We start from the raw sequence: 56,444 nt of genomic DNA on the forward strand, positions 1-56,444 counted from the left end.
CCAATTCCGGGATTTTGATTGTCATGTACCGGACAGTATAATAGAACAAGGAGGCGATACCCAAAACATTTAAATAAGTAGTAAAATGAAAGACTCAGATGAATCAGAGATTAAAGTTGAATACCAATCCACCGATTTCTTTAAAAACCATTCTTTGGGCATCCTGATCAATCCAATTGAACAATACGAAAGAGAAAGAAAAATTCTTCTGGATTTAAGCAATGACATTACGAGGGTAAGAGAAAAAAATGACCTGATAACCATATTTTCTTCACGGATCAAAGGCCTGTTTTATTTTACACACGCCATAGTCACACTTATAGATGAACGGCAGGAAACCTATACGCCATTTCTTTTGGACCACATTGCGTCGCCGATTAAGGATCACCGTGAGTATGCCTCACTGATTCACTCGCATTTTCCTTTGAACGAGCCATTCATTGATCAGGTAATGAGTTCTGACGGGCCGGAATTTTTTCTTCTTGACCAAATTATGGGCCAGCCAGGAAGCCCTGCGTTTTTGAGGGTAAACTATGAAGCCGGCATCAGGGAAATACTGATGACACCTCTGAGAAGCAAAATGCAGACCATTGGGTTTCTGCATATGTATTCTGACCGAAAAGGTAGTTTCGGCCGTGAATTCAAAGATATTATTAACGGAATAGCACCACTGATATCGAGTGCAGTTTCCAATATTATCAAAAACGAAGAGATCACTTACAAAGAAAGGGTTAATGAAGTCCTGTTATCTTTAAGTAACGACATGGTGACGGTACGCGACCGGAAAGGCCTTTTGCAAGTGATCAATTTTGGCCTTAAAAAACTGATTCCCTTCACCCATAGCGTTATGACGGTACTGGATCAAAGCGGTGAAACCTACAACGCTTTTTTGACGGATACCGAATCCAAACCCAGGGAATTTTCAAAATACACTGAGGCAATTTCAAACCCTTATCCGGTCAGTGACGGCATTTATGATGTAGCATCGCATTCTGATAAGCCGGTTGTTTTGAATATGAAATCCTTTGATATCAATAAGGTACCGCTTTGGTTCAGGCTTAATTATGTGGCCGGTGCCAGAGAATTGGTGATTAAAGCACTTCCGGATGAAGGGACAGCGAAGCACAGCCTGATCTTGTTTGCAAACAGGGAAAATACTTTTGATGCTAAATCGATCAGTATTATTGAGCGGATTTCCAGCCAGCTTTCTACCGCCGCAAGTAACATTTCTGCCAATGAAAAAATCCTGAGCAAGGAACAGGAAAAATCCTTTTTGCTTGATTTTAGTCAGGATATTGCCGGGGTACGAACAAAAGATGATCTGGAAGAAGCCATATCCAGCGTATTGCAGAGCGTGCTGAATATCAGGTTATCCATGATCCGTATCATAGAAGATGATGGTGTAACCCTGAGCCCTTACATGTATGACAAAAATATGTTCTACGGTGAGGAACCCATTTTCAAAGAACTGGCGTCAAAAAATATAAGTATTGATGAATACCTGACGGCCAAAGTGCTCAATAGCAAACATCCGGTTATTTTCAATATTGCAGAAGAGGAGAGAAAGGGAAACAGTGCCAAATATATTTATTTCTGGAAAAAAGCAGGGCTGAAAAATGCCTACGGAGCAGCCCTTCGTGTTGGCAATCAAAATCTGGGAACGCTATGGCTCCTGACCGATGAAGTAAACCTGACACTTCTTAAAGGGATCTGTGCCCAGATATCAATTGCTATTTCCAATATCAGGGCAAACGAAAAGGTACTGACCTATAAACAAATGCTGGAAGTGGAAAATGATCATTTGAAGGAGCAGATCCAGACAATCTACAATTTTTCTGAAATTGTTGGCAGCGGTGCCGAAATGCAGAAAGTGTATCATTTGATATCACTGGTTGCTGAATCCAAATCGTCGGTGTTGCTGCTTGGGGAAACCGGTACCGGTAAGGAACTGATTGCCCGTGCAGTCCATAATGCATCTCCGCGAAAAAATAAGCTGATGATCAAGGTCAATTGTGCGGCTTTACCTGCCAATTTGATTGAAAGTGAATTGTTTGGCCATGAAAAAGGCGCTTTTACAGGAGCCACAGACCGGCGGATCGGAAAGTTCGAACTGGCCAATAACAGCACCTTATTTCTGGATGAAATTGGTGAAATGCCATTGGAAGCCCAGGTAAAACTGCTGCGGGTGATCCAGGAAAAAGAGCTGGAAAGGGTAGGAGGGAAAAGCACCATCAGTGTTGATGTGAGGATTATTGCAGCCACAAACCGCGATTTGGAAGAAGAGGTAAAAGCGGGCAGGTTCAGGTCTGACCTCTTTTACCGTTTAAATGTTTTCCCCATAAATCTTCCTCCGTTAAGGGACCGTCCTGAGGACATTGCCCCTCTTGCCCACTTTTTTGTGGGACGTTACAGCAAGAATGCAGGTAGAAAAGTAAACGCAATTTCACCAAAGGTCATACAGGAATTAAAAAGTTATTTGTGGCCGGGAAATGTCAGGGAACTGGAACACCTTATTGAGCGAAGCGTTTTGCTAACCAATGAAACGGTACTTCGCGAAGTCCATCTGCCCAAGGATCGTAAAGAGACTAAAAATGAAGAGGTGGCCCTTGCAAGCAGAACGCTCGAAGAGGTAGAGCGGACCTATATTATTGATATCATCAAACGGTGCAGCGGAAAGTTATCAGGAAAGGGCGGAGCTGCCGAATATCTGGATATCCCGGCGACAACACTGCACTCAAAAATTAAAAAGCTGGAAATAAACAAAGCGGAGTATTTTTCAATATAACCAGGTTCGGTCCGGTTTGGGAACAAGAGCTGTTTCAATAATAAAATTCAATAAAAATATTTCATAAATTGAACCTGAACCTTGTGTACGAATTGATACAGACAACAGATGATTTTATCCAGCTCTTTCTAAGATTGGTTGCTGGTATAATTATCTTTCCTTATGGAATGCAAAAATTACTGGGCTGGTTTAATGATTTTGGCGGCGGCGTTGGTATTCGTGAATCGTTGTTACGGATCAGACAAAAAAATGTCCCGGTTTTCATTGGCTGGCTGATCATAATTGGCCAGTCATTTGGGAGTATAGCTTTGATATTGGGTTGTTTTGGAAGATTAGCCGCTTTGGGGAATTTTATCATATTTACAGGAGCGCTCATTACGCACTCAGCGGATGGCTGGACAATGAATTGGTCAGGTAAAAAAAAGGGGAAGGTATCGAATATTTTATACTGCTGCTTTCCTTGCTTCTGGTTATAATAATCAAAGGAAGCGGAGCTTTTTCAGTTGATCTGTGGCTTTATATGCGTAATTAATTACATAAAATAAAAACCGTATATCTGGCTAAAACCAATTGTTGCCTTGATTGGATTTTAGCCTGATATACGGTTTTCTGTATGGTTTGAAGCCGGGCTCGTTTAAATTTTTTGCGAGATAAACTGCGCCACTTCGGCTAACCTGCTCGTGAATCCCCACTCGTTATCATACCAGGTAGCGATTGAAAGCAGCTCCCCCTGTTTAACCGTCAGAGGTAAATCGATGATCGAAGAATGCGGGTCACCTACTATGCGTGCCGACGTCCATTCTTCTTCCAATACATCAAGAACGCCTTTTAGCGGTTCCTCCTTTGCAGCTTTGCGGAAAGCTTCGTTGACCTGTTCGACGGTACATTCCTTCTCTGTTACCAGATTAAGTTCTGCGATGCTTCCAGTGCGGGTTGGTACCCGGTATGCTTTGCCGGTAATCTGCAGGTCTTTCCATATGAACTGTAGCGCACGGGCAGCACCGGATGCCGACGGAATAATGTTTTCAGCCGCCGCCCAGGAATCACGATGGTCTTTCATTGGCTGGTCCGTCAGTGACTGCGTATTGGTGTAGGAGTGCACGGTTGAAAACAAGCCATATTTGATTCCGAAATTGTCAAGAATAACCTTAACCGCAGCGGCAAGTGCATTGGTTGTACAGCTTCCCATACTGATGATTTTATGTGAAGACGGATCGAATGTTTCCAGGTTTATGCCTTTGAGAAGTACCGCATCACAATCCTGTAATGATTTACTGGCCGCACTTATAAGCACATATTTTGCTCCCCTGTCGATGTGCGCCTGTGCTCCTGCACGTGTTGTTGCGCGTCCGGTACAATCGACCACAATGTCCACACCAAGTGCATTCCAGTCCGGAACCTCTGTTTTCGAGTTTACGTATTTAATCCTTTTATCACCAATCAAAATGTCATCTCCTTCTGTCGAAACCTTCTCGCCGAAGCGGCCGTAATTGGTGTCCACGCTGAACAGCGAAGCAAGAATTTTGACATCATGGATATCGGAAACGGATACAGGAACGAAAAGTTTGTTTTCAAGTGCAATACGTAAGAACTGACGGCCAATGCGGCCAAAACCATAGAGAGCAATGTTTGCCATAACGCTGAAGTTTTTTAGGATTTAAAATCAATCAGGTAAAAGTTAACAAAAAAATCAGTTGTTAACAATTTTGTGGGAAATTTTGATGGTAAAGAAGCTTTATTCCAAAAGACGTTTGGACTAATGCAACCAGTTGACTGCAAGTCGATATTGCTGCATCTGTTATTTAAGATCAGTCGGTGTATAACCGAAATGTTTTTTGAACGCAAAAGAAAAGTGCGAAAGATCTTCGAAACCCGTTTCAAGATATACGTCAATTGGTTTTCGTTTCTTTTCAGATAACTGATAATGTGCAAGTTCCAGTCTTTTTTGAATTATCCACTTTTGAGGTGTAGTCCTGAATTCCTTTTTAAAATCACGTTTAAAAGTGGTCAGACTTCTTCCTGTCAGGTAACCGAATTTTTCCATTGGCATATTAAACATAAAGTTCTTCTCCATAAAATCCGCAAGCTGAATTTTGTAAGGCTGGGTAAAATCCGCCAGGAGATTGTCTATGTCTTTATCGATGATCCGAAGAATCGTCAGGGCTTCCTCTATCTTCACGGATACGATTTTTTCCGGCAGCTCACTTTCCAAGTCAAAATAGGGAATCAGAGAAGCAAAGAAACTTTCCAACAGCGGATGTTTTTCAAAGGTTTTGATTTTATGGGTATGCGGTTCAGTTAGCTGAATTTGATTTTTGGTATAAAACTCCTTTAATCTTTGGGGCGTAAAAAATATAACCACCGCTTTATACGGCTGTCCGTCTTTTGGGTTTTTGATGAGTGTGGATAATTGATTGCAAGGAAATAGCAGCGTTTCTCCCGGCCCGAAAGTATAGGTTTTATCAGCCTGAATCACCTTCATTTCACCCGAAATTATTCGTGCAAATGAATGGTGCTCCAAAGCAATTTCGTCTTTAAAGTATTTCTCTTCTATACACGATAAAAGAATCTCGGCATAGTCGCTTTGTTGTATTCCAGCCATAAAGTTGAAAAACACAAAGCTACGAAAAATAGCTGTTGGGTGTTGGCGGTCAGCTTTTGGCTAATTCAAATTTTACACCTGTTAATTCTTCACTTAATATCCAAAGCTTCCCGGCGGATTCTTCATCCAATGCGTAAGGCATAACATCTTTCATCATGGTCGAACCATCCAGGTTTTCTACTGCATCACCGGCTTGTGAATTGTCCAATTTTGCTATGTCTGCATTTTCACAATAAACGCCGCCTATATCGTTGAGTTGCGGACTTGTAGCACACCACACCGTTGTTGAAGCGCCTTGTGATAGTGATTTTAATCCTTTTGAAGGATCATTAATAAAGTCACCGTTTTCATCAAAAACACCATAAGATACCAGGTCTTCATGTGGTACATTTCTGCCGAGTTCGGTTTCTGAAATGATTCCAGGATGTAATGAATATGAACGAACACCATCGTGTTTTCCCCTGTTGTCCAGCTCCACAGAAAAAAGAATACTGGCAGTCTTGGATTGACCATAAGCTGAAAAGGATTCAAATTCTCTGTTGACAAAATGAGGGTCCTCGAATACAAAAGGTGAAAAGTGATGTCCCCACGATGAAACATTGACAACCCTGGCTCCATCAGCTTTTACCAATGCGCTCCAAAGCCTTGCGGTCAATTGAAAATGTCCCAGATAATTGGTAGAAAGCTGCGATTCATATCCGCGATCATCACGTTGTAACGGCACCCACATAATACCCGCATTGTTGATGAGCAAATGCAGAGGCCGGTCCGAAGCCAGGAATTTTTCTGCAAATGCATCAATTGAATTCGGGTCCATCAAATCCATTGATTCCAGTTCTACGTTGTCAACTCCCTCCAGACTCTTTTTTGCTTTCTCTACATTCCTTGCAGGAACAATAACTTTTGCCCCGGCCGACACCAGGGCTTTAACTGTTTCTAATCCTATCCCTGCATAACCACCCGTTACGATGGCCGTCTTTCCGGTAAGGTTTATTCCTCTAATTACATCATTTGTGGTAGATGCAGCTGTAAATCCTGAACCAATCGGTTGCTGTAATGCTCCCTGGTAATTAATTTTTTCGATTTGAATCATCGGATTTTTTGATTTAGCTTTTGTGTACAAGCTCGATTTCATAACCGTCTGGATCAAGTATCCATGCGGCATAGTAGCCAGGATAATATTCCGGGAAAATTCTTGGTGAATACCTGGTTTTAGCTCCGGCGGCAACGGCGGCTTCATAAAACGCATCAACTTCGGAGTGGTCTTTTGCAACAAATCCAACATGCACAGCTTCGGAATTGGCCTTTCCTTCTTTCAGCCATAAAAAGATGCTGTTACCATCACCAAAACCCTTCAAATCGGGATGGCCGTCTTCCCCTTTAAAATCCATTGCCATTGTAATGCCAAGTGGTTTTAATGCCTGGGTATAAAAAGCGACTGAGCGCTCGAAATTGCTTACTGTAAGTATGACGTGGTCGATCATTTTTTTTGATTTTTTGCTTGCACAAAGGTACGTTGTGTTAAACCAGCGGGTTTTGTTATAAGGGCCGATTTTGCTTTGTTGAGAGGGCCGCCATATTGAGGTATGGCATTTGGAAGGTTCACGGCTGATGTTTGGGAATTACATATGGCTGCATGAATTTCCTGCATTTTTTGATATGCTTTTATCAATAATTCTCTTTAAAAATTCAACTGTATTTAGCCACCGAAGAAGTTATTTGACTGAATACAGTTAAAATAAAAGCTGTCTATTTTCGGTAACTATCTGTTTATGAGTTAGATATACCTTTGGCATGTGGATTGCAATATAATAGCTACATCCGGCCTGGTTTTCACTGGTGATACAGATTGATTGATCCGGCAGATGTTACCTGAATTCATCTTTTTTAGTTTTTACAACCATGCCGGTACAGACCGGCTCTAAACAGAATCCTTATGAAAATCGTAGTAATTGGCGGAAGCGGCCTGATCGGCTCCAAACTGGTAAAAAAATTGAATGTACTTGGACACGAAGTGATTGCCGCATCGCCAGCATCTGGTGTCAATACCATAACAGGCGAAGGGTTGGAAGCAGTATTGGAAGGTACAGATGTTGTTGTCGATGTAGCAAATTCACCGTCTTTTGAAGACAAAGCAGTTCTGGAATTTTTTGAAACTTCAGGACGTAATCTATTAGCGGCAGAAGCAGCTGCTGGCGTAAAACACCATGTTGCACTTTCCGTTGTCGGCACGGACCGGTTGGCAGAAAGCGGCTATTTCCGTGGTAAGATTGCACAGGAAAAACTGATTAAGGCATCCCCAATACCTTACACCATCGTCCACTCGACACAATTCTTTGAGTTTCTGGGTGGAATTGCGCAGTCTGGTACACAGGGAGAAACCGTGCATTTATCACCAGCGTTTGTACAGCCCATTGCTTCCGATGATGTAGCTGCAGCCGTGGCAGATGTTACCGTTGGCGCAGCATTGAACGGAACAGTTGAAATAGCTGGCCCTGAACGCATCCGCCTTTCTGACCTGGTGCAGCGTTACCTGACTGAAACAGGCGATCCGAGAAAAGTAGTTTCTGATGTTCATGCCCGTTATTTCGGAGCAGAACTGACAGATGAAATGCTGGTTCCCGGAGAAAACCCGCGTATCGGTGCCATTGACTTTGAAAGCTGGTTTGCAAGTCAGGCCAAAGCAGTAGTTTAACGTTAAGGGTTTACAAAATTCAATATCCAGGTTTGCTTTCCTGCTCCTCTAAACGAAGATGACGGGTGTCAGCTTGCCGGGGCTGCTGTATGAGGCGTGCACTTTCCACCCGTTCGTGTACATTTACCAGCCAACGCCGGCGCAGTTTCTGCTGCGAAATTCCGGTCAGCAACGCGGCAGGATGATGGGCAATAAGCATTCAATAAATATCTTTTAATCAGGCCAGAACTTTAACCGCTGCATCTGTGAGCCATGGAAAACAAAAATAGTATTTCAAAAACAAGTGAATTTTTCGTCAGTAATTTATACGGAGGTTTCGCCACCCAGCAGGAGCTTGATGCTGAATACGACGTGGAGAAAGCTGTACCCGATTTTTTAGAGTACATCCATTATTTCACCAAAAGCAGTGAAACAGCCCGCGGTTTACTTGAAAGCAGAACCGTAGTGTCTTATGGTGAAACACTGATGGAAAGGCTAACGGTTTATCCGGCCAAAAATCCGGATGCTCCGGTCATGCTTTTTGTTCACGGCGGATACTGGCGGCTGGGTATTGGTGATGAATATGATTTCGTTGCTTTGGGGCCATCACAGGCAGGATTTACCGTAGTCAACATTACCTATGCATTAACTCCAGTTGTAAATATTCCTGAAATGGTTCGCCAGGTGCGTTCTGCCATCGCCTGGACCGCAAAAAATATTTCAAACTTCAACGGCAATCCAGACAGTATTTTTGTAGCCGGGCATTCGGCTGGCGCCCACCTTTCAGCAATGGCCATCACCACGGACTGGTCAGCGTATGGTTTGCCGGCAGATACTATTAAAGGCGTATTGGCTGTAAGCGGGCTCTATGATCTGGAACCGGTTTCACAAACTTTCGTTCAGCCGAGCGTATGCATTACCGCAGAACAAATTTTATCTTCAAGCCCGATCCTCCTGATCGGACAATCCAATGTTCCGCTAACTGTTGTGTGGGGAGCTTTGGAAACGGCAGCATTTCAAGAACAATCCTACAATTATTTAAAAGCATGGCAACATGCAGGTAATCAGGCGGATTCATTAGTTGTTTCAAATGCCAATCATTTTAATATTTTGAAAGGATTTGAAACTGCCGACGGATTTTTAACCAGGGAAGTACTATCGCTTTTGGAAAACAGTAAATCCATATCCACTTTTTAAACCCTGAACCATGAAAAATCAATGGCCTTTACTTTCTTATGAAAACGGAAAATCTACCTATGAAACGCTGCAATTGTGGACGCAGATTGTCGGAAAAATAAAACTGGCAACGCTGCCATGGGTGAACCATTCCTGGAACATTACCCTGCACATTACACCAACCGGGCTAAGCACCCAAACGATTCCTTATCAGGACCAGCATTTTCAGATTGATTTTGACCTTATCGCCCACCAGCTAAAAATTACATCGACAAAAGCAGACTTGAAACAGTTTGATCTGAATAATTTATCTGTTGCGGGTTTTTACAAAAAGATCTTTGCGCTTTTAGAGGAGCTTGAAATTGACCTGACAATCAATACACTACCTTCCGAGATTTTTGGAGAACTCATACCTTTTGAACTGGATACCGAACATGCAGGATACAATTCAGATCAAGCTTCGGCCTTTCATCTGGCACTGCTTAATATCCAGGATGTATTCATGCTTTTTCGCACGCGTTTTACTGGTAAAGCAAGTCCGATACATTTCTTTTGGGGTGGTTTTGACCTTGCGCTTGCATTTTTCTCAGGCCGGAAAGCACCCAGGCACCCGGGAAAAATACCAGGGTTGCCTGATTGGGTTTTGCAGGATGCATACAGTAATGAGGTGAGTGATTGTGGATTCTGGACCGGCAGTGAGGCGCTTCCTGAGGCAGCATTCTACTGTTACCTATATCCGGAACCGGAAGGTTACAAAAATGCAAATGTTTCTCCGGCCGAAGCCTATTACAACCAGACTATGGGAGAATTTATTTTACCCTATGCATCCGTTCAAAATGCTGCGGATCCGCAGGCGAAGTTATTGCAATTCCTGGAAAGTACTTATGCAATCGGAGCTGGCCTTGCTGAGTGGAACCAGGATTTGTGGGAACATGAAGCAAAGCTTTAAAAGTAAGGCATCATTTTTGGCACAGCCGAAAGCCCTAAATAATGTAAATATTGCTAATACGCAGGTAAGACCAATCTTGTAGCCATAGATTTTAATCTACGGAAAACGGAAATATGAAAACTCAAATTTTCCATTGTAATGAAACAACCACCATGAGCGAGTTTGTATTAGTATTTCACAAAGATCATCGGGTCAAAGAAGTACCACCGTCTGAGGAAAAAAAACAGATGCATCTTAAAGATTGGCACGATTGGTTTCGCAGCCTTGCAGCTCAGGACAAACTGGCAATCCCGGTCCAGTTCTGGGATCCGGAGGGAAGAGTCTTAAAGCCAGACCATTTGGTAACGGAAGGCCCATACACAGAAATAGAAAAGTCAATAGACGGGTTAATCGTTGTAAAGGCAAATGATTACATTGAAGCCAAAGAAATCGCAAATGAATGCCCGGTTTTGGAACTGGGAGGAACTGTCGAAATCCGGATGGTGAATTGAATAAATATCACGTCAATTACAATGAAGGTAGAAAAGATGAATGAGTTCCTGTTGGTATTCCGCAGCGATTACGATACAAAAAGGCTTCAGCTTTCAGCCGGGGAAATGCACACCTATTTAAAATGCTGGGACGACTGGCTGGATTATCTTGCAGCTCAGAATATACTGGCAAGGCCTTTTCAAAGCCTGGATGATCAGGGAATGATTCTAAATCCAAACCATACTATGGAACGTGGCCCTTATTTTGAACTGAAAGAATCCATTACCGGACTGATTGTGATTAAAGCAATGAATTACGAAGAAGCATTAAAAATTGCTCAGGACTGTCCGATTTTGGAAGTGGGTGGAAATGTGGAGATCCGTCTTGGTAATTAAGGAAAAACCATACGTGCAAATGCGGGTAACAGAAGCAGGATTATTTCACCCGGTACTTATGCAGAGTTTTAATTGACGTAATACAGTGTATGTTGCCGTCAACTGACTGAATACAGTTAAAAACGAACCATAGAAAATTTTTTAAGTTTCTGATAAACAACAGGTTGTATATTTGGCACGATTATTAAATATATAAGTAAGACTCGCCTGATTCACAACTTAATAATTTGTAGCCCGACTGTTTCCTGTATGACTTGCAATCCACTTTTACAAATGATCTTCCAGTCAGAAAACTGGAATAACCGTGTGAGCGAATCAGTGATTAATGAAAAGCAAAACACCAGATTTCAAATACGTATATAGGATTGCGGTAATTTCAAAGAAGGATGCTTTAAATTTCATTGCCCGATACAATCTTAATATCATTATCTAACCTTAATCAATTTATATGAAGACTTATCAGCTTAGTATTCTGAACGGGCAGGACTCCGACAAAGTAATGAACGTGCTTAGCGGACTGGTGATAGCCGGGATGATTGAAATAAAAGAAAATGTCGAAAGTGCAGCAGCGCCAAGTTACGACCAGATGGAGGAAATGATTGATGAATCTGAACTTGCACCGTATTATTCGGAGCAGGAGGTTAGGAACATTCTTCATTTATAACCAATACGTTTTTCCACTTTACAAAAAATTAAATACATCAGTTTCATACGTTTAACTACTTAAAAAATGAGCGATTTCATACTATTTTCTGATTGGGATTCGGCCTGTGAAGATGCTGGTCATGGGCCCGAACACAAGCCAGGTATTATCCAGCCTTTTCACGAAATGAATACCATGGAAGGCAGTGAATTCCTGGACGATGCACTCCGGATGACAGAACAGCCACTTGTAGCTGACGGTTTGTGAGTTTTAATTTATTAAACATTGCAGCGATTTCTTTTTTATTGCTATCGGCAATCGTGCAAAATCTCATCCCATGCATCGATTTGATAGCCGACCGCCTATTAACCATCAGAGTTTTATAATAATTTTTTTACAATTCATTTCTAACAATTAAATCATAATCAAAATGAGTGAGTTCTTATTAGCAATCCACCGTGACATCACCAGTACAGATGCAACTCCTTCACCGGAACAAATGAAATCAGCAATTAAACCATACCAGGATTGGATTGCCGGCATTGGTGCTCAGGACAAACTGATCGGTAATCCAAAACGTTGGGATCTGGATGGCCGGTTTGTTAAAAAAGGCAATACTGTAACGAATGGTCCTTATGCCGAAGTGAAAGAATCAATTGGCGGTTTATTTCTGATAAAAGCGAACGACTATGATGAAGCCGTAGAAATCGCAAAAGGCTGTCCGATAATTGAATATGGTGCCGTTGTTGAGGTTCGTATGGCCATCCCGCCGGTTCAATAATCTGCTATTTCAGGTAATAATGTCCTTGCCTTTAGCGGGACTTTATTACCTGACTTTTACACGATCACACACTGCGGAATTTTAGTACAGTTTATTAAGGTTTTTATCTGGTTGTGAGGTTATTAACTTAATCCATCGCCAAGATAAGCGTTGATATAAAAATCGTAAATTTAAGAAGTATTGACACTATTAAACCTTAACAGAAATGGCAAATTATAAAGTAAAAGTGCTTGATGTGAGGCCTGTGACACATAATGTGCATGCATTTACGATCGAAAAACCCGAAGGCTTTAATTATGTTCCGGGCCAGGCAACGGATCTGTCGATAGTTAAAGAAAACTGGGAAAATGAGAAACGGCCGTTTACATTCACTTCATTACAGGAAAGTGATTTTCTGCAATTTACCATTAAATCATATCCTGACCGGAATGGCGTTACTAACCAGCTTTTATATGTTGAGCCTGGTGATTATTTCGAGATCAGTGATGCCTGGGGAGCGATTGAATACCAGGGTGAAGGCGTTTTTCTGGCGGGCGGTGCAGGAATAACTCCGTTCATTGCGATCTTTCGCGATTTATATTCACGTAATAAGATTGGGAATAATAAACTTTTCTTCTCGAATAAAACGACTGCGGACATAATTTTAAAGGAAGAGTTTGAAACCATGCTCGGTAATAATTTTCATAAAATCATATCAGCCGAAAATGTTGATGGTTGTTATTATGGAAGAATTAACAAAGGATTTCTACAGGAAAATATTACAGATTTTACCCGGCATTTTTATGTCTGCGGCCCTGATCCTTTTATTGCTTCCATTTTAGATGCTTTGCAGGAACTGGGAGCGCATGCAGAGACGCTTGTATTTGAAAAGTAAATCATCATCGTAAATATTTTAACATTAACCTACTTCCTATGAAAATTGAAATCTGGTCCGATATTGCCTGTCCATATTGTTATGTTGGCAAAAGTCATTTAGATACGGCACTTCAGCAATTTGAATTCAGGGATCAGGTTGAGGTCTTACTGCATAGCTTTGAACTGGAACCAGATATTGCTGAAAATAGCGGCGAAAGCCAGCATGCTGCTGTGATGCGGAAATACCGTCAATCGGATAAACTTGCCCGGGAAACGCTGGATAGGGCGACATCTGCTGGCAAAGCGGTCGGAGTGGTGATTGACTTTGACAAGGTAATCACCACCAACACATTTAAAGCACATCGTTTGATCCGGTTTGCTGCTATGGAAGGCAAGGAGAATGAGATGAAAGACCGGTTATTCAAGGCTTATTTTTCGGAAGGGAAAAATATAAGTGATATATCGGTTTTGAAAGAACTTGCTTCGGAAACCGGAATAGATGCGCGGCTGGTTCTTGAAAATGATTTGTTTTCGGCACAGGTTCGGAAGGATGAAAAAGATGCCCGGTTGTCAGGCATTCGCAGTGTACCGTTTTTTCTGTTCGATTCGAAGTATTCAGTTTCCGGTGCCCAGCCAATAAGTACTTTTTTGGAAGTATTGGAAAAAGTCTGGAGTGAGAACGTGCCACTTCGTACTGGTACTCAAATAGAGAACGGTTGCTCTGATGGGGTTTGTAATGTCAATTCGTTATAATTTGTTTTTTAAAGCAGGCTGCTGCCTGATATGTGGCGCAAAGTCAGGATAGAGATTTACTTCCAAATCATAGTTATGGAAAAAAGAATCCTTGGCGACTTTCTATTTTCTGGTAATAAATCAGGCATTCATCACTTCTCATTATTCTTTTAATAATCAGCCGTTTATCTCCAAATATTTTTGAACGGTAAACAAAAATTCAATCATGAAAAAAATAATTGTAATAACTGGTACCAGCAGTGGTTTTGGTACGCTGATGGTCAGGACATTTTCAAATGCCGGCCATATTGTAATAGCTACTATGCGAAATGCGAATACCAAAAATAAAGAAATTGCAGATGAACTCGGAAGTTTGCCAGGCGTTGAAGTGGTGGATTTAAATGTAGCCGATGATACTTCTGTAAAAGAGGGCGTGCAACATATTTTGGGTAAATATGGCAGGATTGATGTGTTAATCAACAACGCTGCGATCCAGGGAAACGGCCTTTTGGAAGCACATAGCATTGCCCAGATAAAAAAGATCATGGATGTGAACGTTTATGGCATTTTACGTTTGTACAAAGAGGTCCTGCCTGCTATGCGTACACTTCAGAATGGTTTGATCATCAACATATCAAGCAGCTCCGGCCGCGTTTCAATTCCGTTTCAGGTGCCATACAACACCTCAAAATTTGCCATTGAAAGTATTACAGAAGGAGCTTATGAAGAGCTGATCGGACAAGGTATTGAAACAATACTGATTGAACCCGGCGCTTTTTTAACAGAATTATATGCAAAAGAAGGCACCCATGCAGACCGGGCGGATATCCTGGAATCTTATGGAGACGGTACAATAAAAATGATTACCGGTTTCAGTGAAAAGTTTGGCGCAACCTTAATGAATCACCAGCCCGATATTCAGATTGTAGCAGATGCAGCACTAACTCTTGTAAATATGGAGAAAGGAACGCGGCCTTTACGAACGCCGATTGATCCTATCGCCGGTGGTTTAGAAGTGGAATACAACGACGCGACTTCTGAAATTAAAGGGAGATGGATGAAAAAGTATGTTTCGTAAGGCCTCTCGCCTGCTTTTCGGAAAAGTAAAAACCGGCGAAACAAAGATCCGCCGCCAGGTTACTTTGGAATGAATTCTGTACGCTAAAATTCTGTAAAATGAACGATCAGGTTGTGTTAATAACCGGAGCATCTTCCGGTATGGGAAAAGCGACTGCGGAGTTGCTGAGTGCAAGTGGTTACAAAGTATATGGCGCTGCGAGACGAACAGAAATGATGCAGAGCCTGAAAGAGGCCGGCATCAGGATCCTGCAAATGGATATCACCGATGACAGCAACATACAACTCGGAATCGATGAAATCATGAAAAGAGAAGGCCGCCTGGATATCCTGATCAATAATGCGGGTTTCGGTTTATTCGGAGCAATTGAAGATGTACCGATGGAAGAGGCCCGATACCAGATGGAAGTCAATGTGTTCGGGCTTGCCAGGCTGACGCAGCTCGCACTGCCCCAGATGAGAAAGCAGAAATCAGGCATAATTGTGAACATTACATCAACCGGCGGAAAGTTGTCGAGCCCGCTGGGCGGCTGGTATCATGCCAGTAAATATGCTGTTGAAGCGTTGAGCGATAGTTTGAGAATGGAGGTCAGACAATTTGGAATTAAGGTCATTGTGATCGAACCCGGTGCGATAAAGTCGGAGTGGGGCGATATTGCTATGGAAACTCTGAAGAAAATTTCAGCGGGAAAAGCATATAGTCCGCTTGCCGGAAAAATTGCCGGAATGTCACAAAAGCTAAAACCCAAAAATGAAGACCCGGAGGTAATTGCCAGGCTGATACTGAAAGCAATCGGCGCTAAAAATCCGAAGACAAGGTATCATGCGGGTTATTTATCAGGAACAATATTATTTCTTAAAAAGATATTGACCGACAAACAATTTGACAAACTGATGCTCAGCCAGATGAAATAAAATCTGACTATACCGGCAAATTTTAATTAAATATTACGGCAAACAGTAAAGGCCATGCATGCAGGTAAATCCTATAAACTTTCAGAATTTTTATTCTGGACCCGAAGAAGCATTTATGTACTGATTATTTTGGGAATAGTACCCGTTTTCTTATATCATTTTGCTGGCTTGAAATGGTTAAATATTCCCTGGCCGGTTGTTGCGCTTTTGGGGACAGCAACTGCATTTATTGTTGGTTTTAAAAATACCCAAACTTATAACCGGACTGAGGAGGCCCAGCAAATTTGGACTACTATTCTTAATCTGAGCAGGGCATGGGGCCTTGTTAGCAGGGATTATTTTGATAATCCGGCGAAGACAAAAGATCTGATTTATGGGCATCTTGCGTGGCTTACCGCGCTGCGTTACCAGATGAGGGAACACAGGATCTGGGAAAGTACGGCCAAAAAACATAATGCGGAATACAGCCGGTTTTATTCTATTCCGGAAAAAGAAATGCCGTTAAAGAAGGAACTTGCAAAATACCTTTCAACCGAAGATTTAACATACATTCTCAAAACAGGAAACAAGGCCACGCATATCATGGGACTGCAAAGCCGGACTTTAAAAGAACTTTACCGGAACGAACAAATTGTGCTGCTTCAGTTTGTGGAAATGGAAAGAGGAATTAAGGAGTTTTTTGTACAGCAGGGTAAAGCTGAACAGATAAAAGATTCGCCCTATCCGAGACAATACGCGATTATTAATACGCTTTTCGTACGTCTGTTTTGCTTGCTGCTTCCCTTCGGAATGCTCAAAGAATTTGAAAAACTGGATGAGCTGGTCGATGGTGTGATGAAAGGCCAGATGGTTTGGCTCGTTGTTCCTTTCAGTATTATGATTTCCTGGATGTATACTTCGTTGGAGCAGGTTGGAGAAAGTACTGAAAATCCTTTCGAAGGAGGTGCAAACGATGTTCCGATATCCCAAATGTGCAGGAATATGGAAATTGAACTGAGAGAATTTCTTGGAGAGACTGAACTGCCGTTACCACTTCAGGCTCAGAATAATATTATTCTTTAACAGCACCTGGCCGTCGGTTTTTGGTTGTCGGCAACCGGCTTTCGCATTCCTGGAAGTTCAGATAATAAAATTGCCTGATTTTTTCATTCCGGAATTTATCTGAAACCCGGCAATATCCTCCGACCGCCAACCACAGGCCGCCGACCACCGACTGCCGAACGCCGACTGCCGACCGCCAATTAATTACCATTAACTATCTATACTATGAACAATTTACAAATTTCCGCAGTGCTTCAAACTAATAATACGGGAAACAGCGAGTTTTCGGCAAGAAAAGTCCGTGGTGCTTATTTCAAAGGACTTATGGATCCATTGATAGGATTTGACCATTTTCAACTGACTAATGATGTTTTCGGTGCGCATCCACACGCAGGAATGTCGGCAATCAGTTATTTATTTGATGATTCTGTGCCTTATCATAATCTGGATTCGATTGGGACCGACCGCATGATCACACCTGGAAGTATGATGTGGACCTGGGCTGGCAGCGGCGTTGTACACACCGAATTTCCCGTACCGAACGGCGGAAGAGTACACGGTCTTCAGTTGTTTGTGAACATACCTGCTCACAACAAGCAGCATCCGCCACAAAGCCTATTTGTTGATCGTTCAGATATTCCTGAAATTTCCGAAGCCGGTTTGAAAGTAAGAGTCGTTAGCGGTAGTACAGGCAGTACTGTCAATGCTGCCCAAACGCCTGATAAACTGACTTTCCTGCATATTTTTATCTCGGCTGGTAAAAGTTTCACACACAAACTACCCAAAGGCTGGACCGGAACCATCTATACAATCATTGGAAGTATTAATTTCGAAAATACAACCGGTTCATTGAAATTAGGCTCAGGAACGGTCATTTCCGTTGGATTATCAGACAATGACGAAGATTTAACTTTCAGCGCAGATGACGACAGTCAGGTTATTTTATTAAGCGGCGAGCCCTTAAATGAAGAAATTTTCTCATCCGGTGCAATGGCAATGAGTTCACCTGGCGAGCTGGGTAAAGCAATTTCAGATTTTGAGGAAGGGAAAATGGGTTTTATCAAGGTGCAGGGAGAAAACAGGAAAGTAGTGCTGCCGGTTTAATATATCGTTTTGTATTCGGCAGTCGGTAATCATCCAAAATTTCGTTTCCTGCATCAATTTGACATCCGAATACCGATAGCATTTTAAAAGAGTTCGTGATATGTCTCTTTAATTCAAATATTTGTAACAAGATTATGAATAGTAGCCAATGAATATAGGATCCTGCCGCTTAGTGGCTACCTGTTTGTAGCAACATGATTAATCCAAAAACATAACGTGCCGTAGGTACGCAACGCGTAAGATTTTTTCAATCACATAATTTTTAAACCAGCACTAAAATGAGCACAAGACTTTTGATTCACAAGGCGTATCCTGATGGTTATAACGCTTTAAACGCAATGGATAAAGTAATTAAAGAATCCGGTATTGATAAGTGGTATCAGGAATTAATTAAGATCCGAGCTTCGCATATCAACGGATGTGCTTTTTGTTTAGACAAACATACCAGGGATGCGCTGCTGCTGAATATTAATCCCAGAAAAATAACGCTAATACCCGTTTGGCGGGAAGCAACTGACCATTTTACGGAAGAGGAGCAAGTGATTCTCAGACTTACCGAAGAGATTACTTCAATTTATAAGGATGGCCTCAGTGATGACGTTTATAACGAAAGTATTCGCTTGTTCGGCGAGGGACTGACGGCACAACTAATAATGGCTGCAACCGTAATCAATGCCTGGAACCGAATTGGTGTTGGGCTCAAAATGCAGCCTAAGTTTTAAGTCAATAGAATATCCGTAGCACGGCCGATAAACCAAGCGTGATTTAGTCCTCTGGTTTCAGCCGTGCCACGGATATTCTTCAACTTAAGAATAACTAAGAAATACTACCCTTTCATGTTAAGCTATAATTGCAGCGTTTGCGGGCCGAATTCTTCAAAGTGAATAGCTTCTTTGCTGATACCTTTTTCAATGAGTTCCTTATAATGTTTGGTGATAAAAGGGCCCGGGCCGCAGATATAATATTCTGCATCCGCAGGAAGAATCCCGCTGTCAAACTGACTGAGATCAACCCAACCTTCGTAAGTATTGGCCGAAACGTCGTTATCCTCAATCCGGTCATAAAAAATGTGTTTTTGCAGGTCTTGTTTTTCATCCGACCAGTAATCAAGCACTTCCCGGAAAGCATGCACTTTTTCATCACGACAGCCGTGAATCCAGGTTTTTTGTTTTTTGCTTCCGCTCTGTATCAGCTTTTCAAGCATACTGATCAATGGTGTCTGACCAACGCCGCCGCTGATAAAAACAACCGGATGGTCACCATCTGTATTGAGTATAAAATTACCGGCTGGTGCAGAAACTTCAATAATATCTCCTGAATTTAAAAAATCATGCAGCCTGTTGCTGATCATTCCATCCGGATTAACATTGGCTGAGCTTTCCTTTTTTACCGAGATACGGTAATATTCCCCATTCGGAGAACTGGAAATACTGTACTGCCGCGGTTGCAAAAGATTGAGTTCAGGTATGAAAAGCCGGATGCTGATGTATTGGCCGGGAATAAAATCGGCCACCGGACCCTGATCGGCCGGGTACAAATGAAACGAAGTAATTTCAGCGGATTCAACGATCTTTTCTTTAATTATGAATGGTTTCCAGCCACTCCAGCCGCCTTTCTTTTGCACCTGTTTGCCATACAAATGGCTTTCGTGGCCCGACATGATGCTTGCCAGCTGATTGTAGGCGACTTCCCAGGCATCCAGGATATCGGGTGTTGCAGCTTCTCCCAATACTTCGGAAATAGAAGCCAGCAAATGTTTTCCAACAATAATATAATGTTCAGGCCTGATATCAAGACTAACATGCTTCTGGCTGATTCCATCAACCGCAGGCATTAAAACCGCGGGATTTTCAATATTTTCTGCATAAGCCAGAATCGCCATTGCAAGGGCAGTTTGTTGTCTGCTGTTTTGCTGATTGGCCATATTAAACACATTTTTTAGCTCAGGATTTCCCTTAAACATGCGTTTGTAAAAATAATCAGTCAGTAAAACACCGTTTTCTTTCAAAATCGGTACTGTTGCTTTTATCAGGTTTTTTTGATCTGTGGTCATTGTTTTTTTGGATAGGATTTTCGTGTAAATGGCTTTTGACGAACAAATATAAAACTAAATAAATAATAAAAGATCTTTTTATCTTTTACTATTTTACCTGGTGTTAACTTTGCTTTTCTTCCTGAATTAATAAAAGAGTTTTATGTCTTAATTTGTTTAAAAAGTTTATATTTACTACAAACAGATAGTTATGATTTTTTCCAAAACATGTGAATACGCGATAAGGGCTGTAATCTTTATTGCGCAGAAATCAGAAAAAGGGGCGAAGGCAGGAATCAGGGAAATCGCTGAAGGAATAGATTCGCCTGTACCATTTATTGCAAAAATTCTTCAGGATCTGAGTAAAAGAGGATTGGTACAGTCGAGCAAAGGGCCAAACGGGGGTTTTTATGTTGATGACGATGGGCTGAAAATAACTCTGGCAGACATTGTAAAAGCAGTTGACGGGGATAATATTTTTACCGGATGTGGTTTGGGACTGAAAAACTGCTCGGAAACAAAACCTTGCCCGCTTCACAACGAGTTCAAGGTGATCAGAACCAAAATACAGGTAACACTCAGTTCAGCTACGATCGGAGAATTTAATGAGAGCCTTAATCTGGGACTGAGTTTTATTAAAGAAAGGTGATTCTGGCAGGATTTTCATTTCGCAAAAAATTGAATAATTGAAAGGTAATAGGAGTGCTTTTTCCATATATGCCCTTTATTAAAACCAGATTAGTTATTTGAATTATTTAACTTTGTGTCATGGAAGATCAACTGGTTTCTACAATATCCGGGTTTAATACGAATGACCTTAAACTGAAAGGTTTCAAAGTGTATGAAATAGAAACGGCTGTGAGCCCGGTTCCTAAATACAGCCGGAGAGACTTTTACAAGGTTTGTATGATTACCGGAAAGACGCTTATTCATTACGCCGACAAGGGAATTGAACTGGACGATACATTTTTGTTTTTTGCCAATCCGCATATTCCATATTCGTCGGAAGTATTATGCCCGGAGCAAACCGGTTACGCCTGCCTGTTCACTGAAGAATTTCTTAAAACCAACGACCGCTCTGAAAGTTTACAGCAATCGCCTTTATTCAAACTGGGTGGTACGCCATTATTTACGCTGGATCAGGAGCAAAAGGAGTTTTTGACCACGATATATAAAAAGATGCTTAAAGAACAGGATGCTGATTATGTGTATAAGGATGAGCTGGTTCGGAATTATATTAACCTGATTATCCATGAAGCTTTAAAGCTGGAACCATCCGATAATTTTTTTGTACATAAAAATGCTTCGTCACGTATTACTTCACTTTTTCTTGAATTACTGGAGAGACAGTTTCCGATTGAAAGTCCGGTTAGCCCGCTGATTTTGAAAACCGCGCAAGATTACGCGGCAAGGCTTTCTGTGCATGTCAACCATTTGAACCGTTCAGTCCGGGAAGTAACAGGTAAGTCCACAACAACCCTGATCACCGACAGGATTATCATTGAGGCAAAAGCACTTTTACAGCATACCGACTGGAGTATCGGGGATATCGGTTACGGCCTTGGGTTTGATTATCCCACACATTTTAACAATTATTTCAAAAAAGCCACTGGTGTTGTACCAAAGTCAGTTCGCGCATAAATTGTTTGAAATCCTTACTTTTCTGTTTGTAATCCGTTAACCGGCTTGTTTTTGGTGTAGTATATTTGTGCTGATTTCATTGACACTCTGCTTCCAGCTACAAAATTTTATGAACAGTTCTTCCAAACCATTGTCCCGCCGGGATTTTCTGCAATACGCCGGTTTGTCTGGTACAGCCTTGTTACTTGGCCTCTCACGCTCCTCGGCAGGTACCGACAAATTGGAAATTGCCTCTGGTACCTCAGCTGATTCCATTCAATTTACGCCTTACATCCGAATTGATCCAAAAGGAACTATAATTATTTATAATACAAGGCCGGAAATGGGGCAGGGTACATTCCAGTCTGTTCCGGCATTGATCTGTGAGGAACTTGAAGTGTCGCTGGATCAGGTTACGATAAAACAATCGAATGGTGAGAAAGAATTAGGAAATATGCAGCGTGCTGGCGGCAGCGCATCCATTCGTACCGGTTACATGGAGCTTCGGAAAATAGGTGCCGCGGCAAGGGAAATGCTGGTACTCGCGGCAAGTACAAAATGGAAAGTGGATGTGGCCAGTTGCAAAGCAGAAGCTGGCAAAGTGATCCATATTCCCACACAGAAAGTTTTAACCTATGGAGAATTGGCACAGGAAGCATCGTTGCTGGAAATTCCAAAAGAACCGAAATTAAAGGACAAAAAGGACTTTAAAATTTTAACAAAGGACATAAGAAGGCCGGATGTTCCTATGAAAACAAATGGTACCGCCGAATTTGGTATTGATGTGGACGTGCCAGGTATGGTTTACGCTACCATTGCCCGATGTCCGGTTCTGGGCGGCACATTAAAGAGCTTTGATGCCAGCGAAACCCTGAAAATACCTGGCGTTGAAAAGGTCGTGGAAGTAGAAAGAACAGTGGGGAAATATCATTATGTGGGTGTTGCTGTAATAGCCAATAGTTACTGGACTGCAATAAAAGGGCGAAAATTGCTTAAAATTAACTGGGATACCAAGGGTTATGAAACTTTCAGTTCAGCCAAATATGAAGAACATCTGAGGTTACTGGCTGGCCAGGAAGGTTTATTGGACAAAAATGCTGGCGACGTTGAAAAAGTAAATTTACCAGCTGGCCGAATTGTAAGTGCTTTTTATGAAACGCCGATGGTGGCGCATCATACTATGGAGCCGGTCAACTGCATAGCGCATGTACAAGGCGATAAACTTGAAATCTGGACATCCACGCAAGTGCCTTCCACACTAACAGGGAGCGGGCCGGATGATTTGCACAAACACACAGGTTTTGCTCCGGAAAATATAAAACTGCACGCTAAATTTATAGGCGGGGGCCTGGGACGGAGACTATATATAGACTACATCATTGAGACTGTCAATCTGGCAAAGCAAGTCGGTAAACCTGTGAAAGTGATCTGGTCGCGTGAGGATACAACCGTAATGGGGCCATTCCGACCTATGACTTTTTCACAACTGCAAGGCGGCATTTCAGAAGAAGGTAACCTGGTGATGTTCCAGCATAAAGTGATCAGCCCTTCCTACTTTGATTCACTCCAAAGCAATTGGGATAAAACCAAGGTTGATAAAATAATGGTGGAAGGCATTGCGGAGCAGGCATACGAAATTCCCAACCTGAAAACGTCGTACGTAAGGGCTGATTATCATGTTCCGGTTGCAGCCTGGCGGTCGGTCACCAGTTCAACTTTATCTTTTCCACACGAATGCTTTATTGATGAGCTTGCGGCAAAAGCCGGCCGGGATCCGTTGGCTTTCCGGTTGGCGATGATGACCAAAGATTCCGATGCAAAACGCGTGTTACTTAAACTGAAAGAACTGAGTAACTGGGATAAACCACTTCCAAAAGGCAAAGCCAGGGGTATTGCGCAATGGGAATTTTTTGCAGGGCTATGTGCACAGGTTGTTGAGATCAGCATGCAGAATGACGGCTCGATTAAAGTAAACAAGGTCATTGCCGTTATTGATTTGGGTGAAGTTGTGAGTCCTGATAATGTACGAAACCAGGTCGAGGGAGCTATTGTGATGGCTCTTGGCGCGGCGACAAAACCGGGAATTACCCTGGCAAATGGCAAAGTGCAGCAAAGTAATTTTCATGATAATCCGGTTTTGCGTATCAACGAAATGCCAGCGATCGAAGTACACATATTGGCCGAAGGAGGAAAAGTAAAAGGTGTTGGTGAGCCTGGATTGCCTCCGTTTGCTCCCGCGCTGGGCAACGCTATTTTCGCATTAACAGGCAAACGTGTTAGAAAAATGCCTATTGATCTGGCGAATGTGTAATATTCCAATCCACCAGGTGTGATGGCAAAGTAACGCCTGAGTAAACGGTAGATTATACAGATAAAAACAATTTCCGTTAAGAAAGAAATATAGGTATAAACCAAAAATCATGAATCAAACAGATAAAGAACAAACTGCTATACCCGAAGGTGCAACTCAGGCGCCTTCCGATTACTTTACTGGTACTGCGTGGATCAAAACAATGGTACCCGCCAATGACGAAACGGATTGCACAGTAAGCGATGTCACTTTTGAGCCGGGAGCGAGAAATAATTGGCATACCCATCCAAACGGACAAATTTTGGTTGCCACTTTGGGCACTGGTTATTATCAGGAAAAGGGCAAACCGATTCAAATTCTGCAAAAAGGCGATGCCGTTAATATAGCGCCTGATGTCTTGCATTGGCACGGTGCTTCTCCTGACAGCCGTTTTACACATTGCCATTAATCCAAATGTGAGTAAAGGCGGGGCCGTAATATGGTTACAGCCGGTTACTGATGAGGAATACCTGGGAAAAGTTTAAAACCTGTAGAAAATGAGACCAGCAATTTCAGCTTTTATATTAGGGAACATTTACATTAATATCCTTCGATTAAGATCAAAAAAAATGGCTTCCGGAAATGGAAGCCATTGCAATCTAAATCTGTAATAAAGCTTATTTAATTGCTAAAACTCTTTCCGACGTTTTTTCTGTCAATACGAAAGATTTAATCTGTTTTTCACCTTTGCTGATGATTTCAATTTCATACTTGCCGGTAGATAGTTCGTCCACATTCAAAACACGGCTGAATTTCTGGATTTTTTTACCAACCAGTTCTTCGTAAACAATTTGCCCGTTTTCATTTTTAAGTAAAAGTATAGTATGAGCATCAGCGCTTACTTTATCAACGTGCAAATTGATCTTACCACTTTTTGTTGGGTAAATACTGGTACCGAATCCCATTGATTTTTTGGTTTCTTTGTCATCAGCATTTGCGGAGAAAGAAGCAGCAATAAGGGCAATAGCAACAGCGAAGGTTTTGATTGAATTTTTCATGGCTTTGTATATGTTTAAAATTTGATCCGCTAAGCGGTTTGTTTATCTAAAAGAACATGACAAATGTAATGGCTATAACAGGTACTATGTATAACAATGTACACGAGTGGTTGTGAATTGGTGACGAGTGGTAGGAGTGGGAGAGTGATTATTTAATACAGCTGGAAAGTATTTCGGCTTCATGTAAATTATCTTGGCAATTACTAATCTTTTAAAGTTAGAATGACCACCTTATGAATAAAAATGAGCCGTTTCTTGCTGTTTTTATTCATAAGGTGGTCTGTATGATTTCAACTCCGGACTTAATCACCAAACGCCAGTGAGCCTGATAGTTCGCGATAGGCTTCTATCTCCTGCTGAAGCATTGCGATCGTTTGCTCGGCTGTACTAATTGCATCAGCACCGGCAATAAAGCGAAGTGGAGGTACTGGTTCATTGGAAAGTATGATCAATGCGTCGGCTAATTTAGCCGGATCGCCGGATTGCTGTCCGTTAGCGCTGGCCCAGAACTGCATTTGCTGCGCTCTGCCCTCATCATAATCTTCGATCTTGGATTCCGCATAGGCCGTAGACTCATCGGTAAGAAGTTCGGTGCGAAAAAAACCAGGATTAACAATGGTGGTGTGGATACCAAATGGCGCTATTTCCAGCTGCATGGATTTCATCCAGCCATCTGTACCAAACTTAGATGAAGCATAGGCTGTGCAAAATGGAATACCTACCAGGCTTGCAGTAGATGAAATTGTAATGATATGGCCTGATCTTTGGCTTCGCATTGTTGGCAGTACAGCGCGTGTTACTTTCATTGGGCCAAAAAGGCTGGTCGCTATTTGTTTCTCGATCTGTTCTATCGATAGTTCTTCAAAGTAACCTGCGTAGAAACTGGCAGCATTGTTGACCAGCACATCTATCCGCCCAAACCGTTCAACTGCCGATTTAACAGCTTCTACCGCTTCTGCCACATTGGTAATATCCAGCTTCACCACCAATAAATTTTCGGAGTCACCAAGCGCATTTTTTACCTTTTCGATATTTCGCCCTGTTGCAACTACTTTATTTCCGGCAGCAAGTGCGGCCTTTGCAATGTCAACACCCATTCCGCGTCCAGCGCCGGTAATAAACCAAACTTTTTCTGTTTTCATCATCATTTTAATTTTGCATCATTTCTATTAATAAGAGTTTTCCGACCATTTGAAGACCGAATAAACTGCAATGCAAAATTATAGTGGGAGGGGAAAGGGTGGTTAAAGGTATTCAAACAAATGATTAATACATTCAAACAACTGTATCTGAATCTAAGCCAATTCTCCTCTCAGAGAAGTCGGTGTAATACCTGTTTGTTTTTTGAAAAAGTTATTGAAGTAAGTAGGGTATTCGTATCCAAGGCTATACGAGATCTCAGCTACGTTCCAGTCGGTATGTGTGATCAACGCTTTTGCTTCGGCGATGATGCGCTCGTTCAAATGCGCTGTTGTGGTTTTGCCGGTTGTTTCTCTTACTGCCCGGTTCAGGTGGTTGACATGAATAGAAAGCTGTTCAGCAAATTGGTTGGGTGTACGAATGGTTAGTGTCCTTTGGAGATCCACAGGAAATTGTCTGTCAAGCAATTCCAGAAACAGGGATGCAATCCGGGTTGAGGCATTCTGAGGCTCGATACAGCTGGTAAGTGGCTGCATTTTCACTGCCTCGTGCATGAGTATATGCAGATGGTTGCGCAGCAGATCGAATTTGTGCATATACTCCGAATGAAACCCCTTGTGCATGTACTGGAATATCTGCAATATATATGTCACCTGTTCAGGGCCCACGTAATAGACAGGATTGGCCCCCAGCTTGAACAAAGGTGAATTTTCGAGAGCCAGGTCGGCATTGGTTTCTTTCAGGAAATCTTCTGTAAACAGGACGAAGTAGCCTTTTTGTTCTTCCGAAATCGGTTCCCACGAATAGGGGACAAGCGGGCTGGAAAATAAAAGCGCGGGTTTATCAATCATGATGCTTTTATCCGCGTATTCCAAACGACTGGTACCGAATTGCAGCGTAATCTTGTAAAAATCCCTGCGGTTGTATGGCACAGGCCGCCCTGAAATCATCGCATTGATAAATATTGAACTTGCTGCCGGCATTTGGCAATTTATTTCCAAAAAAGTCCTGAACAGATTCTGGTTTTCTCATGATGCTGCATTAATGTATTCAAATAATTTCTGTTACAAAAGTAAAGGGTTTAGTTTGAATTTTGAACCGATTCGAAGAACTTGCTCGCATCTTGTTGCTGCGATTGAACGGGTGATCAACAAAAAATGGCTTCCGTTTCCAGAAGCCATCCTGACTTTCGACTTGGAAAGTCCCGGTCTAAAACCTTACTTAATCGCTAAAACTCTTTCAGTTTTTTGTTCCGATAATTCGAAAGATTTAACTTGTTTTTCACCGTTGCTGGTTACTTCAATTTCGTATTTACCTGCTCCCAGTTCATCTACATTCAGAGTACGGCCGAATTTTTGTTGTTTTTTACTGACTGTTTCGCGGTAGATTACATCGCCAGATTCGTTTTTAAGTAAAAATGTAGTAGGAGTTTCTGCGCTTGCCTTATCTACAAGTAAATTGATCTTGCCACTTTTTGTGGTGTAAATTCCAGTTCCGAATCCGGCAGATTTTTTGGTTTCTTTATCTTCTGCATTGGCAGTGAAAGAAGCAGCAATAAGAGCAAAGGCAACAGCGAAAGTTTTGATTGAATTTTTCATGGCTTGTTTTATTTGAATGTTCGGTCCGGTACTCCGGTTATTTTTTGTAATTGTTTATATCTAAAAGAACATGACAAATGTAAGTGCTATGGAAGGTACTATGTATTACAAAGTACACAAGTGGTTATTGTTCGGTGACGAATGGTTGGAATAGGAGGGTGATATCTCAAAGTCTTACCTTGAAAAATATATGAGTTGCGTTTATTTATATTAACCACATGACGTTCCACTGAACAATGACCAGCGAAATACAAAAAGAGCTTTTAAGACTTGAAATTCAACATGATATTAAAATTTTATACGCCGTTGAAAGCGGTAGCCGTGCATGAGGTTTTGCATCGACTGACAGTGACTGGGATATAAGATATATATATGTTCACAAACTGGATTTGTATTTAAAAATAGATACCGGGAGAGATAACCACGAAGAAATTTTGCCGAATGAAATTGACCTTGCTGGTTGGGAGTTGAAAAAGGCTTTGCGGCTTTTTAGAAAATCAAATCCTGCAATGTTAGAATGGTTAAGAAGTCCTATCGTTTATTTACAACAATTTTCCACTGCAGACAGACTTCGGAATTTGACAAAGGAATACTTCAGTCCCAAATCTTGTATTCATCATTATCTTCATATGGCAGAAGGCAATTTTAAAGAGTATTTATTAAGGGATACAGTAAGAGTAAAAAAGTACTTTTATGCTTTACGGCCAATACTTGCTTGCGACTGGATTAGGGAAACAAACACGATGGCGCCCATGGAGTTTCATAAACTTCTGGATACCCAGGTGAAAGACCAAAATGTCAGGAAAGAAATCCAAAACTTGCTGACCAGAAAGATTGCAGGTGAAGAGCTAAATGAAGAACCTAAAATTCAAATTCTTAATAACTTCCTTGAACAGAAAATTAAGTTTTATAGTGATTACGTTAAATCATTAGAGTAAAACATTCAACCCAAAACGGAAAGTCTTGATGAGTTGTTTAAACAGACCATTTTTGAGGTTTGGGAGAAAAGTGACAATTTCTAATGAATTCGTTGTTAACAGCTATCCTAATTATCCGCGGCCATCCGAATCACCACACGCCTGTTAAACCTACGGTTTCTTTCACTATCATTCGGTGCAGCGGGACGGGTGCTGCCATAAGCCTTGTTCCTGATTCTGGCGGGGGAAATATTATTGGCCATCAAATACTGCCTCACAACACTTGCCCGATCAACTGATAATTCCATATTTCTCTCCGCGTCACCTAAATTATCCGTGTGACCGGCTAATTCGATTCTAAGGATTTCGTTTCGGCTGGTAAAGTCAAGAACACGTTCCAGTTCCTGTTTGGATCGGGGAGACAGATTGGTACTACTTTGCTTGAAGTACAGAACCGAGGTAATGTCATCACGCAATATCGGATGAGACATTTCTGAAACGTTATTAATATTTAGTTTTCCATCCAGCTCAGTTGTGTCATTTGTTTTAGGCGTGAGATAAAACGCTTCGATCCCATTAATTTCACTGGCTAATATTGATTCGGTCAACGTCTCATACCCTTTGGCATAAATGGAAAAAGTTGTCGTGTCAGTGACAGGTATTTTAAATTTATAGATTTTGTCTTCAAATATGGGAACGACCGTATTTTCTTGTTTTTGGCTGACAATGAATATCTTAGCATTGACAGGTTTGAAGGTTTCCTTGTCGAGCACGCGCATCGTTACCTGGGATATAGAAAAATTTTGCTGATTTCTGCCCGGTTCAACCTGGCATTGTGCAATCGTTGAATATAATATAGTGAAAACAATGATGTACATGAAAGTCTTCATAGCATTTCATTTTAGTTGTTTTAAAACCGTCATAATCCCGTTCTGAGACTCAAGGCAAAAAAGCCTTCCCAATCATCAGTTTATCACCGGAAAGATCTGCTTCAAACAAATGAGGAACACGAACGGTACGTCCTTTTACGCTTTTATGGCTATGAACGGACATCAGTAATTTACCATCAAAAGTTTTGAATAACATACCATGCCCGAAGTTTGGAGGTGTGATTGGATCCTTTTCCTGAATCCAGGGCCCATCCAGGGTGCCGCTTTTTGAATATACAACGCCCTGGGTATAAACGTCATAAATCCAGCTTGTCCAGATCATTCCCAATCTACCTGTTTTGGTATTGAAAAGGAAAGGGCCGTCGGTCACTTTATTTGGTTTGTCGTTTCCGTTTTTATCTTTTTCCCGGCTCCATGGCGAATCGCTGGCACGAAACAGGAGCTTACCTTCACCAATTGAGCCGCTCAGATCAGGTTTTAGTTCAATTTTTTCCATCGTACCATTCCTGTTTTGCAGCCATTCATAACAATAAACCATATAAGGCTTTTTATCCTTGTCAATCCAGAAAGTTCCGTCCAATGTTGGCTTGTCGGCAGGTAAATATGTCGGATCATTCATCGGAACATACGGGCCGTCCGGCTTGTCACTTACAAGCACGTGAGAGGCACGGCGTTCGATGACATTTCCATCAACAGTATCAATCTTGACTGCCCGGTTGGTGAAGGTCGCAAAATAATAATACTTGTTTTTGTATTGGTGAATTTCAGCTGCCCAAATCATCGGTTTTGGGCCCATCCACGATTCAGGATCGGTTTGAGTAATCTGGTATGGCCCGTCCCAGGCTTTAAGATCTTTGCTTTTCCATAATTTTCCACCTGTCCCGGTCATGTAGTACAGCCGTGTTTTGCGATCTGCAAGAATATAAGGGTCGCTCAAAGTAATGGAATCCAGCGGAATGCCTTTTCTGATCCCGACTGGTTTCGGCTCCTGCGCTTTCGATTGGTATGGGAAAATCAAACAGAAGAATACAAGAAGTCGGATATTTTTCATAACGGCGTTTTCGTAGAGGTTTCAGGCTTAAATCTACTAAAATTATCTTGTCTCAGTATTCATTTAAATCTCTTCACCAGACATTTAAATTGCAGTCTTTTTAACTCCGATCAAACGCATTCGAGGGGTTTTTCTGCTATTCCTCCATTTTCTGCTTCATATTGATTCAGCGCATAAATATTTCCGGCACCAATCTCTCCGTTCTCCAATTTAAACGGCAGCAGAATCCGCAGGTAACCAGTTCCCTCGAACTCATCCGGATAACTCCGGTATTCTGTCATTTCATTGGAAAAGAGAATATATAACGGAATTGTCATCCGTTCCTGGCCATTAGCACAAATCCATTATATCCTAAATCGGTGCCCCATCCCTTACTTTCTAATTTGGCACTGATTGTTCCTTCGTTCCACCTACTATGGATCATTTCTACTTTGGCGTGATTGGGGCGGCCCGGAGTTGCAGCTTGGTAGCAGTCATTTCACTATTTTGGTTGATTGTTGATGATGGATCGCTAGCTTTTGCTTTCGAATTTTATTCAACCAACGATAAACGAATACTAGCTTTCTGCTGAAAAGCTGCCTTTATCAATGGAACGTTGAATGATCCTGCTTTTTATCCTGTTTACCCTTGTCCGGTCTTCACTATTTTCCTCAAATGAATGGTTTTGAGCCGGATTATGTACGGAATCGTCCAAAAACTGATGCTGGGTAGTTGATTCGTCATTTTCAGGAAAATAACTTCCCGATGTTTCATTCACATCAATTGCTCCATTTTCGTCCAGTATTCCGGCTACCTGTTCTGCCTCTTCACTGGTATCCGTGTGGACGGTCACAATTGTCCTGTGTCTTCCAGCCTCTGCATAATGAGTAATATCCTGATGGTCTGCGCCAAACAAATCCCGGAAGAAAGTGGTGATACTGTCTATCAGATCTTGTTCTTTTTCCTCAGCATTCGAGGCCTCGGATTTATATGAGGCTGTTTTGATATTAACCTGTGAAAATCCATGTGTCAGCAAATGGCCCTGTGCCGTTTGTGCTTGTTCTGCTTCTTCGAAAATTGCAATTACTGTGTTCGCCATGATGATCTTTTTGATTTTATGTAATGTGCATTAAGCAAAAATCACGCCGGGAGGGTTATTTTACTTAGACAAAGAAGGAATCAGATAGCATGATGCAGTGACAATACGGCACAGTACAAAGCGTGAAAGTCGCAACTACTTTTTCAATTCCCTGATTATCTCTTCCTGCAACTTCTTTATTTTTACTTTAACCACGGAGTAATATTGCAGCATAAAACGACGATTCTTTTCAATTTTCCAAAGATCGACCATCAGGATTTTTTTCTCGTTTTCAGGAATTTTAATAGGGGAGTTAATGCCATTAATATCTCCTTTTTTATCAAATGTAAAGTTAGGAGCCAGAGACCTGTTAAACTCATTGAAGTAACTTTCCTGAAACTGTATTTCAGAGTAGTTCTCTTCTAATTTTCGTAAGGCATTGTAGTCATACTCATAAAGGGAAATGATATTTGATCGTAGCGAGTCATTTTCTATGATTTCCAGCCCCTTTGATTTTAAGGTTTCATATCCGGATGTATTTTGAACGGAAACAAAATCCCTGAACAAATTGAAATAAAGAAAGGCCGGAGAGCTGGTTTTGATTTGGGGTGTAGTAATTAAATTTCTAAAAAATTTAGTTGCTTCAAGTCCTTGTTTGTGCCCCATTTCGTTGATATTGATGTCATCGAGATCCTTTACCAGCCCATTGCTGATTTCTGTTAATATCTTGATTTCCGTTTGCTGGTCTTTTCTGTTTTCTTTCCAGTTGTCAAGCGCAAATGCTGCAAAAATTCCAATAAATATTGTTAAAAATTCAAATGCGTATTTTTTTAAATTCTCTGATCTTTCGCTCTCCATAGATTATTTAAAGGGGGGGGTAATTAACTGTTGTATTTTCAAAAATACCGGCTCAACTAATTTGCATGGTCGATTTTGTATTTCCGGACAATTTAAGTTTTGATCAAATAAGCAAATTTTTCCGAAAGACTCAAAATTCATTGTAGGTCTCGGGCAAACGCATTTAATATCCTGCCTCGTTTAAAACTGTTTACGGAAGCATTATTGGTGATATTATATTTCAATATGTTTGAAATCCTTACTTTTCCGTTTGAATGTCGTTAACCTGTCGCTTGTGGCGAAGGCTACCTTTGTATTGGTTACAATGGCCGTTAATTATTGGGCATCGTATTGATTCCTTATTTGAATTCCTTAATTCCATACCATGGCAGCTGACATTCTTTCCAAAGCATCAGACTTCAATACAAATGACCTTAAACTGAAAGGTTTTAAAGTATACAAAGTTGAAAGCGGTGTAAATGCAGTTCCAACCTACAACCGTCGCGACTTTTACAAGATCTGTCTGAATACGGGAAAAAATGTGATCCAATATGCGGACCGGGGTATTGAAACGGAAGGCAGCATCCTGTTTTTCGGAAACCCGCATATTCCTTATTCCTGGGAAATCGTATCATCATCGTACAGTGGTTATGCCTGCGTTTTCACAGAAGATTTTTTAAAAACACACGCACCAACCGAAAGCCTTCAGCAGTCTCCGTTATTTAAGATTGGGGGCACACCGATATTTTATCTGGATGAAACGCAAAGAAGTTTTCTAACTACCATATTTGAAAAAATGCTTTCAGAGCAAGGAAATGAATATGTTTTTAAAGATGAACTGATCCGGAATTATATTAACCTGATGATTCATGAAGCTTTAAAAATGCAGCCATCGGCGAATTTTTTTACACCCAAAAATGGATCGTCACGCCTAACCTCTCTTTTTCTTGAACTATTGGAACGCCAGTTTCCGATCGAAAATCCGGGACAGTCACTACGCCTAAAAACGGCGCTTGATTTCGCAAATGGTTTGTCTGTACACGTGAACCATCTCAACAGATCAGTGAAAGAGATAACCGGCAAACCCACCACAACACATATTTCAGAGCGTGTAGTGAACGAAGCAAAGGCACTTTTGAGGCATACGGACTGGAGTATTTCAGAAATTGCCTATGCGCTTGGTTTTGAATATCCAACCTATTTTAACAATTACTTCAAGCGCATAACCGGTACAGTACCCAAGTCATTAAGAATGCAAAATGTTTGAAATTATTACTTTTCTATTTGAATGTCGTTAACAGGAAAGCGATAAACTGGACGAACTTTGTAATATAAATCGAAATAGAAATGAAAACAAGAAAATTAGGTAATTCAGGACTTGAAGTATCTGCCCTGGGTATGGGCTGTATGAATTTAAGCTTTGGTACAGGCAAGGCTGTTGATATTAATGAAGGTTTAAAAGTGATCCGCGCCGGATTTGAAAAGGGCATTACTTTTTTCGATACAGCCGAAGCTTATGGCCCTCTGACAAACGAACTGTTGGTAGGGGAGGCATTGCAGCCATTTCGCAAAGATGTTATCATCGCTACCAAATTCGGTATGATTTCAGATACCGGAATCAATAGCCGTCCGGAGCATATCAAAAAAGTGCTTGAGGAATCTTTGATCAGGTTACGCACAGATTACATCGACTTATTTTATCAACACCGGGTTGATCCGAACGTTCCGATCGAAGACGTGGCGGGTGCATTAAAAGAGTTAATCGAGGAAGGTAAAATCAGGTATTACGGATTGTCAGAAGCAGGTGCAGAAACGATTCGCCGCGCTCATTCCGTGCATCCGGTAGCAGCCGTACAGAATCAATATTCCATCTGGACAAGAGAACCTGAGGATAAAGTTTTGCCGGTTTGCGAAGAACTGGGAATAGGATTTGTGCCATGGGCGCCACTGGGAACGGGTTTTTTAACAGGGAATATTACGGCTGATACAAAATTTGATGCCGCTACCGACCTGCGTGCTGGTTTTCCAAGATTTACCCCGGAAGCGATCAAAGCTAACATGCCGGTTGTTGACATGCTGAATCGTATCGCTCAAAGAAAAAATGCATCAGCTGTGCAAATTGCTTTGTCGTGGTTAATGGCGCAAAAGTCGTGGATTGTTCCGATTCCGGGTATGGACAAGATTGGATACATTGAGGATAATATCAAATCGGCCGATATATCGCTGACTGTGGAAGAACTGAAAGAAATAGACCTTGAAATGTCAAAAATCAAATTACAGGGAGCAAGGCTGAGCGAAGGATTGCTGGCCATGTCAGAAGATTAAATGATGTCAGATGACCGGCTGAGTGTAAATTAGGATAGGCCGGATACTTTGAATCAAGGTTTTTTCTTTAAACTTTTCACTAAAAACTACTCCCGGATTCTAAGATCATTAACACATAAAACTTAAAACAATGGAAAAGAGAAGGTTAGGAAATAGCGGTTTGGAAGTTTCGGCACTTGGCCTGGGTTGTATGGGATTGAGCTTCGGTTATGGGCCTGCAACGGATACACAGGATGCCATCAAACTGATCAGGACTGCATTTGAGCGCGGTGTTACATTTTTTGATACGGCCGAAGCTTATGGCCCTTTTGCAAATGAAGAATTGTTGGGAGAAGCACTTGCACCATTTCGGGATGAAGTGGTGATAGCAACGAAATTTGGCTTTGACGGCGGAGACTCAAAAGCAGGCCTGAACAGTCAGCCGGAAAGTATTAGGGCATTTGTAGAAGCATCGCTGAAACGCCTGAAAACAGATCGAATTGACCTTTTGTACCAACATCGTGTTGACCCGAATGTGCCGATTGAAGAAGTCGCGGGAACAGTGAAAGATTTGATCCGGTCTGGCAAAGTGAAATATTTCGGGCTTTCCGAAGCAGGTGCCCAAACGATCCGCCGGGCTCATGCTGTTCAGCCCGTTGCTGCTCTTCAGAGTGAATATTCTTTGTGGTGGAGAGAACCTGAAACGGAAATTATACCAACACTGGAAGAACTGGGAATTGGTTTTGTACCGTTCAGTCCCCTTGGTAAAGGTTTTCTGACAGGAAAAATCGATGAAAATACAACATTTGACAGTACAGATTTTCGCAATATAGTTCCGCGTTTTGCGCAGGATGCACGCAAAGCGAATCAGGGCATGGTTGATTTGCTTACCAAAATTGCTAATGAGAAAAACGGATCCGGAGTGCCGGCCACACCTGCACAAATTGCGCTTGCCTGGTTACTCGCTCAAAAACCATGGATCGTACCGATTCCGGGAACAACAAAACTGCATCGGTTGGAAGAGAATCTTGGAGGTGCCAGTATTGAACTGAGTCCGGATGATTTGGGTGCCATTGAAGAGGCTGCCTCTCAAATTACTGTACAAGGTGCACGTTATCCGGAGGCTTTGCTAAAGCGAGTTGGGAATTAAAATGTAAAACGTAATTATTCTTTGTGCAAGCTGTTATATCGCAAAGCATGTCCTGAAAAGGGTTCGTTGATATCACAGAAAAGCCTGGCTACATTGATTTCAGAAATTATAGCTTCACCCGAAAAATATGCCGGCAAAAATTTGGGTGTGAACAAGCCAAATTCCTGATATACATTTTGCAGTTAGGCAAATTTGGAATAAAATAGAAAAAGCGTTGGATTAGATCAATGAAAGCCTGATATTTTGGCTTTCATTTTTTTTACCCCGCACCGTAACCTCATGCAAAGCCTCTTCATCGAATACGTTTATCTGATCTTAATTATTCTGGCGCTGGTTATGCTGGCCAACAAGCTTAAACTTGCTTACCCGATCGTGCTCGTTTTAGGTGGTTTGGCACTCAGTTTCACCTCTGTATTTTCTCACGTAACCATTGACCCTGAACTGGTTTTCCTGATATTTCTTCCCCCGCTTTTGTATGAAGCAGCATGGCAAACGTCCTGGAAAGAGTTCTGGAAATGGAGGCGCGTAATTACCAGTTTTGCTTTTCCCATTGTAATTATTACTTCCTGTGTGGTGGCATTTGTATCCAGTGCCTTTATTCCGGGTTTCACGTTGGCACTTGGCTTTCTGTTAGGCGGGATCATATCGCCACCCGATGCTGTTTCTGCCACCACGATTATGCGAGGGGTAAAAGTTCCAAAATCGCTTGTGAGTATTATCGAGGGTGAAAGTCTGCTCAATGATGCCTCGTCTTTAATCGTTTTTCGTTTTGCTTTGGCCGCAGTGGTTACCGGACAGTTTCATTATCAGGATGCCGTACAAAGCTTTGCGCTGGTTATCGTGATGGGGATAGTTATCGGACTTCTGGTCGGTTTACTTTTTTATACCATCCATCGTTTCCTGCCCACGACTCCCAGTATTGATATTGTCCTGACGCTGGTAACGCCCTATTGCATGTATTACTTCGCTGAACATTTTCACTTTTCAGGCGTATTGGCAGTAGTCAGTGGCGGTTTGTTTTTGTCGAACAAGCGGCAAAGTATGCTGACTTACCAAAGCCGGATTCAGAGCGTAAATGTATGGACGAGCATCGTTTTTGTACTGAATGGCTTGGTTTTTCTACTCATCGGGCTTCAATTGCCAAATATTACACAGCAACTGGGAAATATTAGTTTGGGTACGGCCATCTGGTATGGCCTCGCGATTTCTTTATTACTCATTGTTACGAGGATACTTTGCACCATTGGCGCCTCTCTGTTTACGCGGTTTATGAGCAATTATATTACCGTAGCAGATCCAAATCCGGGTTTTAAATCGCCCTTTGTACTAGGCTGGGCCGGTATGCGCGGTGTGGTATCTTTGGCAGCGGCACTTTCAGTTCCCTTATTTATTCACGGTGACGAGCCATTTCCGAACAGGAACCTTATTCTGTTTATTACATTTATCGTCATTCTGGTCACCCTTGTTTTTCAGGGAATCACGCTGCCTTGGTTAATAAAAAAACTGGATTTAAAAGACAGATTTGCATCCTTGTCGGAATATGAACAGCGGTTAGTAATCCAGAAGAAAATTGCGAAGGCCTCATTGCAGTTCCTCACCGACAAATACGGCCACGAGCAAGTAGAAAATCAACATTTGGGTAATCTGATAGCCCGTTTCCGGATTGACCTGGATTTTTTTCAAAGAGATCCAAAGGATTTTAACGATTCGACCGGAGATCCACTGACCAATTACCAGCATATTTATCTGGAATTATTGGAAGAACAGCGAAATTTACTTTATAAAATGAACCATCATGCTGAATTCGATGAGGAAGTAATTCGGAATTACCTTTCACTCATTGATATTGAAGAAATAAAACTTCGGAAGAAATCCTTGAATGAAAACGATTTGATATAGAAGCAGGCAAAGCGATTTTTTGTCTTGAATAAAGAATGTTTGAATTCCTTAATTTCAATATGCTAATGAGCTAAAGAAAAGGTGAACAGCCTGTCGCCGCTCACCTTTTCACAACAATTTTGAACCAATCGTTCCAAATAACAATTCGCTATCGGCTATCGGCTATCGGCTATCGGCTATTTGAAAAATTCTCCAAAGTGCCATAGAATTCCGGAAGGGTCGTGCAGGAAACATTCTTTGCCCCAGTCATATTTGCGGATCGGAGTAAGTTTTACACCTTCATATTTACGCGTCAAGTTCAAAGCAAGCAACCCGTTCCAGTAACGGTCTGCATCGTCTACTTCTAAAAAAATCATTGTATTATCGATCCAATCCTGAACGTAGGCATCCTGTAAATAAAACCCGATCCCCTCGGTTTTGAATAAAGACATATCGGGTCCCAAAACAACTTCCTCAAAACCCAGATCCCGGTAAAAATTCCGGGAAGTTTCAAAATTTTTAGCCCCGATAAATGGCCGGATTGATTTGGCTTTATGTTCCATTGTATTTCCGTTTTGTGGTGTTAATGAATGTATAGTTTTGTGGTTCATTTTGGGAAAGTTAAGCTTAATTTGCTATTTTTTCCAAACGATATTTTTTACCTTAAAAAAATTATCTCAATGCTTTATTACACCCAAATCATATTTGTAAAGGAAGGGCAGGAAGGTACATTTCATTCTTTCGAAGACCTGGTTCTACCCTTACTTCGGCAGCATAACGGTGAGTTAATTTATCGTATAAGGCCAACTGTATCCTCGGTAATTACCACAGCATTTGGCCATCCCTATGAAATTCACCTGGTTAGCTTTGCAGACAGGAAAAGCTTTGAAAATTACCGGGACGATCCGGATCGGTTACAGTATATGAAATTAAAAGAAGAATCTGTTGACCGCGTGATTTTGATTGAAGGAAGCGCGCTTTGAGTTTTTATATTTATTAATTCCTTTTTGTTATTGCCGGGTAATTGGGTAATCTTTCGAAACGCTGAAGATGTTTAAAGAGCGCCACCAGTAATTGACTTTTATTTATGCCGCAGCTATTATCGAACCAGCTCATTACGGACTACATGGAAAGTTTTCTTCCATTTGAAGAAAGTGAAAAGAAGCTGATCGAAGCGCGGTTTAAACAGCATAAAGTAAAGCGCAGACAGTTAATCCTGAGGGAAGGTTATCCATGCAAACATTACTCTTTCGTTGTAAAAGGCTGTTTCAGGATGTATGGAATGGATTCAAAAGGAACTCAGCATAATATTCAGTTTGCAGCCGAAAATGACAGTCCGGCCGCCCGTTGGATCGCAGATATTGGCAGCTTTCATTCCGGAAAAGCCAGCAAATTATCCATCGAAGCCATTGAACCCGGAATTATTCTGCAGATAGAAAGGCAGGATCTTTATTTCCTTTATCTGAACATTCCAAAGCTTGACCGGATCTTTAAAGTAATCATAGAGAACAAGTTTGTCGAGTTACAGAACCGTGTATTACAAAATATAAGCTCTACCTCACAGGAACGCTACCTGACATTTCTTGAACAGTATCCAAATCTGGCATTACGCCTTCCAAATACACAAATCGCTTCCTACCTGGGTATTACGCCCGAATTTTTGAGTAAGATCAGAAAGGATATTTCAGTTGAAGGCAAAATTCAGCAATAAACAAAATCCCTTTTTTCTTAAGATAGTTTAAGGGTCACTCCGGTAAATCTGTCGGAAATTTGCATTGTCATTTAACATATTTGGTTAGGAAAATGAAAAATCTAATTTGTGTTTTATCTCTGACTTTTATCTGTTTTTTGCTGTTGTGCCAACCGGCAATTGCCCAGGAACCAAAACATTTAAGAAATTTTATGCAGCCAGGACCGACGCTCAGCAGCCAGGTACCTTATGGAAATAACGTAAAAGCAGGGCATTATGTAAAAAGCGGCGATGCCAGGATTTACTATGAAGTTTATGGCAAGGGGCGACCGGTCGTCATCCTTCACGGAGGAATTTTTGGGTCTACATACGAAATGGCACAGTTCATTGATAGTCTGAGTCCCCAATATCAGGTTATTGCCATATCAAACCGCGGCCACGGTAAATCCGAAATGGGTTCCGGGCTGGCCACTTTTGAGCAAAAAGCAAAAGATATTTATAAAGTTATTCACGCTGTGACAAGTGACAGTGTTATAGTGCTGGGTTTCAGTGATGGAGCATATAGTGGATATTATCTTGCCAGCTTATATCCGGAAAAAGTAAAAAAACTGATCGCAATTGGTGCCGGGGAATGGACAAAAGGATCAAGGACATTTAGCCTGACTGCTAAACAGGCTTTTGCTATGGACAGTCTTTATTATAAACAGCAATTAGCACTTAGGCCTGATCCTGAAAAAATTGACCTATGGTTCTCATCAATTAATACCTATTACAATTCGGTATCTATAGGTAAAGAAATTTTGAGCAGCATACACTGCCCTGTTTTATTGATTGCGGGCGACCGTGATCAGAATGCTCCGATAAAAACTGTTATAGCAGCCTGCGATATGATCCCGAAGGTTCAGCTAAGTATCATTCCCAATGCCCCCCATACTGCTTTTCTGGTAAATTTTCCGGCGGTTTGGGATGGTATAGTTCCCTTTCTTAAACAATGATCTCATCAGAATTGAAACACATGAAGGCAGCAGTAATCTACCAGCGGGGAGGCGCTGAAAATCTTGTTTTGGAAGAGTGGGCTATGCCGGAAATTAAAGCAGGATGGGTATTGATCAAAGTGAAAGCCTTCGGCCTGAACCGTTCTGAACTGATGACCAGAAAAGGCTTATCACCCCATGTGAAGTTTCCGCGTGTATTAGGTATTGAATGCGTTGGCGAAGTCGAATCAGATCCTTCCGGAGAATATAAAAAAGGGCAAAAAGTGGCTGCATTAATGGGTGGAATGGGCAGGGATTTTGATGGTAGTTACGCTGAATATAGCGTGTTGCCCAAGACTATTCTTCATCCTTTTCAAAGCGGGCTTCCCTGGGAAACACTTGGTGCAATTCCTGAAATGTTTCAAACGGTACATGGTTCTTTGTTTCTGGCATTAAATATACAACCGGGAGAAACAATATTGATACGCGGTGGTACTTCATCCATAGGCATGTTAGCCGCACAGGTTGCCAAAAATGCAGGATTGACAGTGATTGCAACGACCCGAAATCCTGAAAAACAAAGGATATTGAATGTAAACGGAGCGGCATATGTGCTCATTGATGATGGCGTGCTGGAAGATAAAGTAAAGGCGATTTTTCCAAATGGCATTGATAAAGTGCTGGAATTAGTTGGAGCCCCAACCTTGAAAGATTCTTTGCGCTGTATCAAACCCGGAGGAACAGGTTGTATGACGGGCATGCTGTCAGAAAGCTGGTCCATTCCCGACTTTGCGCCGATGGAATTTATTCCGGCTACGGTTCGTCTCACAATTTACGACAGCGGGCAAGTCGGAAGTTCAACACAGGTTTTACAGGATTTTATTAACAGCGTTGAATCTGGAAAGGTGAATCTGGCGGTCAGCAAAGTTTTTAACCTTGCTGGAATTGTGGATGCACATAGATTTATGGAACAAAATCAGGGTGCTGGAAAAATCGTTGTACTTGTCTGATTGGTTTACATTCCTGACATTACTGGTGTTAAGTTAATCATGAAATAGCGTTTACCACCGCGCGGCGGGCCACTAAGTCACAAATCCACAAAGATTCTTATCTCCAATTTATTATACTTTGTATCTTAATTTCTTTACGTTCCGTCGCACGGTGGCAAAATTACGCTTAACTTATCACTAGTAGCATTGGTGTTAAACCGGAAAATCGTCAGCAGAAAAAAGCTTGTTTACCTTGCTTTTGCGGGCCATATCAACATTTCACTGGTTAGCATTTATTTTGCGATTGAATTTTTCACATTCAGCGGTATAACAGATCCGGCTGCTTCCTTCGCAAACTTCGCTTTGTAATCGAGAGGAGATAATCCTGTTATTCTTTTAAATACTTCCCTGAACGCTTTGTCGTCTGAATATCCAACCTCGTTCATTACTTCAAAAATGCTTTTTCTACCTTTTTCCAACGTGTTTTTGGCGACTTCTACTTTTACTCGCTGCATGTATTCCACAGGTGTATTACCGGTAGCTTTGATAAAACGCCGGTCAAAATTTCGCCGGCTGATGGCCAGATCGAAAGCCAGTTTTTCAAAGGAAAATTTTTCGCTTACATTTTCCTCAATGAAAACCTGTGCCTGGCGGACCTGTTCGTCTCCATGGTTTTTCTGGGCAAGAAAAATGAAAAACGGCGATTGGGAATTTCTTTCAATATCAATCTGGAAAATTTTAGAACACAAAATAGCAGTCTGCCGGTCAAAGTATTTTTCAATCAGAAAAAGGATCATATTCAAAAATGAATAGGCGCCGCCATTTGTGTACAAACCGGGTTCAACTGTGATCAGTTTATCAATTTGCAAATTGACGTTCGGGAACAACCGTTTAAAATCAGTAGCTGCATTCCAGTGTGTCGAGCAGGCTTTTCCATCCAGCAATCCGGTACCGGCAAGTAAAAATGCGCCAGTGCAAATACTTGCAACTTCGGCTCCGTTTTTATACTGATCGTGTATCCAGGTAATCAGTTCTGAATTGTTTTTCAGGACCAAGTCAAAATCGTATGACAGGGAAGGAATGATCACCAGATCCGCTTTTCCAATTTTCCGGATATCCGCAGGAGAAACCGAAAAGAAGCCGGTACCCAATTTAAGTTCAGGCACAAAACCGGCAATACGGATCTGCATCATCGGTCTGTTTCCCATTTTCTGCCAGTATTCATTCGCACGGCTCAGTATTTCAAACGAACCCGTTATACTGCTCAGGTTAATGTTGCCGTCCGGGACAACGATAATCACATTTTTCATACCCAGATTTTTACGCAAATATACCCCGATATGTTGTCCAAATCAACCCGTTATAATGTCCATTTTGCACCGTGTAAACTTGAAATTTTGAAGCTAACTTTATCTCATAGCAGATTGATTACCAATCGTTAACCAAATCATAAAAAAATGACAACACCAGATTTTAGCACAGCTATTTGGGTAGACCAATCTCCTGAAACAGTATTTAAAGCCATAAACAACGTTCGCGGATGGTGGTCGGAAGACATAGTAGGCGGTACAGAAAAGCTTAATGATGAATTTAAATATCATTATCAGGATGTCCATCGCTGCCAGATGAAACTCATCGAAGTCATTCCCGGCAAAAAGATTGTATGGCTCGTTCTTGACAATTATTTTAAATTTACAGAAGACAAAAGTGAGTGGATTGGCGACAAAATTATCTTTGATATAACCGAAAAAGAAGGCAAAACTCAAATCACATTTACCCAGCTTGGGTTGGTTCCTGCTTACGAATGTTATGATGTTTGCCAGGATGCATGGAGCAATTATATTCAAAAAAGCTTGTACAGCCTGATCACCACCGGCAAAGGCCAGCCCAATGCTAGCGGAAAGCCACAAACAGAGAATGAAAAGAAACTTGGAGCAGAAGCAGGGAGCTGAGCACTTTAAATAATGTAATATGTCCCGGCCGGTTCAATCATCCAAAATCTCTTTCCATGGATCAATTTGATGGCCGAATGCCGACGGCTGATAGCAATACAAAGAATTCGTGATCAGGTCTAATCCTCAAATCTCAATTCGATGTTTTTGTGATCCTGGAAAATTTCAATTATAATATCACAAAGCGTTTGCCCGCTGCCGTTTTCAATTTCAGCAAGTTTTTCCTGAAAATGCTTTACATTGTAAGGGTGACCCTGATCTATTTTTTTCTGGTAATTCCTTTTGGTTTCTTTAATTCCCAGGTCTTTTTGGCTTTTGGAAAAATTTTGCCAGACAACAAGAACAGGCTCGCCTGGCTCGTATACCCCGAATCCACCATAAAGGATATCGTTTAGCGCATCCAGGCTCTGCCCCATTTTCCAATCCACGCCTTTCATAAAAAGCCTGTCCATTTCTTCATAGAAACCGGGCAGGTTTGAAAAATGATCGGCGTTGATGGTAATGGTTCTTCTGGTCATTGGAGATTTGGGTTGATTAACAGCTTCTTACTATGCACCTGATAGATGAAATTAAACAACTTAAGAAACTATTTAAACATATTAAATTGAAAAGCAGAATATATGCAAACAGATTTATAAATTAATTTTAAGACCATAAATCTCCCTAGCCAGCCGGGCCGCTTCCTCTACAACTTCCGTCGGATACCCATTCAATTCCAAAATCCTGATCGCATTCGTATTCCTTAAATTCCCCGGCTTGATCCTGTAATCAAAAACAATCTCTCCATCCATAACTACCTCTGTAAAATGAAATACAGAATAACCGTCTTTTAAAAATTCAGCCAGTTCAAGGTCATGTGTGGCTACAAAAGTGATGTTATTTCCTTTGTTTAAGTATGATAAAACCGCCTTGCCCGATGCAATTCGTTCAACTGTATTCGTTCCTTTAAACAACTCATCAAGCAGGAACAAATTGCCAAAACCGGAACCACTTTCTTCCAGTAAATATTTGATTGCCAGTACCTCTTCGAAATAGTAACTTTTATCATTCAACAGATCATCAGAAATCCGGATCGCGGTATGGATTTTTAAGACCGGCATTGTAAATGAATTTGCAAAACAAGTATTGATCGTTTGTGCAGTAATGGCATTGATGCCCATGGTGCGAATGAAGGTTGTTTTTCCCGACATGTTCGAACCCGTTAACAAGGCTGATTTTTCTTCCAGATTAATGGAATTGGGTACGGACTGGAAGATGAGCGGATGACAAACCTCCATAGCCGTTATTTGCTTTTTGTCTGGCGTGATCGAAGGAAAGCAAAAATAAGGCAGGTATTCACGCAAAAACTGAATTGACATGGCTGCATCTATTTCTCCCACAAACTGGTACACCTGCTGCATCTGTGCCCTTTTTAGATCAAGTTCGTTCAGGACATTATATAACACCAACGGCTCTATCAGGAACAATGCTTTGACGAGCTCAACCAGATATTCCACGGCCTGGCCAATCTCACTTTGCAGTTTTACTTCCAGTTTGAAAAGCGACATCTGCATTCCCAGACTATCAATTGAATCAATTGCTTCGCCAATACCCGGATCAAGATCCTTCAGACTTTGGAATGTGATGATTTTTTTGGCAGCCTGGTTTAACCTTAATAATTGCGGAATGGAGCTGCCATACTGATATACATTCATCTTGTTCCAGTAATGGATCCCGAAGTTGACGGCCAGTAATAAAACAAGAAAAATAAGGATCTGCGGAAAAATGAATGATAACAAAACGGAGGAAACACTGATCATGGAGAGGAGAGGTATTATCCAGAACCATTTTGGCTTCTGAATGTGCTTTTCCAGAAAAAGTGACGGTATCTAATAACCATCCTTTTTATTGAGCGAAGCAATTTCTGGTAAAACCTCATCCCGTAACTCCGGATTTTTTTTCAGGATCTGAATGATCTTTTCAAACTTGTCCGTTCTGATCTTATTGCCCGGTATGGTTCGCAGCACCTGATATAAAAATTGTTGTCCCACTTTTGAAGCCGTACGATCCAGAAACATAAAAACCTCGTGCATATCCAGATCCTGAAAAGTCCGGTCTGAAATGACCTGGTGAAATCCTTTTTTGTCACTCAAAGTAAAAAACCGGTCAATTTTATTGAAGTCAAAAGTTTCGTTTTTGATTTTGCCGGAAGCAGCTTTCAGGTGAGCGAGGGTTTTATTTTTGGAAGTGAACATTCAGGTTTGTTTGCTGGTAGTGCGAGGGTTGGACAAGTTTCTGATATAATCGGATAAGGTTATTTTTGCCAGATTATACCGGTTTGGGTTGGATTTGCTAAGTTGGCAGGTTTTATGAACGACCATTCTCAAGCGTTCAGCAGTAGCTCATAATTATTGGCTAGTTACTCATATATTGTATCGCAAATGTTAAAATATCAGCACTCGCAGCCGAATCCGGGTAGTTCAAAAACTAAATATAACAATGCCTGAAAATCTCAAATTAAACGCTTATGTTGTTAATAAATCGTATTTTTGGATTGAATAAGGCAATACTGTTATGATTCTCAACACAATTACTTCCAGAAGAACAACACAGGTTACAAGCGTTGACCGATTACAATATTCTGGATTCTCTTCCCGAAAAAGATTATGACGATATAACACAGCTCGCTGCTGAAATTTGCCAAACTCAAATTTCACTGATCAGCCTTATTGACGATTCGAGACAGTGGTTCAAATCAAATCGTGGCCTGTCGATTCGCGAGACGCCCAGGGAATATGCATTTTGCACCCATGCAATACAGAATCCTTCGCAGGTATTTGTGGTGCCGGATTCACGCAAGGATGAGCGTTTTGCACAAAACCCATTGGTTACAGGCGACCCGAATGTGATTTTTTATGCAGGTGCGCCGCTAATTGACAGTAAAGGGTTTGGGCTCGGTTCACTGTGCGTCATAGATAATACGCCACGGGAACTCAATGAAAAACAGATAACTGGTCTGAAAATATTGGCAAAACATGTTGTAAACCTGATTGAGCTCAGAAAAGCCGACCGTGCCATGAAGGCACTTCAAAAAGCGCTTGAAGACAACCATAATGAGGCGCAAAAAGCTCGTCATGTGCTCAAAGCGGAATTTTATCCAAGAGTTTGTATCGCACTCGAAGATCTGAAAGCGATTACAGCAAAATCGTCATATGAAAAGGAAGAAAGCCTGCAAAACCTCGAAAGTACGATTGGGTTGTTGCAGGACTTCCAAAAAATAGTTGAAAAAATGTAAATGCATTTTTATTTAAACCTGAACGGTTTTAACAAAATTACCCGGCCTGTTTTTCTAAATCAGGCCGGTTGTTTTTGTGAGCCGGAAGCAGCACGGCGGAACAGCATTGCCGATCCGGCAAACAGCATGGCAAAGAATAGATGGAGACCAAATACGGCGGCTACACCATTTGCAAAAGCAGGTGTTCCTAACATCAGTGCAATTCCGGGAACCAGCGCCACAGCAAACGCAGTTGCAAACAAGGCAAGCGACATGCCTTCAGGTTCCAAATGTGCGATGATAGCACCGATACAGCCAATGAGCAGCACCCCAAAATACATCATGTTGGCAGGGTCATCCCCAAGTATACCACCAACCGCAACATTCATCCAGACCAGGACAAGAACAGCACCAACAGCAAGAATGACCGCGAACCGGTAAGTCTTATTACCCATTTTCTTCTTATTCACAAGTTCATAAGTAAGACTGGCACCGCCAAGCAGCAGGACAAATGCCAAAACAAAAACGCCCGGTTTCCAATGCCATTTGGCCAGTAGTGTCAAAAATAACGGTATCAGCGCAATGGATATTACAGCGGCCGTTTTTTCAGTAAGTGTTTTTCCAGTGGTTTGCATAGTATGAAACAGGTTAAATTGACTGATCATGTTGGTATTCGTTTTTTGTGATTCAAAGTAAATAAAAAGTACTTTGAAATGCAAAGTAAAGTTTTGAAAAATATATTAAGATTTAATTTGAGCAATCGCAAAGGCGTTTGCACTTTTTGAGTTTGAGTTTTTGCATAGTTAAATGGCAACAGATATGGTTAAAAACTAGGAAACCATTCGTAAAAGTGGGTTACAAACCAAACTTTTTTTTGATAATATTTTTTGTAATAGTTTTAATTGTTCTTGCAGTAATGGTTTTTAAGGGATATAGCGATTCTAGGAGAATTACCTTTCTCAAACAGCAATAGGAAATTGCATTCAAAGAATGGAGATGAAAAGTTAGCTCTAATAGCTGGTAGGAATTATTATTCTAAGTTAATAGGAGGAAAGTTGACTATTTATGATGAACATGCTATTACCAATGATTTGTCAACAGTGAGTTAATGAACAGTTCTTGATATAACTTAATTAAAACAACTAAGCTGCGGTTTTCACATCATGTGCGGGTGTTAAAAGTTCGGGCCGATTTTTTTTAAATACTTATCACCCAATTTGCTAATCTCCAATATTTCCTAACTTTAACCCACACCAAAAACCCCATAAAAATGAACCGCCGATCCTTTATAACCAACTCCCTAGCCTCGTTACCACTCGCCTCAGCCTTCGACCCGAACATCCACTTTGCAAAACCCCTAAGAGTAGTCTGTGTGGGTGGCCATCCTGATGATCCTGAGACTGGCTGTGGTGGGACGCTTGCCAAATTTGCCAATGCGGGGCATGAGGTGACCATCATTTATCTCACAAACGGGGATGCGGGGATTAAAGGTAAAAACCATCAGGAAGCGGCGGCAATTAGGACGGAAGAGGCTAAAAATGCTTGTAAAATATTGAAGGTTAAACCGGTTTTTGCAGGACAGGTTGATGGTGATACGATCGTGAACAATGAGTGGTATACGAAGATCAGGAAATTACTGGAAGCGGAAAAACCTGATATTATCTTCACGCACTGGCCCGTGGATTCGCACAAAGACCACATGGCCGCAAGTTTGCTGACGCAAAAAGTGCATCTGGATATGGGGCAAAAATGTCCGCTGTACTTTTTCGAAGTGAATACCGGTTCGCAAACCCAGAATTTCAATCCAACTGATTTTGTGGACATCACTGATACGCAGGAACAAAAACGAAAGGCTGTCTTTTGCCATGCCAGCCAGGGATTTGTTTCAGAGGAGTTTTACCACAAGTTTCATGGTATCATGGAAGATTTTCGGGGACTTTCCATTTCGGTGAAAGGAGCGGAGGGATTTGTGAAATTAACGTCGACGAAGAGTGCAATAATCTGAAAATAATGGCCTTCTACGATTTATCTAAACCAGAACGGATTAATGCTGTTGCAAACATCTGCAGCACTATTTTAAGCGAACTTGAAAGCGGGGAGTACAAAAGCACTTTCCTGTATTTTTCCGACGATGATACTTACATCAGGAAATCAGCTTATTTATCCGTTGGCAGGCTTTATTTTACCCAAGCGCTCTTGCAGCAAAAGGTCATCAACTTGCTTGATGCTTTTCTGTTACACGACGATTTTAAAGTACGCCAAACCGTGATCAATGCGGCTGGTGAAATCGGAAAAAGTGAGTTCGAAACAGTACAGCATTTTTTTGATAAAGGTTTGTTTGATCCACATCATTCGCCACGAAATGCTGTGATCGGTTCTGTTAAAAAAATGGGAGAAGTAAATCCAAAGCCAGTTTTGAGCTGGGCTAAAAAGTATCTGCACCACGAAAACAAAGAAATCAGGAGAGAAATTTGTCATGGAATTGAACTTCGCGGACGAAAATTTCCACAGGATATCCTGCCACTTTTAAAGGAATTACAATATGATACAACCTCCCTTGTCCGTCATACACTGGTTCACGTTATCGGACAAATAGCATATAAAGACGGTTGTTTGAGTATTGTCATTGAAGACCTTAATCATTGGGATAACCAGGAACTTGTTGCTGCTGCATTGGAGGAAATCATTGACGTTCACTATCGCTATCGAAACTTTTCTGCCCTGACCCAGGATGAGGCTCGCCAATACATTTCGCAAAACTACCGGTTCAAAAAGAAAAGTTAATGTCTGTTGTTTGTTTTCGGATTATGCAATAAGATTAAATTATTCTATGATGTACCTGTTACCTCATTTCCTGCTAAACCATCTTCCAAAAGAGATTACCAGGATAAATCATTTCTGGCTAATTGTTATGCTTGTTGTGGGTATAACCGGCAGTTTTAACGGAATGGCCCAGCATCGCTGGCTGGCATTTGAACACGTGACAGTCATTGATATGAAAATACCGGAACCCAGGCGAAATCAGACGGTGCTCATTGAGGATGAACGTATTATTGCTGTCGGTCCGACAGGGAAAGTCCGGGTTCCTAAGCAAGCACAGGTTATCCATGCAAAAGGAAAATTTCTGATACCCGGCCTTTGGGATGCCCATGTACATATCACAAAAGCCGGCCCGAATAGTTTACCGTTATTTATAGCGAACGGTATAACAAGCGTTAGGGATATGGGTGGCGATCCTGAAATGTTACTGGACTGGCGGGAGAAGATTGAAAGCGGTAAGCTTTTAGGCCCCCGGATCAAAACGCCCGGCCCGATCCTGGAAGATGAAGCTAATGTAGCCAGGATGTTACAGGAAGGCACGGTCGAGCCGGTGAGCCATACCCGTGTTGCGATAGGGAGTGTAGATAATGCTATCCGCAAGGTGGATTCATTGAGTAGGCTAGGGGTGGATTTTCTGAAAATCCGGACGGTAACTTCGAAGGCTGTTTACGAGGCCATAGCGAGCGAGGCCAGAAAAAAAGGACTGGCTTTGACTGGCCACGCTGTGGTGGGGCCTGAGGAAATGTTATTAGCCGGACAGCGCAGTATTGAACATGCTTTTTTGCCTCCTTTAATCAGTACGATGATTAAAACAGAGCGGGCGGAACTGTTTCATAGGATGGCTAAACAAAATATGGTAGTCGTACCAACTTTAATAACCGGAAAAAGTATTCAGGTCCCTTATAAGCAGGCCGCTTCATTGGTCAACGATCAATCCGGTAGGCTGGATTACCGCCGCAGATATGTTTCGGGCTATTTAATTGAAGACTGGCGCGAACAGGTTGCCGAACTGACCCAATATCCGGCTGGACTGGATACACTCCTTGCCGGTCGTGTAAAGGATCTGCGGGAGATGCATCGGGCAGGGGTGCGCCTGATGGCAGGTACTGATGTCGGGGTTTTACTGATCTATCCCGGATTCAGCCTTCATCAGGAATTAATACTGATGGTTAAGGAAATCGGTTTGACACCTTATGAGGCTTTACAAAGTGCCACGATTTATCCGGCAGAATTTTTCAATCTTCAAAATGACCTGGGCACGATTGAAACAGGTAAACGGGCTGATTTGCTGTTACTAGGGGCAGACCCGCTCCGAAATATCAGCAACACCCAAAAGATAATGGGAGTAGTGGCAAACGGGAGCTATTTTTCAAAGAGCGCCATTCAGGAACTGTTAAACAATGTGAAAAGTAAAAGCAAACTTAAAAGGTGATTACAGCATAGATCATAAAAAAAACAGCCACAGGACTAATAATTAGCCTCTATGCCTGTTTTCAAATTGAATATTTATAAAAACTTTTGCCTAAACCAACAAAGCATTGTCTTTCCTGGATTCCGGTAAGCTCCGATTCATTTTTCCGCTGAGTGATCTTAGATATGCATACATCACAACGCCTGTTACAACACCAATTCCAATAATTTTTTTAACAGTTCCCATATTTCAATTTGTAAAAAAAGTTTATACTAATACTTCGTTTTTATTGCTACAAAAACAATACCAGTTAAAGGTTATTCTTACATAAGCAGGTGGGCACATTTAATTGAGAATCACGAATTACATTGTAAGACAGAATTGGCTATCGGAAGTCGGCTATCATCCAAAATCTCCTTCAATACATCAATTTGATAACCGGATGCAGACGGCAATACAAAAGAATTCGTGATAGGGCCTATTTGTTCCAATTACTAAACCAGGGAATTTGCGTATTCATTTTGAACTTCTTAGAAATAAATGACTTATTTTCTGGTAATAAAAAATGCACGAACAAATGGTAAATTTCGGTTTGGAAAAGCTTCCTATATAAATGTCCGTTAACCTTCCTGCATGAAAACTTCGTTCTCCGGCGTACTGAGGAAACTAATGATCACCTGGATCATATTTTTTTCAATATTGGTTATTCTAATTCTTTTTCAGACAACCCTTGGGAAGTTCGGCGATGACGTGCTGTATCCGTTTTTCTGGTTGTTGAGCTGTGCGGTTCCCTATATATTTTTTGTTGCCTTACGATACCGGCAAATCAGAAACATCCCTGAGGAAAAACAGCCAGAGGTCGACGGTACTATTGGAGTTATTATCAAAACTGTATCTATCCTCTATCTGGTAACGCTTCTGGCAGTAATACTCATAGAGCCATTTTTCTCATCGAATAATCCGATAAAGTATTTACAGGGCTCAGCTCCTGGCCTTTATGTTTTTCAGCTGATCCTGATTGCTGCCTGTATTGTACTAAATAATCGTGTTAAAAAAACGCAATCTTTTCCGGATAAAAAGACAAATATTTTGAAGTCAGAACCTGTTGTTTTTATATCATACAACCATAACGACAAGGCAATTGCACAGGAGATTAGGACGTTGCTCGAAAAGAAAAATATTGAAGTTCTGCTTGATTCTGATGACATGGATGCGGGTGAAGTCATTGATAAATTCATTATTGACAGTGTAAATAAATCAACCGCTACGCTGCATATTATTTCGAGTAACAGCTTGATGTCCGGTTATGTGAGCAGGGAAGCCATCCGAACCTTTTACTCCGAAGAATTTACAAATAAGAGAAAGTACATTGCCTGTTATTTGGATGAAGAATTTAAGAGCAATGACTTTATTATCAGATCCGTAAAAAAATCGACGAAAAGCTTGATGAAATTAAAAGGATCATTGACGAACAGGATGCATTGGATGTCGATACCCAGAACCTGAATAGTCAGAAAAGCAGATTATATGATTTGCGCCAGAATATGGACAAAATCGTAGAGAAATTGAATGCTTCTTTGTGTATTGATATCAGGGGAGATCAGTTGGCTGCTAATTTTCCTAAGATACTGGAAAGTATCACAAACTGAACGGTTCATTTTTTTAAAACCAGACCCTCATGAAAAACTTCACATTAATTGGTTTTTTGATTTTTGTCCTGATTACTGCTTTTGGATTTGTTTCGGCTATGGATTTGGAAACTGGCCTGGTTGAAATCTCACATGCCCATAACAGGCTTTATTTTACCCGATTGCACGAGAAAGAGTTACCGGATTCCGTTCTGGTAAGGAATATAAATAAGGCAGAAGTTATCCTGAAGAAAGCTGTTGGCAAGGTCGAAAACGGCACTATAATCCTAATTAAAAAAAGCCGTTCCGAGGTTTATTATTTGCAGGGAATCCTGGCAATCAGGTCACACGATCTCAGTAATGCATTAAACCTGCTGGATTCCGCAGCATCCTTGAACAAAAATATAAAAGACGGTACCGTACCTGTTTCCATATCTGATCTGACGTTCATTAACAACGCGTCAGTTTTGAGATACCGTAATGCTATTGAGGTTACAAGAAAAAATATACTTAAAATGATGATTGAAGATGTTTATAAAAACCGAAATGATCAACCGGAAACAACTACCATAGTGAAGATTAAAGAACTTAGAAAGACATTGAATGGTGAGACTTTTGGTGAAAATATGAATCAGGACGAATCGGTGGAGAGAATGTATACATATTTGATGCTGAACTATAATGCTAAATATAAAATTTGTGAGGATGTATTAAAGTATTACAATGTACTAGCAAACGGTGATTATGGAATCAGGTACAGAAATTCACACTATATAGGCGAGAATAGTGAATTGATTGGGAATGAGCTTAGTCAGATGAAAGCGGAAACCGAGTTAGCTCCCGGAGATTATCTTTTTAATGACGAACCATCTGATATAGATATAGTGGCTGCCCAATCACTCGCCAGGAAAAATTGTCCGGAATTATTTGATGACTCAATATCTGAAAATTACTACAAGAATGCTTTGGTAGGCTCGTCTTTAAAAGCCCAGAGTTTGCTAATACTACCAAAAATACCCTTTACAAAAAGTGCCTGGAATAAAATACCTGTGAACGTAAACCGGTTTAAAAATCTGGGGGATCTGGAAACATTTTTAGATAACAATCTGAAAAGAAGGGGGTATGATAATATTAAATATTACGGCTTTGAAGATGGATTTGCGATCATTACGCCTATTGAAAAATTCAACAGGAATGGTCAGATATATGAAGGAGAAGGAAGGTTCAGTACCAGTATGAGCACTTCCATTAACAGTTTTTTTGATTACATTGATAAGCTGTTTTTAGCTGAGAAAGGCCATTACCGATTTATAATTCTGGCTGCTGCCTCAAACCCTTATTCTCTTGGGAAACGACCATCTCTTGACTATATGGAATCACTGGTTGCTGATGGGAATAACCGGCTTTCGGAAGAAATGTCTCAAAAGCTATTGAATAAACGATTTTCAATTGATGGTTACGTGTATGAATTTGAGCAAAAGGAATTTGCCAGCGATCCGGTCTTTGTAAAAGAACCAACCCTGACCGGCAAAAAACACATTGCACCGCTGATTACGTTCTGATAAATGCATCGAAAATAACAACATAGTTATTGTTTTTAATGTCCCCTGATTTAATTCAAAAATAATCTGCTAAGGCGGCTCACACACAGCGAACCGGAACCGCAAATAAGCAGAAATTTCAAACCGCTTAACCCCCAAACTTATATCTTTCTATTCTGAACTCTAAACTTCAAGCTCCAAACTCATAACTTCGTTCTGGTACTTTCCAACGCCCACCAGACCAGAACAGGCTGGAAAAATAACCGTAAAAATCTTTTTTTATCAGTATTGAGGCCAAAAGCATCTTTGTGGTTGACCAGCTGTGAAATATTTCCCGGAAAAACCGCGGTAAAAAAAGCCGCAGCTACCTGCCCTACTTCTGTCCTGTACTTTTTAGGTGTAAAAACCAGAGCACTTCCCATCGCGATTTCAGCGACTCCCGAAGACACAACTGTGTCGTCTTTTTTAAGTGGTACAAAATCAGGAACCTGCGCCTGGAACTCTTTCCTTGCAAAGGTCAGATGGCTGACTCCCGCAAATATCAAACCTGCCCCTAACAGGATCCGTGCTGTTGTTTTAATGTTTTCTTCTTTCATGATTCAAGTTTATTAAAGGTTATATAAATATTGTTCCCGCATTCACAACAGAGTTTTTTTCAGGAGAAGTAGTTCTACTTTAAAATGCAGATAGTATGGTTGGAATGATTATTGTAGATGTAATACTAAAACCTATATTTCCTCTTAAAAATGACTCAACAACCAAAGACTAAAGCGCACACTAAAAATCAGGATTTGATAAACCGCAGACGCTTTTTTCACTATTCCGGAGCGGCCTTTCTCACAACAGCTTTTTTGTCGTCTTGTAGTGTAATAGACGATGTTTTTCCCAAAAGTGACAAACCTGGGGAAGAACCGGAAGTAGTACAGGAAAGGGATAAAACACTTGCCTTTTTCGGAGACAGCCTGACCATTGGCGCAGGTGGCACCAAGCCTTATGGCAGCGTAGTTGCAGCGGCATTGCAGGGAAGGCCGGTGGTAAGTGACGGGATTGTGGGCCAGGTTGCATCAAGTATTGCTGTCAGGCAGGGCGGGGCGTTGCTTACGATAACGGTTGAAGGCAATAAACTGGATGGGATAAAGCCGGTTAAGATCACCAAACTCAGCAATTCGTTTTTGACTACGGCTACTAATAACAATGAATACAGCAGAACGGGTACAGTAGGTGGAGTAAGGTGTACAATCCGGCGGATAGTCAATGCAGACCTGAGCGAAACGTATACCATCACACCGGCAACGGTGAGTGTAATTGCTATTCCTGCTGATTCTGAATTTTTGCTGGAAGATGCAGCCAGGCTCAAAACCGCCACGCAGATTTTATGGTATGGCCGGAATAATATAGGGAAAACGGATGCAGAAACAGAAATTATGGCTTCACTGGACAAATCTGTGGCCTACATAACAGCGCCTGCAAGATATCTTGTTCTGGGAGTGCTCCTTGAATCGGATGAAGGAAAAGGAACTGAAAATTACAGCCAGGTCATTACAATCAATGAAAAACTTGCGGCTAAATATGGTGAATCGTACGTAGCAATGACTCCCCCGAGCGATGCTGAAATGACGGCGATCAGTTACAACCCAACAGCCGATGACCTTACAGACCTGGCAAACCTGACTTTTCCACGAGGACTGCGGGCAGATTTTGAAAATGATGATATTCACCTGAATGACAAAGGTTATCAAATCGTTGCAAATCGAGTAATAGAGAAGATCAAGGTACTTAAGTATTAATATTTAACTTTACAATTTATACGACAGTAATAAAGAATTAATTCTTTATTACTGTTTTTTTTGTAGAATTAGTTTTAATGTTTTAGTTTTGCACACACAGTTGGAAACAAGTTTGATCTATTTTGACCACGGTAACAGTTAGCTTCGGTTTGTGTAGTTTTTATTAATTAAATATTTGAGAATTTTTAGTTACCTGCTTCGAAAACTTCCATAATAAAATCCATTTCCTTCATTTCCGATTAAAGTATGGGATGTTTTAATAATAGTATACTTGATTGATCCTTCTGAAATTATTTAACATTTTTAATTTCATTCAAATGAAAAAATTACTTTATTCCATTGCCATGGTAGCATGCACGTATTTCGTGTCGTCCTGT

The 56,444-nt window shown here is 41.3% G+C and carries 62 protein-coding genes and 1 pseudogene (1 of these 63 only partly in view); 40 read left to right on the forward strand and 23 right to left on the reverse strand.

The window, feature by feature from the left end; genetic code table 11:
* The first annotated feature begins 85 nt into the window (after positions 1-85).
* Complete coding sequence (locus KZC02_RS26945) at positions 86-2,785, forward strand: sigma 54-interacting transcriptional regulator (RefSeq protein WP_221391498.1); 2,700 nt, start codon at positions 86-88, stop codon at positions 2,783-2,785.
* Positions 2,786-2,853: 68 nt separating this feature from the next.
* Positions 2,854-3,261, forward strand: coding sequence for a DoxX family protein (locus KZC02_RS26950; protein WP_221391499.1), 408 nt, complete (start codon positions 2,854-2,856; stop codon positions 3,259-3,261).
* Between the two features lie 158 nt (positions 3,262-3,419).
* Here KZC02_RS26950 and KZC02_RS26955 read toward each other — a convergent pair whose 3' ends face one another.
* The 4 genes from KZC02_RS26955 to KZC02_RS26970 all read right to left on the reverse strand — a co-directional run bounded on the left by KZC02_RS26955 (position 3,420) and on the right by KZC02_RS26970 (position 6,871).
* Positions 3,420-4,421: a type I glyceraldehyde-3-phosphate dehydrogenase gene (locus KZC02_RS26955; RefSeq protein WP_221391500.1), complete on the reverse strand. Its 1,002-nt coding sequence runs from the start codon at positions 4,419-4,421 to the stop codon at positions 3,420-3,422.
* A 162-nt stretch (positions 4,422-4,583) separates the two neighbouring features.
* Complete coding sequence (locus tag KZC02_RS26960) at positions 4,584-5,387, reverse strand: helix-turn-helix domain-containing protein (RefSeq protein ID WP_221391501.1); 804 nt, start codon at positions 5,385-5,387, stop codon at positions 4,584-4,586.
* Positions 5,388-5,436: 49 nt separating this feature from the next.
* On the reverse strand, positions 5,437-6,480 hold the full coding sequence (locus KZC02_RS26965) for an SDR family NAD(P)-dependent oxidoreductase (protein ID WP_229253829.1): 1,044 nt from the start codon (positions 6,478-6,480) through the stop codon (positions 5,437-5,439).
* Between the two features lie 13 nt (positions 6,481-6,493).
* Entirely contained in the window at positions 6,494-6,871 is a 378-nt protein-coding gene (locus tag KZC02_RS26970) for a VOC family protein (protein ID WP_221391502.1), read from the reverse strand.
* A 452-nt stretch (positions 6,872-7,323) separates the two neighbouring features.
* Here KZC02_RS26970 and KZC02_RS26975 point away from each other — a divergent pair, with 452 nt between their 5' ends.
* The gene (locus KZC02_RS26975; RefSeq protein WP_221391503.1) at positions 7,324-8,082 is read left to right on the forward strand and encodes an SDR family oxidoreductase; all 759 of its coding nucleotides are present in this window, start codon (positions 7,324-7,326) and stop codon (positions 8,080-8,082) included.
* Between the two features lie 19 nt (positions 8,083-8,101).
* Here KZC02_RS26975 and KZC02_RS26980 read toward each other — a convergent pair whose 3' ends face one another.
* Entirely contained in the window at positions 8,102-8,281 is a 180-nt protein-coding gene (locus KZC02_RS26980) for a hypothetical protein (protein WP_221391504.1), read from the reverse strand.
* 53 nt (positions 8,282-8,334) lie between these two features.
* Here KZC02_RS26980 and KZC02_RS26985 point away from each other — a divergent pair, with 53 nt between their 5' ends.
* From KZC02_RS26985 to KZC02_RS27050, 14 genes are all read left to right on the forward strand, one after another.
* On the forward strand, positions 8,335-9,258 hold the full coding sequence (locus tag KZC02_RS26985) for an alpha/beta hydrolase (protein WP_221391505.1): 924 nt from the start codon (positions 8,335-8,337) through the stop codon (positions 9,256-9,258).
* Between the two features lie 10 nt (positions 9,259-9,268).
* Complete coding sequence (locus tag KZC02_RS26990) at positions 9,269-10,186, forward strand: DUF5996 family protein (RefSeq protein ID WP_221391506.1); 918 nt, start codon at positions 9,269-9,271, stop codon at positions 10,184-10,186.
* 113 nt (positions 10,187-10,299) lie between these two features.
* Positions 10,300-10,677: a YciI family protein gene (locus tag KZC02_RS26995; RefSeq protein WP_221391507.1), complete on the forward strand. Its 378-nt coding sequence runs from the start codon at positions 10,300-10,302 to the stop codon at positions 10,675-10,677.
* A 21-nt stretch (positions 10,678-10,698) separates the two neighbouring features.
* A complete protein-coding gene (locus KZC02_RS27000; RefSeq protein ID WP_221391508.1) occupies positions 10,699-11,052 on the forward strand; it encodes a YciI family protein in 354 nt (117 codons plus the stop codon).
* A 448-nt stretch (positions 11,053-11,500) separates the two neighbouring features.
* Positions 11,501-11,716: a hypothetical protein gene (locus tag KZC02_RS27005; protein ID WP_221391509.1), complete on the forward strand. Its 216-nt coding sequence runs from the start codon at positions 11,501-11,503 to the stop codon at positions 11,714-11,716.
* A 66-nt stretch (positions 11,717-11,782) separates the two neighbouring features.
* The gene (locus KZC02_RS27010; protein WP_221391510.1) at positions 11,783-11,962 is read left to right on the forward strand and encodes a hypothetical protein; all 180 of its coding nucleotides are present in this window, start codon (positions 11,783-11,785) and stop codon (positions 11,960-11,962) included.
* Positions 11,963-12,125: 163 nt separating this feature from the next.
* Entirely contained in the window at positions 12,126-12,476 is a 351-nt protein-coding gene (locus KZC02_RS27015; RefSeq protein ID WP_221391511.1) for a YciI family protein, read from the forward strand.
* A 205-nt stretch (positions 12,477-12,681) separates the two neighbouring features.
* Positions 12,682-13,350 (forward strand): FAD-binding oxidoreductase, encoded by a 669-nt coding sequence (locus KZC02_RS27020; protein ID WP_221391512.1) that lies wholly within the window; start codon positions 12,682-12,684, stop codon positions 13,348-13,350.
* A 38-nt stretch (positions 13,351-13,388) separates the two neighbouring features.
* Positions 13,389-14,084, forward strand: a complete 696-nt coding sequence (locus tag KZC02_RS27025) for a DsbA family oxidoreductase (protein ID WP_221391513.1) — start codon at positions 13,389-13,391, stop codon at positions 14,082-14,084.
* A gap of 205 nt (positions 14,085-14,289) precedes the next feature.
* Positions 14,290-15,141, forward strand: a complete 852-nt coding sequence (locus KZC02_RS27030) for an SDR family NAD(P)-dependent oxidoreductase (RefSeq protein ID WP_221391514.1) — start codon at positions 14,290-14,292, stop codon at positions 15,139-15,141.
* A 98-nt stretch (positions 15,142-15,239) separates the two neighbouring features.
* Positions 15,240-16,055: an oxidoreductase gene (locus KZC02_RS27035; protein WP_221391515.1), complete on the forward strand. Its 816-nt coding sequence runs from the start codon at positions 15,240-15,242 to the stop codon at positions 16,053-16,055.
* A gap of 54 nt (positions 16,056-16,109) precedes the next feature.
* Entirely contained in the window at positions 16,110-17,117 is a 1,008-nt protein-coding gene (locus KZC02_RS27040) for a bestrophin family protein (protein ID WP_221391516.1), read from the forward strand.
* 204 nt (positions 17,118-17,321) lie between these two features.
* Entirely contained in the window at positions 17,322-18,200 is an 879-nt protein-coding gene (locus KZC02_RS27045; protein ID WP_221391517.1) for a pirin family protein, read from the forward strand.
* A gap of 278 nt (positions 18,201-18,478) precedes the next feature.
* Positions 18,479-18,922 carry a carboxymuconolactone decarboxylase family protein gene (locus tag KZC02_RS27050; protein ID WP_221391518.1) on the forward strand — a complete coding sequence of 148 codons (444 nt, stop codon included), beginning with the start codon at positions 18,479-18,481 and terminating at the stop codon, positions 18,920-18,922.
* A gap of 122 nt (positions 18,923-19,044) precedes the next feature.
* Here the strand turns inward: KZC02_RS27050 and hmpA are convergent, their stop codons facing one another.
* Positions 19,045-20,253, reverse strand: a complete 1,209-nt coding sequence (gene hmpA / locus KZC02_RS27055) for an NO-inducible flavohemoprotein (RefSeq protein ID WP_221391519.1) — start codon at positions 20,251-20,253, stop codon at positions 19,045-19,047.
* A gap of 190 nt (positions 20,254-20,443) precedes the next feature.
* Here hmpA and KZC02_RS27060 point away from each other — a divergent pair, with 190 nt between their 5' ends.
* The 4 genes from KZC02_RS27060 (at position 20,444) to KZC02_RS27075 (ending at position 24,611) form a co-directional block, all read left to right on the forward strand.
* Entirely contained in the window at positions 20,444-20,881 is a 438-nt protein-coding gene (locus KZC02_RS27060) for an Rrf2 family transcriptional regulator (RefSeq protein ID WP_221391520.1), read from the forward strand.
* Between the two features lie 119 nt (positions 20,882-21,000).
* Positions 21,001-21,873 carry an AraC family transcriptional regulator gene (locus KZC02_RS27065; protein WP_221391521.1) on the forward strand — a complete coding sequence of 291 codons (873 nt, stop codon included), beginning with the start codon at positions 21,001-21,003 and terminating at the stop codon, positions 21,871-21,873.
* 109 nt (positions 21,874-21,982) lie between these two features.
* Positions 21,983-24,163, forward strand: a complete 2,181-nt coding sequence (locus KZC02_RS27070; RefSeq protein WP_221391522.1) for a molybdopterin cofactor-binding domain-containing protein — start codon at positions 21,983-21,985, stop codon at positions 24,161-24,163.
* 109 nt (positions 24,164-24,272) lie between these two features.
* A complete protein-coding gene (locus KZC02_RS27075) occupies positions 24,273-24,611 on the forward strand; it encodes a cupin domain-containing protein (RefSeq protein ID WP_221391523.1) in 339 nt (112 codons plus the stop codon).
* A gap of 208 nt (positions 24,612-24,819) precedes the next feature.
* Here KZC02_RS27075 and KZC02_RS27080 read toward each other — a convergent pair whose 3' ends face one another.
* The 4 genes from KZC02_RS27080 to KZC02_RS27095 form a co-directional block, all read right to left on the reverse strand.
* Entirely contained in the window at positions 24,820-25,200 is a 381-nt protein-coding gene (locus tag KZC02_RS27080) for a hypothetical protein (protein ID WP_221391524.1), read from the reverse strand.
* A 302-nt stretch (positions 25,201-25,502) separates the two neighbouring features.
* Complete coding sequence (locus KZC02_RS27085; RefSeq protein WP_221391525.1) at positions 25,503-26,348, reverse strand: SDR family oxidoreductase; 846 nt, start codon at positions 26,346-26,348, stop codon at positions 25,503-25,505.
* Positions 26,349-26,495: 147 nt separating this feature from the next.
* The gene (locus KZC02_RS27090; RefSeq protein ID WP_229253830.1) at positions 26,496-27,323 is read right to left on the reverse strand and encodes an AraC family transcriptional regulator; all 828 of its coding nucleotides are present in this window, start codon (positions 27,321-27,323) and stop codon (positions 26,496-26,498) included.
* A 234-nt stretch (positions 27,324-27,557) separates the two neighbouring features.
* Positions 27,558-27,938: a hypothetical protein gene (locus KZC02_RS27095; protein WP_221391526.1), complete on the reverse strand. Its 381-nt coding sequence runs from the start codon at positions 27,936-27,938 to the stop codon at positions 27,558-27,560.
* A 236-nt stretch (positions 27,939-28,174) separates the two neighbouring features.
* Between KZC02_RS27095 and KZC02_RS27100 the strand changes: the two are divergent.
* A pseudogene (locus tag KZC02_RS27100) lies at positions 28,175-28,876 on the forward strand (nucleotidyltransferase domain-containing protein).
* 107 nt (positions 28,877-28,983) lie between these two features.
* Here KZC02_RS27100 and KZC02_RS27105 read toward each other — a convergent pair.
* From KZC02_RS27105 to KZC02_RS27125, 5 genes are all read right to left on the reverse strand, one after another.
* The gene (locus tag KZC02_RS27105; RefSeq protein ID WP_221391527.1) at positions 28,984-29,745 is read right to left on the reverse strand and encodes an OmpA family protein; all 762 of its coding nucleotides are present in this window, start codon (positions 29,743-29,745) and stop codon (positions 28,984-28,986) included.
* A gap of 49 nt (positions 29,746-29,794) precedes the next feature.
* Positions 29,795-30,796, reverse strand: a complete 1,002-nt coding sequence (locus KZC02_RS27110; RefSeq protein WP_221391528.1) for a glycoside hydrolase family 43 protein — start codon at positions 30,794-30,796, stop codon at positions 29,795-29,797.
* Between the two features lie 110 nt (positions 30,797-30,906).
* A complete protein-coding gene (locus tag KZC02_RS27115; RefSeq protein ID WP_221391529.1) occupies positions 30,907-31,113 on the reverse strand; it encodes a hypothetical protein in 207 nt (68 codons plus the stop codon).
* A gap of 239 nt (positions 31,114-31,352) precedes the next feature.
* Positions 31,353-31,874 carry a hypothetical protein gene (locus KZC02_RS27120; RefSeq protein ID WP_221391530.1) on the reverse strand — a complete coding sequence of 174 codons (522 nt, stop codon included), beginning with the start codon at positions 31,872-31,874 and terminating at the stop codon, positions 31,353-31,355.
* Between the two features lie 135 nt (positions 31,875-32,009).
* A complete protein-coding gene (locus KZC02_RS27125; protein ID WP_221391531.1) occupies positions 32,010-32,711 on the reverse strand; it encodes a DUF6090 family protein in 702 nt (233 codons plus the stop codon).
* Positions 32,712-33,075: 364 nt separating this feature from the next.
* Between KZC02_RS27125 and KZC02_RS27130 the strand changes: the two genes are divergently transcribed.
* The 4 genes from KZC02_RS27130 to KZC02_RS27145 all read left to right on the forward strand — a co-directional run bounded on the left by KZC02_RS27130 (position 33,076) and on the right by KZC02_RS27145 (position 38,043).
* A complete protein-coding gene (locus tag KZC02_RS27130) occupies positions 33,076-33,957 on the forward strand; it encodes an AraC family transcriptional regulator (protein ID WP_221391532.1) in 882 nt (293 codons plus the stop codon).
* An 80-nt stretch (positions 33,958-34,037) separates the two neighbouring features.
* Positions 34,038-35,015 carry an aldo/keto reductase gene (locus tag KZC02_RS27135; RefSeq protein ID WP_221391533.1) on the forward strand — a complete coding sequence of 326 codons (978 nt, stop codon included), beginning with the start codon at positions 34,038-34,040 and terminating at the stop codon, positions 35,013-35,015.
* 130 nt (positions 35,016-35,145) lie between these two features.
* Positions 35,146-36,144, forward strand: a complete 999-nt coding sequence (locus KZC02_RS27140; RefSeq protein ID WP_221391534.1) for an aldo/keto reductase — start codon at positions 35,146-35,148, stop codon at positions 36,142-36,144.
* Positions 36,145-36,423: 279 nt separating this feature from the next.
* The gene (locus tag KZC02_RS27145; RefSeq protein WP_221391535.1) at positions 36,424-38,043 is read left to right on the forward strand and encodes a Na+/H+ antiporter; all 1,620 of its coding nucleotides are present in this window, start codon (positions 36,424-36,426) and stop codon (positions 38,041-38,043) included.
* Positions 38,044-38,219: 176 nt separating this feature from the next.
* Here the strand turns inward: KZC02_RS27145 and KZC02_RS27150 are convergent, their stop codons facing one another.
* The gene (locus KZC02_RS27150) at positions 38,220-38,633 is read right to left on the reverse strand and encodes a glyoxalase (RefSeq protein WP_229253831.1); all 414 of its coding nucleotides are present in this window, start codon (positions 38,631-38,633) and stop codon (positions 38,220-38,222) included.
* A 69-nt stretch (positions 38,634-38,702) separates the two neighbouring features.
* On the opposite strand from KZC02_RS27150, the gene KZC02_RS27155 reads away from it, so the two are divergent.
* The 4 genes from KZC02_RS27155 to KZC02_RS27170 all read left to right on the forward strand — a co-directional run bounded on the left by KZC02_RS27155 (position 38,703) and on the right by KZC02_RS27170 (position 41,696).
* Positions 38,703-39,005, forward strand: a complete 303-nt coding sequence (locus KZC02_RS27155; protein WP_221391536.1) for a DUF1330 domain-containing protein — start codon at positions 38,703-38,705, stop codon at positions 39,003-39,005.
* Between the two features lie 104 nt (positions 39,006-39,109).
* Complete coding sequence (locus KZC02_RS27160) at positions 39,110-39,733, forward strand: Crp/Fnr family transcriptional regulator (protein ID WP_221391537.1); 624 nt, start codon at positions 39,110-39,112, stop codon at positions 39,731-39,733.
* 191 nt (positions 39,734-39,924) lie between these two features.
* A complete protein-coding gene (locus tag KZC02_RS27165; RefSeq protein WP_229253832.1) occupies positions 39,925-40,707 on the forward strand; it encodes an alpha/beta fold hydrolase in 783 nt (260 codons plus the stop codon).
* Positions 40,704-41,696 carry a zinc-binding alcohol dehydrogenase family protein gene (locus tag KZC02_RS27170; protein WP_229253833.1) on the forward strand — a complete coding sequence of 331 codons (993 nt, stop codon included), beginning with the start codon at positions 40,704-40,706 and terminating at the stop codon, positions 41,694-41,696. The genes KZC02_RS27165 and KZC02_RS27170 overlap by 4 nt, the downstream gene beginning before the upstream one ends.
* Positions 41,697-41,968: 272 nt before the next feature.
* Here the strand turns inward: KZC02_RS27170 and KZC02_RS27175 are convergent, their stop codons facing one another.
* A complete protein-coding gene (locus KZC02_RS27175) occupies positions 41,969-42,985 on the reverse strand; it encodes a GlxA family transcriptional regulator (RefSeq protein ID WP_221391539.1) in 1,017 nt (338 codons plus the stop codon).
* 147 nt (positions 42,986-43,132) lie between these two features.
* On the opposite strand from KZC02_RS27175, the gene KZC02_RS27180 reads away from it, so the two are divergent.
* Positions 43,133-43,627: an SRPBCC domain-containing protein gene (locus KZC02_RS27180; RefSeq protein ID WP_221391540.1), complete on the forward strand. Its 495-nt coding sequence runs from the start codon at positions 43,133-43,135 to the stop codon at positions 43,625-43,627.
* A 119-nt stretch (positions 43,628-43,746) separates the two neighbouring features.
* Here the strand turns inward: KZC02_RS27180 and KZC02_RS27185 are convergent, their stop codons facing one another.
* From KZC02_RS27185 to KZC02_RS27195, 3 genes are all read right to left on the reverse strand, one after another.
* Entirely contained in the window at positions 43,747-44,145 is a 399-nt protein-coding gene (locus KZC02_RS27185; protein WP_221391541.1) for a hypothetical protein, read from the reverse strand.
* A 114-nt stretch (positions 44,146-44,259) separates the two neighbouring features.
* On the reverse strand, positions 44,260-45,426 hold the full coding sequence (locus tag KZC02_RS27190) for a MutS-related protein (protein WP_221391542.1): 1,167 nt from the start codon (positions 45,424-45,426) through the stop codon (positions 44,260-44,262).
* Between the two features lie 69 nt (positions 45,427-45,495).
* A complete protein-coding gene (locus KZC02_RS27195) occupies positions 45,496-45,861 on the reverse strand; it encodes a hypothetical protein (protein WP_221391543.1) in 366 nt (121 codons plus the stop codon).
* A gap of 368 nt (positions 45,862-46,229) precedes the next feature.
* Here KZC02_RS27195 and KZC02_RS27200 point away from each other — a divergent pair, with 368 nt between their 5' ends.
* A complete protein-coding gene (locus tag KZC02_RS27200) occupies positions 46,230-46,901 on the forward strand; it encodes a GAF domain-containing protein (RefSeq protein ID WP_221391544.1) in 672 nt (223 codons plus the stop codon).
* Between the two features lie 59 nt (positions 46,902-46,960).
* Here the strand turns inward: KZC02_RS27200 and KZC02_RS27205 are convergent, their stop codons facing one another.
* The gene (locus KZC02_RS27205; RefSeq protein ID WP_221391545.1) at positions 46,961-47,545 is read right to left on the reverse strand and encodes a hypothetical protein; all 585 of its coding nucleotides are present in this window, start codon (positions 47,543-47,545) and stop codon (positions 46,961-46,963) included.
* Between the two features lie 605 nt (positions 47,546-48,150).
* Here KZC02_RS27205 and KZC02_RS27210 point away from each other — a divergent pair.
* Genes KZC02_RS27210 through KZC02_RS27220 form a run of 3 tightly spaced genes read left to right on the forward strand, consistent with a single transcriptional unit; the run spans position 48,151 to position 51,132 of the window.
* Complete coding sequence (locus tag KZC02_RS27210) at positions 48,151-48,885, forward strand: PIG-L deacetylase family protein (RefSeq protein WP_221391546.1); 735 nt, start codon at positions 48,151-48,153, stop codon at positions 48,883-48,885.
* Positions 48,886-48,890: 5 nt separating this feature from the next.
* Positions 48,891-49,664, forward strand: coding sequence for a HEAT repeat domain-containing protein (locus tag KZC02_RS27215; protein WP_221391547.1), 774 nt, complete (start codon positions 48,891-48,893; stop codon positions 49,662-49,664).
* 46 nt (positions 49,665-49,710) lie between these two features.
* Positions 49,711-51,132 carry an amidohydrolase family protein gene (locus tag KZC02_RS27220; protein WP_221391548.1) on the forward strand — a complete coding sequence of 474 codons (1,422 nt, stop codon included), beginning with the start codon at positions 49,711-49,713 and terminating at the stop codon, positions 51,130-51,132.
* A gap of 90 nt (positions 51,133-51,222) precedes the next feature.
* Here the strand turns inward: KZC02_RS27220 and KZC02_RS32675 are convergent, their stop codons facing one another.
* Complete coding sequence (locus KZC02_RS32675; protein WP_255637069.1) at positions 51,223-51,357, reverse strand: hypothetical protein; 135 nt, start codon at positions 51,355-51,357, stop codon at positions 51,223-51,225.
* Positions 51,358-51,744: 387 nt separating this feature from the next.
* On the opposite strand from KZC02_RS32675, the gene KZC02_RS27225 reads away from it, so the two are divergent.
* Genes KZC02_RS27225 through KZC02_RS27235 form a run of 3 tightly spaced genes read left to right on the forward strand, consistent with a single transcriptional unit; the run spans position 51,745 to position 54,301 of the window.
* Positions 51,745-52,617 carry a toll/interleukin-1 receptor domain-containing protein gene (locus tag KZC02_RS27225; RefSeq protein WP_221391549.1) on the forward strand — a complete coding sequence of 291 codons (873 nt, stop codon included), beginning with the start codon at positions 51,745-51,747 and terminating at the stop codon, positions 52,615-52,617.
* Entirely contained in the window at positions 52,593-52,760 is a 168-nt protein-coding gene (locus tag KZC02_RS27230) for a hypothetical protein (protein ID WP_221391550.1), read from the forward strand. Before KZC02_RS27225 ends, KZC02_RS27230 begins: the two co-directional genes overlap by 25 nt.
* Positions 52,761-52,789: 29 nt before the next feature.
* The gene (locus tag KZC02_RS27235; RefSeq protein WP_221391551.1) at positions 52,790-54,301 is read left to right on the forward strand and encodes a hypothetical protein; all 1,512 of its coding nucleotides are present in this window, start codon (positions 52,790-52,792) and stop codon (positions 54,299-54,301) included.
* 182 nt (positions 54,302-54,483) lie between these two features.
* Here the strand turns inward: KZC02_RS27235 and KZC02_RS27240 are convergent, their stop codons facing one another.
* Positions 54,484-54,876, reverse strand: coding sequence for a hypothetical protein (locus KZC02_RS27240; RefSeq protein ID WP_221391552.1), 393 nt, complete (start codon positions 54,874-54,876; stop codon positions 54,484-54,486).
* Positions 54,877-55,026: 150 nt separating this feature from the next.
* Here KZC02_RS27240 and KZC02_RS27245 point away from each other — a divergent pair, with 150 nt between their 5' ends.
* Both KZC02_RS27245 and KZC02_RS27250 read left to right on the forward strand, forming a co-directional pair.
* The gene (locus KZC02_RS27245) at positions 55,027-56,067 is read left to right on the forward strand and encodes an SGNH/GDSL hydrolase family protein (protein WP_229253834.1); all 1,041 of its coding nucleotides are present in this window, start codon (positions 55,027-55,029) and stop codon (positions 56,065-56,067) included.
* Positions 56,068-56,384: 317 nt separating this feature from the next.
* Positions 56,385-56,444: the 5' end (the start) of a M57 family metalloprotease gene (locus KZC02_RS27250; RefSeq protein ID WP_221391553.1), read on the forward strand. The gene runs 714 nt beyond the window's last position; the window shows 60 of its 774 coding nt (coding positions 1-60); it begins with the start codon at positions 56,385-56,387; its stop codon lies beyond the right edge, outside the window.

It is taken from the genome of Dyadobacter sp. NIV53, assembly GCF_019711195.1.
Lineage (GTDB): Bacteria > Bacteroidota > Bacteroidia > Cytophagales > Spirosomataceae > Dyadobacter.

Coding starts and splice junctions, on each gene's coding strand:
- KZC02_RS26945 (WP_221391498.1), top strand. CDS start 86: ATGAAAGACTCAGATGAATCAGAGATTAAAGTTGAATACCAATCCACC.
- KZC02_RS26955 (WP_221391500.1), bottom strand. CDS start 4,421: ATGGCAAACATTGCTCTCTATGGTTTTGGCCGCATTGGCCGTCAGTTC.
- KZC02_RS26960 (WP_221391501.1), bottom strand. CDS start 5,387: ATGGCTGGAATACAACAAAGCGACTATGCCGAGATTCTTTTATCGTGT.
- KZC02_RS26965 (WP_229253829.1), bottom strand. CDS start 6,480: ATGATTCAAATCGAAAAAATTAATTACCAGGGAGCATTACAGCAACCG.
- KZC02_RS26970 (WP_221391502.1), bottom strand. CDS start 6,871: ATGATCGACCACGTCATACTTACAGTAAGCAATTTCGAGCGCTCAGTC.
- KZC02_RS26975 (WP_221391503.1), top strand. CDS start 7,324: ATGAAAATCGTAGTAATTGGCGGAAGCGGCCTGATCGGCTCCAAACTG.
- KZC02_RS26980 (WP_221391504.1), bottom strand. CDS start 8,281: ATGCTTATTGCCCATCATCCTGCCGCGTTGCTGACCGGAATTTCGCAG.
- KZC02_RS26985 (WP_221391505.1), top strand. CDS start 8,335: ATGGAAAACAAAAATAGTATTTCAAAAACAAGTGAATTTTTCGTCAGT.
- KZC02_RS26990 (WP_221391506.1), top strand. CDS start 9,269: ATGAAAAATCAATGGCCTTTACTTTCTTATGAAAACGGAAAATCTACC.
- KZC02_RS26995 (WP_221391507.1), top strand. CDS start 10,300: ATGAAAACTCAAATTTTCCATTGTAATGAAACAACCACCATGAGCGAG.
- KZC02_RS27000 (WP_221391508.1), top strand. CDS start 10,699: ATGAAGGTAGAAAAGATGAATGAGTTCCTGTTGGTATTCCGCAGCGAT.
- KZC02_RS27005 (WP_221391509.1), top strand. CDS start 11,501: ATGAAGACTTATCAGCTTAGTATTCTGAACGGGCAGGACTCCGACAAA.
- KZC02_RS27010 (WP_221391510.1), top strand. CDS start 11,783: ATGAGCGATTTCATACTATTTTCTGATTGGGATTCGGCCTGTGAAGAT.
- KZC02_RS27015 (WP_221391511.1), top strand. CDS start 12,126: ATGAGTGAGTTCTTATTAGCAATCCACCGTGACATCACCAGTACAGAT.
- KZC02_RS27020 (WP_221391512.1), top strand. CDS start 12,682: ATGGCAAATTATAAAGTAAAAGTGCTTGATGTGAGGCCTGTGACACAT.
- KZC02_RS27025 (WP_221391513.1), top strand. CDS start 13,389: ATGAAAATTGAAATCTGGTCCGATATTGCCTGTCCATATTGTTATGTT.
- KZC02_RS27030 (WP_221391514.1), top strand. CDS start 14,290: ATGAAAAAAATAATTGTAATAACTGGTACCAGCAGTGGTTTTGGTACG.
- KZC02_RS27035 (WP_221391515.1), top strand. CDS start 15,240: ATGAACGATCAGGTTGTGTTAATAACCGGAGCATCTTCCGGTATGGGA.
- KZC02_RS27040 (WP_221391516.1), top strand. CDS start 16,110: ATGCATGCAGGTAAATCCTATAAACTTTCAGAATTTTTATTCTGGACC.
- KZC02_RS27045 (WP_221391517.1), top strand. CDS start 17,322: ATGAACAATTTACAAATTTCCGCAGTGCTTCAAACTAATAATACGGGA.
- KZC02_RS27050 (WP_221391518.1), top strand. CDS start 18,479: ATGAGCACAAGACTTTTGATTCACAAGGCGTATCCTGATGGTTATAAC.
- hmpA (WP_221391519.1), bottom strand. CDS start 20,253: ATGACCACAGATCAAAAAAACCTGATAAAAGCAACAGTACCGATTTTG.
- KZC02_RS27060 (WP_221391520.1), top strand. CDS start 20,444: ATGATTTTTTCCAAAACATGTGAATACGCGATAAGGGCTGTAATCTTT.
- KZC02_RS27065 (WP_221391521.1), top strand. CDS start 21,001: ATGGAAGATCAACTGGTTTCTACAATATCCGGGTTTAATACGAATGAC.
- KZC02_RS27070 (WP_221391522.1), top strand. CDS start 21,983: ATGAACAGTTCTTCCAAACCATTGTCCCGCCGGGATTTTCTGCAATAC.
- KZC02_RS27075 (WP_221391523.1), top strand. CDS start 24,273: ATGAATCAAACAGATAAAGAACAAACTGCTATACCCGAAGGTGCAACT.
- KZC02_RS27080 (WP_221391524.1), bottom strand. CDS start 25,200: ATGAAAAATTCAATCAAAACCTTCGCTGTTGCTATTGCCCTTATTGCT.
- KZC02_RS27085 (WP_221391525.1), bottom strand. CDS start 26,348: ATGATGATGAAAACAGAAAAAGTTTGGTTTATTACCGGCGCTGGACGC.
- KZC02_RS27090 (WP_229253830.1), bottom strand. CDS start 27,323: ATGCCGGCAGCAAGTTCAATATTTATCAATGCGATGATTTCAGGGCGG.
- KZC02_RS27095 (WP_221391526.1), bottom strand. CDS start 27,938: ATGAAAAATTCAATCAAAACTTTCGCTGTTGCCTTTGCTCTTATTGCT.
- KZC02_RS27105 (WP_221391527.1), bottom strand. CDS start 29,745: ATGAAGACTTTCATGTACATCATTGTTTTCACTATATTATATTCAACG.
- KZC02_RS27110 (WP_221391528.1), bottom strand. CDS start 30,796: ATGAAAAATATCCGACTTCTTGTATTCTTCTGTTTGATTTTCCCATAC.
- KZC02_RS27115 (WP_221391529.1), bottom strand. CDS start 31,113: ATGACAATTCCGTTATATATTCTCTTTTCCAATGAAATGACAGAATAC.
- KZC02_RS27120 (WP_221391530.1), bottom strand. CDS start 31,874: ATGGCGAACACAGTAATTGCAATTTTCGAAGAAGCAGAACAAGCACAA.
- KZC02_RS27125 (WP_221391531.1), bottom strand. CDS start 32,711: ATGGAGAGCGAAAGATCAGAGAATTTAAAAAAATACGCATTTGAATTT.
- KZC02_RS27130 (WP_221391532.1), top strand. CDS start 33,076: ATGGCAGCTGACATTCTTTCCAAAGCATCAGACTTCAATACAAATGAC.
- KZC02_RS27135 (WP_221391533.1), top strand. CDS start 34,038: ATGAAAACAAGAAAATTAGGTAATTCAGGACTTGAAGTATCTGCCCTG.
- KZC02_RS27140 (WP_221391534.1), top strand. CDS start 35,146: ATGGAAAAGAGAAGGTTAGGAAATAGCGGTTTGGAAGTTTCGGCACTT.
- KZC02_RS27145 (WP_221391535.1), top strand. CDS start 36,424: ATGCAAAGCCTCTTCATCGAATACGTTTATCTGATCTTAATTATTCTG.
- KZC02_RS27150 (WP_229253831.1), bottom strand. CDS start 38,633: ATGAACCACAAAACTATACATTCATTAACACCACAAAACGGAAATACA.
- KZC02_RS27155 (WP_221391536.1), top strand. CDS start 38,703: ATGCTTTATTACACCCAAATCATATTTGTAAAGGAAGGGCAGGAAGGT.
- KZC02_RS27160 (WP_221391537.1), top strand. CDS start 39,110: ATGCCGCAGCTATTATCGAACCAGCTCATTACGGACTACATGGAAAGT.
- KZC02_RS27165 (WP_229253832.1), top strand. CDS start 39,925: ATGCAGCCAGGACCGACGCTCAGCAGCCAGGTACCTTATGGAAATAAC.
- KZC02_RS27170 (WP_229253833.1), top strand. CDS start 40,704: ATGATCTCATCAGAATTGAAACACATGAAGGCAGCAGTAATCTACCAG.
- KZC02_RS27175 (WP_221391539.1), bottom strand. CDS start 42,985: ATGAAAAATGTGATTATCGTTGTCCCGGACGGCAACATTAACCTGAGC.
- KZC02_RS27180 (WP_221391540.1), top strand. CDS start 43,133: ATGACAACACCAGATTTTAGCACAGCTATTTGGGTAGACCAATCTCCT.
- KZC02_RS27185 (WP_221391541.1), bottom strand. CDS start 44,145: ATGACCAGAAGAACCATTACCATCAACGCCGATCATTTTTCAAACCTG.
- KZC02_RS27190 (WP_221391542.1), bottom strand. CDS start 45,426: ATGATCAGTGTTTCCTCCGTTTTGTTATCATTCATTTTTCCGCAGATC.
- KZC02_RS27195 (WP_221391543.1), bottom strand. CDS start 45,861: ATGTTCACTTCCAAAAATAAAACCCTCGCTCACCTGAAAGCTGCTTCC.
- KZC02_RS27205 (WP_221391545.1), bottom strand. CDS start 47,545: ATGATCAGTCAATTTAACCTGTTTCATACTATGCAAACCACTGGAAAA.
- KZC02_RS27210 (WP_221391546.1), top strand. CDS start 48,151: ATGAACCGCCGATCCTTTATAACCAACTCCCTAGCCTCGTTACCACTC.
- KZC02_RS27215 (WP_221391547.1), top strand. CDS start 48,891: ATGGCCTTCTACGATTTATCTAAACCAGAACGGATTAATGCTGTTGCA.
- KZC02_RS27220 (WP_221391548.1), top strand. CDS start 49,711: ATGATGTACCTGTTACCTCATTTCCTGCTAAACCATCTTCCAAAAGAG.
- KZC02_RS32675 (WP_255637069.1), bottom strand. CDS start 51,357: ATGGGAACTGTTAAAAAAATTATTGGAATTGGTGTTGTAACAGGCGTT.
- KZC02_RS27225 (WP_221391549.1), top strand. CDS start 51,745: ATGAAAACTTCGTTCTCCGGCGTACTGAGGAAACTAATGATCACCTGG.
- KZC02_RS27235 (WP_221391551.1), top strand. CDS start 52,790: ATGAAAAACTTCACATTAATTGGTTTTTTGATTTTTGTCCTGATTACT.
- KZC02_RS27240 (WP_221391552.1), bottom strand. CDS start 54,876: ATGAAAGAAGAAAACATTAAAACAACAGCACGGATCCTGTTAGGGGCA.
- KZC02_RS27245 (WP_229253834.1), top strand. CDS start 55,027: ATGACTCAACAACCAAAGACTAAAGCGCACACTAAAAATCAGGATTTG.